Annotated in this window: 52 protein-coding genes; 36 read left to right on the forward strand and 16 right to left on the reverse strand. The window is 46.9% G+C overall.

Annotated elements, in window-relative coordinates; genetic code table 11:
- Positions 1-8 precede the first annotated feature (8 nt).
- Complete coding sequence (locus BIW15_RS00290) at positions 9-440, reverse strand: PA2169 family four-helix-bundle protein (protein ID WP_005466482.1); 432 nt, start codon at positions 438-440, stop codon at positions 9-11.
- 445 nt (positions 441-885) lie between these two features.
- On the opposite strand from BIW15_RS00290, the gene BIW15_RS00295 reads away from it, so the two are divergent.
- The 4 genes from BIW15_RS00295 to BIW15_RS00310 are packed head-to-tail and all read left to right on the forward strand — an operon-like array spanning position 886 to position 3023.
- On the forward strand, positions 886-1134 hold the full coding sequence (locus BIW15_RS00295) for a hypothetical protein (protein WP_005466481.1): 249 nt from the start codon (positions 886-888) through the stop codon (positions 1132-1134).
- Positions 1135-1177: 43 nt separating this feature from the next.
- On the forward strand, positions 1178-1690 hold the full coding sequence (locus BIW15_RS00300; RefSeq protein WP_020904388.1) for a phage holin family protein: 513 nt from the start codon (positions 1178-1180) through the stop codon (positions 1688-1690).
- Positions 1635-1985 (forward strand): hypothetical protein, encoded by a 351-nt coding sequence (locus BIW15_RS00305; RefSeq protein WP_077280417.1) that lies wholly within the window; start codon positions 1635-1637, stop codon positions 1983-1985. Before BIW15_RS00300 ends, BIW15_RS00305 begins: the two co-directional genes overlap by 56 nt.
- Positions 1986-1994: 9 nt before the next feature.
- Complete coding sequence (locus BIW15_RS00310) at positions 1995-3023, forward strand: AI-2E family transporter (protein WP_025501981.1); 1029 nt, start codon at positions 1995-1997, stop codon at positions 3021-3023.
- Between the two features lie 32 nt (positions 3024-3055).
- Here BIW15_RS00310 and BIW15_RS00315 read toward each other — a convergent pair whose 3' ends face one another.
- Both BIW15_RS00315 and BIW15_RS00320 read right to left on the reverse strand, forming a co-directional pair.
- The gene (locus BIW15_RS00315; protein ID WP_077280398.1) at positions 3056-5491 is read right to left on the reverse strand and encodes an EAL domain-containing protein; all 2436 of its coding nucleotides are present in this window, start codon (positions 5489-5491) and stop codon (positions 3056-3058) included.
- Positions 5492-5704: 213 nt separating this feature from the next.
- Positions 5705-6613 (reverse strand): DMT family transporter, encoded by a 909-nt coding sequence (locus BIW15_RS00320; RefSeq protein WP_005465958.1) that lies wholly within the window; start codon positions 6611-6613, stop codon positions 5705-5707.
- A gap of 169 nt (positions 6614-6782) precedes the next feature.
- On the opposite strand from BIW15_RS00320, the gene rmuC reads away from it, so the two are divergent.
- From rmuC to tatC, 7 genes are all read left to right on the forward strand, one after another.
- Complete coding sequence (gene rmuC / locus BIW15_RS00325) at positions 6783-8327, forward strand: DNA recombination protein RmuC (RefSeq protein ID WP_005487477.1); 1545 nt, start codon at positions 6783-6785, stop codon at positions 8325-8327.
- Positions 8328-8405: 78 nt separating this feature from the next.
- Positions 8406-9185 (forward strand): bifunctional demethylmenaquinone methyltransferase/2-methoxy-6-polyprenyl-1,4-benzoquinol methylase UbiE, encoded by a 780-nt coding sequence (ubiE, locus tag BIW15_RS00330; RefSeq protein ID WP_005456853.1) that lies wholly within the window; start codon positions 8406-8408, stop codon positions 9183-9185.
- 11 nt (positions 9186-9196) lie between these two features.
- Complete coding sequence (locus tag BIW15_RS00335) at positions 9197-9832, forward strand: SCP2 domain-containing protein (RefSeq protein ID WP_005456848.1); 636 nt, start codon at positions 9197-9199, stop codon at positions 9830-9832.
- Positions 9829-11463, forward strand: coding sequence for a ubiquinone biosynthesis regulatory protein kinase UbiB (gene ubiB, locus BIW15_RS00340; RefSeq protein WP_015296064.1), 1635 nt, complete (start codon positions 9829-9831; stop codon positions 11461-11463). The genes BIW15_RS00335 and ubiB overlap by 4 nt, the downstream gene beginning before the upstream one ends.
- A gap of 48 nt (positions 11464-11511) precedes the next feature.
- Positions 11512-11757 (forward strand): Sec-independent protein translocase subunit TatA, encoded by a 246-nt coding sequence (tatA, locus tag BIW15_RS00345; RefSeq protein WP_005456852.1) that lies wholly within the window; start codon positions 11512-11514, stop codon positions 11755-11757.
- A 3-nt stretch (positions 11758-11760) separates the two neighbouring features.
- Positions 11761-12159, forward strand: coding sequence for a Sec-independent protein translocase protein TatB (gene tatB / locus BIW15_RS00350; RefSeq protein ID WP_015296065.1), 399 nt, complete (start codon positions 11761-11763; stop codon positions 12157-12159).
- Between the two features lie 68 nt (positions 12160-12227).
- Entirely contained in the window at positions 12228-12968 is a 741-nt protein-coding gene (gene tatC, locus BIW15_RS00355; protein WP_005459771.1) for a twin-arginine translocase subunit TatC, read from the forward strand.
- Positions 12969-13434: 466 nt separating this feature from the next.
- Here tatC and BIW15_RS00365 read toward each other — a convergent pair whose 3' ends face one another.
- Positions 13435-14196 carry a TatD family hydrolase gene (locus BIW15_RS00365; RefSeq protein WP_005478755.1) on the reverse strand — a complete coding sequence of 254 codons (762 nt, stop codon included), beginning with the start codon at positions 14194-14196 and terminating at the stop codon, positions 13435-13437.
- Between the two features lie 181 nt (positions 14197-14377).
- Between BIW15_RS00365 and hemB the strand changes: the two genes are divergently transcribed.
- From hemB to polA, 3 genes are all read left to right on the forward strand, one after another.
- Entirely contained in the window at positions 14378-15439 is a 1062-nt protein-coding gene (gene hemB / locus BIW15_RS00375; RefSeq protein WP_005489689.1) for a porphobilinogen synthase, read from the forward strand.
- 141 nt (positions 15440-15580) lie between these two features.
- Positions 15581-16015 carry a GNAT family N-acetyltransferase gene (locus BIW15_RS00380; RefSeq protein WP_005459779.1) on the forward strand — a complete coding sequence of 145 codons (435 nt, stop codon included), beginning with the start codon at positions 15581-15583 and terminating at the stop codon, positions 16013-16015.
- 616 nt (positions 16016-16631) lie between these two features.
- The gene (gene polA, locus BIW15_RS00390) at positions 16632-19424 is read left to right on the forward strand and encodes a DNA polymerase I (RefSeq protein ID WP_077280399.1); all 2793 of its coding nucleotides are present in this window, start codon (positions 16632-16634) and stop codon (positions 19422-19424) included.
- 757 nt (positions 19425-20181) lie between these two features.
- Here polA and yihA read toward each other — a convergent pair.
- Positions 20182-20841: a ribosome biogenesis GTP-binding protein YihA/YsxC gene (yihA, locus tag BIW15_RS00400; RefSeq protein WP_005456829.1), complete on the reverse strand. Its 660-nt coding sequence runs from the start codon at positions 20839-20841 to the stop codon at positions 20182-20184.
- Between the two features lie 159 nt (positions 20842-21000).
- On the opposite strand from yihA, the gene BIW15_RS00405 reads away from it, so the two are divergent.
- The 5 genes from BIW15_RS00405 to hemN all read left to right on the forward strand — a co-directional run bounded on the left by BIW15_RS00405 (position 21001) and on the right by hemN (position 25670).
- Positions 21001-21618 (forward strand): cytochrome c, encoded by a 618-nt coding sequence (locus BIW15_RS00405; RefSeq protein WP_005478649.1) that lies wholly within the window; start codon positions 21001-21003, stop codon positions 21616-21618.
- Positions 21619-22416: 798 nt separating this feature from the next.
- Positions 22417-23055, forward strand: coding sequence for a class I SAM-dependent methyltransferase (locus BIW15_RS00420; protein ID WP_005456816.1), 639 nt, complete (start codon positions 22417-22419; stop codon positions 23053-23055).
- Positions 23055-23597 carry a Der GTPase-activating protein YihI gene (yihI, locus tag BIW15_RS00425; protein ID WP_025502353.1) on the forward strand — a complete coding sequence of 181 codons (543 nt, stop codon included), beginning with the start codon at positions 23055-23057 and terminating at the stop codon, positions 23595-23597. Before BIW15_RS00420 ends, yihI begins: the two co-directional genes overlap by 1 nt.
- Positions 23598-23604: 7 nt before the next feature.
- Positions 23605-24093, forward strand: a complete 489-nt coding sequence (locus BIW15_RS00430; protein WP_005456843.1) for a DUF2489 domain-containing protein — start codon at positions 23605-23607, stop codon at positions 24091-24093.
- A gap of 185 nt (positions 24094-24278) precedes the next feature.
- Positions 24279-25670, forward strand: a complete 1392-nt coding sequence (gene hemN / locus BIW15_RS00435) for an oxygen-independent coproporphyrinogen III oxidase (protein WP_005496689.1) — start codon at positions 24279-24281, stop codon at positions 25668-25670.
- Between the two features lie 69 nt (positions 25671-25739).
- Here the strand turns inward: hemN and add are convergent, their stop codons facing one another.
- From add to glnA, 6 genes are all read right to left on the reverse strand, one after another.
- Entirely contained in the window at positions 25740-26744 is a 1005-nt protein-coding gene (gene add, locus BIW15_RS00440; protein WP_015296070.1) for an adenosine deaminase, read from the reverse strand.
- A gap of 147 nt (positions 26745-26891) precedes the next feature.
- Positions 26892-29438 carry an EAL domain-containing protein gene (locus tag BIW15_RS00445; protein WP_077280400.1) on the reverse strand — a complete coding sequence of 849 codons (2547 nt, stop codon included), beginning with the start codon at positions 29436-29438 and terminating at the stop codon, positions 26892-26894.
- A 101-nt stretch (positions 29439-29539) separates the two neighbouring features.
- Complete coding sequence (gene glnG / locus BIW15_RS00450; protein ID WP_005456831.1) at positions 29540-30943, reverse strand: nitrogen regulation protein NR(I); 1404 nt, start codon at positions 30941-30943, stop codon at positions 29540-29542.
- Positions 30944-31001: 58 nt separating this feature from the next.
- Positions 31002-32081, reverse strand: a complete 1080-nt coding sequence (gene glnL / locus BIW15_RS00455) for a nitrogen regulation protein NR(II) (protein ID WP_031776386.1) — start codon at positions 32079-32081, stop codon at positions 31002-31004.
- Between the two features lie 98 nt (positions 32082-32179).
- Positions 32180-32761 carry a DUF4124 domain-containing protein gene (locus BIW15_RS00460; RefSeq protein WP_020839927.1) on the reverse strand — a complete coding sequence of 194 codons (582 nt, stop codon included), beginning with the start codon at positions 32759-32761 and terminating at the stop codon, positions 32180-32182.
- 198 nt (positions 32762-32959) lie between these two features.
- On the reverse strand, positions 32960-34369 hold the full coding sequence (gene glnA, locus BIW15_RS00465) for a glutamate--ammonia ligase (RefSeq protein WP_005456818.1): 1410 nt from the start codon (positions 34367-34369) through the stop codon (positions 32960-32962).
- A 529-nt stretch (positions 34370-34898) separates the two neighbouring features.
- Here glnA and typA point away from each other — a divergent pair.
- Entirely contained in the window at positions 34899-36728 is a 1830-nt protein-coding gene (gene typA / locus BIW15_RS00475; protein WP_005456840.1) for a translational GTPase TypA, read from the forward strand.
- A gap of 72 nt (positions 36729-36800) precedes the next feature.
- Entirely contained in the window at positions 36801-37343 is a 543-nt protein-coding gene (locus BIW15_RS00480; RefSeq protein WP_077280401.1) for an AAA family ATPase, read from the forward strand.
- A 31-nt stretch (positions 37344-37374) separates the two neighbouring features.
- On the opposite strand, the gene BIW15_RS00485 is transcribed toward BIW15_RS00480, so the two are convergent.
- On the reverse strand, positions 37375-38016 hold the full coding sequence (locus tag BIW15_RS00485) for a DUF2959 domain-containing protein (protein WP_005456820.1): 642 nt from the start codon (positions 38014-38016) through the stop codon (positions 37375-37377).
- A gap of 34 nt (positions 38017-38050) precedes the next feature.
- Here BIW15_RS00485 and BIW15_RS00490 point away from each other — a divergent pair, with 34 nt between their 5' ends.
- The 3 genes from BIW15_RS00490 to BIW15_RS00500 all read left to right on the forward strand — a co-directional run bounded on the left by BIW15_RS00490 (position 38051) and on the right by BIW15_RS00500 (position 40427).
- Complete coding sequence (locus BIW15_RS00490) at positions 38051-38995, forward strand: virulence factor BrkB family protein (protein WP_005456793.1); 945 nt, start codon at positions 38051-38053, stop codon at positions 38993-38995.
- Positions 38967-39401 (forward strand): D-aminoacyl-tRNA deacylase, encoded by a 435-nt coding sequence (gene dtd / locus BIW15_RS00495; protein ID WP_005456795.1) that lies wholly within the window; start codon positions 38967-38969, stop codon positions 39399-39401. Before BIW15_RS00490 ends, dtd begins: the two co-directional genes overlap by 29 nt.
- A gap of 108 nt (positions 39402-39509) precedes the next feature.
- The gene (locus BIW15_RS00500; RefSeq protein WP_005456791.1) at positions 39510-40427 is read left to right on the forward strand and encodes a bifunctional GNAT family N-acetyltransferase/hotdog fold thioesterase; all 918 of its coding nucleotides are present in this window, start codon (positions 39510-39512) and stop codon (positions 40425-40427) included.
- On the opposite strand, the gene BIW15_RS00505 is transcribed toward BIW15_RS00500, so the two are convergent.
- The 4 genes from BIW15_RS00505 to hslR form a co-directional block, all read right to left on the reverse strand.
- Entirely contained in the window at positions 40413-42467 is a 2055-nt protein-coding gene (locus tag BIW15_RS00505; protein WP_077280402.1) for an AsmA family protein, read from the reverse strand. The genes BIW15_RS00500 and BIW15_RS00505 overlap by 15 nt on opposite strands.
- A 195-nt stretch (positions 42468-42662) precedes the next feature.
- Entirely contained in the window at positions 42663-44291 is a 1629-nt protein-coding gene (gene pckA, locus BIW15_RS00510) for a phosphoenolpyruvate carboxykinase (ATP) (RefSeq protein WP_077280403.1), read from the reverse strand.
- Positions 44292-44627: 336 nt separating this feature from the next.
- On the reverse strand, positions 44628-45503 hold the full coding sequence (hslO, locus tag BIW15_RS00515; protein ID WP_005465326.1) for an Hsp33 family molecular chaperone HslO: 876 nt from the start codon (positions 45501-45503) through the stop codon (positions 44628-44630).
- A 31-nt stretch (positions 45504-45534) separates the two neighbouring features.
- Positions 45535-45921: a ribosome-associated heat shock protein Hsp15 gene (gene hslR, locus BIW15_RS00520; protein ID WP_005465328.1), complete on the reverse strand. Its 387-nt coding sequence runs from the start codon at positions 45919-45921 to the stop codon at positions 45535-45537.
- A 255-nt stretch (positions 45922-46176) separates the two neighbouring features.
- Between hslR and gspC the strand changes: the two genes are divergently transcribed.
- The 12 genes from gspC to BIW15_RS00580 all read left to right on the forward strand — a co-directional run bounded on the left by gspC (position 46177) and on the right by BIW15_RS00580 (position 57494).
- Entirely contained in the window at positions 46177-47100 is a 924-nt protein-coding gene (gspC, locus tag BIW15_RS00525; protein WP_005465330.1) for a type II secretion system protein GspC, read from the forward strand.
- Between the two features lie 36 nt (positions 47101-47136).
- Positions 47137-49161, forward strand: a complete 2025-nt coding sequence (gene gspD / locus BIW15_RS00530) for a type II secretion system secretin GspD (RefSeq protein WP_005496714.1) — start codon at positions 47137-47139, stop codon at positions 49159-49161.
- The gene (gspE, locus tag BIW15_RS00535) at positions 49161-50663 is read left to right on the forward strand and encodes a type II secretion system ATPase GspE (RefSeq protein ID WP_005496716.1); all 1503 of its coding nucleotides are present in this window, start codon (positions 49161-49163) and stop codon (positions 50661-50663) included. Before gspD ends, gspE begins: the two co-directional genes overlap by 1 nt.
- Positions 50663-51880 (forward strand): type II secretion system inner membrane protein GspF, encoded by a 1218-nt coding sequence (gene gspF, locus BIW15_RS00540; RefSeq protein ID WP_005465194.1) that lies wholly within the window; start codon positions 50663-50665, stop codon positions 51878-51880. Before gspE ends, gspF begins: the two co-directional genes overlap by 1 nt.
- A 61-nt stretch (positions 51881-51941) precedes the next feature.
- On the forward strand, positions 51942-52385 hold the full coding sequence (gene gspG, locus BIW15_RS00545; RefSeq protein ID WP_005465191.1) for a type II secretion system major pseudopilin GspG: 444 nt from the start codon (positions 51942-51944) through the stop codon (positions 52383-52385).
- Between the two features lie 30 nt (positions 52386-52415).
- Entirely contained in the window at positions 52416-53012 is a 597-nt protein-coding gene (gene gspH, locus BIW15_RS00550; protein ID WP_005478669.1) for a type II secretion system minor pseudopilin GspH, read from the forward strand.
- Positions 52999-53388 carry a type II secretion system minor pseudopilin GspI gene (gene gspI, locus BIW15_RS00555; RefSeq protein ID WP_005478722.1) on the forward strand — a complete coding sequence of 130 codons (390 nt, stop codon included), beginning with the start codon at positions 52999-53001 and terminating at the stop codon, positions 53386-53388. The genes gspH and gspI overlap by 14 nt, the downstream gene beginning before the upstream one ends.
- Positions 53375-54058: a type II secretion system minor pseudopilin GspJ gene (gene gspJ, locus BIW15_RS00560; protein WP_025579345.1), complete on the forward strand. Its 684-nt coding sequence runs from the start codon at positions 53375-53377 to the stop codon at positions 54056-54058. The genes gspI and gspJ overlap by 14 nt, the downstream gene beginning before the upstream one ends.
- Positions 54051-55061: a type II secretion system minor pseudopilin GspK gene (gspK, locus tag BIW15_RS00565; protein WP_077280404.1), complete on the forward strand. Its 1011-nt coding sequence runs from the start codon at positions 54051-54053 to the stop codon at positions 55059-55061. Before gspJ ends, gspK begins: the two co-directional genes overlap by 8 nt.
- Positions 55030-56232, forward strand: a complete 1203-nt coding sequence (gene gspL / locus BIW15_RS00570) for a type II secretion system protein GspL (protein WP_025579344.1) — start codon at positions 55030-55032, stop codon at positions 56230-56232. Before gspK ends, gspL begins: the two co-directional genes overlap by 32 nt.
- Positions 56233-56239: 7 nt before the next feature.
- Positions 56240-56731: a type II secretion system protein M gene (locus tag BIW15_RS00575; RefSeq protein WP_005458943.1), complete on the forward strand. Its 492-nt coding sequence runs from the start codon at positions 56240-56242 to the stop codon at positions 56729-56731.
- 1 nt (position 56732) lies between these two features.
- On the forward strand, positions 56733-57494 hold the full coding sequence (locus BIW15_RS00580; RefSeq protein WP_077280405.1) for a type II secretion system protein N: 762 nt from the start codon (positions 56733-56735) through the stop codon (positions 57492-57494).
- Positions 57495-57671: the final 177 nt, after the last annotated feature.

A 57671-nucleotide genomic window follows, 5' to 3' on the forward strand; every position in this document is an offset into this window, starting at 1 on the left:
TTTATCGATTAGCTGATCAGGCTAATATTGCTGAGTTTTTCTTTACAGCTTTTGATGTCACTGCGCACTTTGAGTAGCACGGCGTTATCTGCTTGCTCTGGCTGCGCGGTGATGACGTTTTCGATCTCTTTCAATACCTTACTTTCCACGCCTTCGAGCTGTTCCAAGTACATCGATTCTTTGTCTGACGACACTTCTTTCATGACGTCACTGTATACTTCGCGTGCCTTGATGGTGTAAGACACGGGCGTGTCGTCGGCAGTTTGAGGATTCGCAATCGCATAAGGTTTCAACTCTAATGCGGCGTGTTCTCGTACATGAACCAGATCCTGCAATACATGGTTTAGCGATGTGTTGTCGATGTTATCAATCGCTTTCTTGTAAATATCATTACCGCTGTGAATAAGCTCAATGATTGAGGCGATGTTTTCATTTCTCATATCTTCTCCTTTATTTTACTGCGGTTACTTTATTGCAGTGTTTAAGCGCAACTTATATTGCGATGCCTTAGCCATTAAATATGAACAATATTTTTTATGTGGCATTTTATATCTAGCATTTTGTATGCCATGAATATTGAGTGTGAGTGATGCCCGACAATATAAGGAGTAAGTATGGAGGTGGTTATTTATTGCGCGTGATTTCTTGTGGGGAATAAGAAAAAATTACAAATAAGAATCTATTCAAAGGAAATAATTACAGGTCATTTTGCAATGATTGGGGCCATTTGAATTCTATTTCAATAAAAACAATAACTTATTAACTTGGCACAGTAATCGCAATACCACTCACGAGAAAACGAAAAGAATTCACTTTTATCATATTACTTCTCAGCGGAATCACAACCGTTTAATCCAAGGTAATCTCAATCAACGGAGGCTAGTTATGGCTAATACAAAAGAAAGCGCAGTTAAACCTCAAGAGCAATTTGAAGAAGCGTATCACCTTGCAGAGCAAGCCACTTCAGAAGCGGTTGGCGCCATGAAAGAACATGCCAAAGAGAAGCTGGAAGTCGGCGCAGAGAACATTCAGCAAGCGACCAAATCCGCAGAAAACGTCATTAAAGAGCGCCCGCTGTTGAGTATCGGTTGTGCATTCCTGGCAGGTTGGGCGGTCTCTAAGCTCATCAAATAAGCCTGTTCCTTACATTTCGCTCTAATCATGAAGGAAGAGTTTTATGAATGACTCCGAGCATACCATCAATGAGCGCCAAGGCTCGGCTACTGCAGACAGTAGCCGAGCCCTAAATGGGGCTAAAAATCAGGAAGTTGAACAAGCCATTAATGGGCTGCGAGCCATTTTGTCGCAGATTGACGATCTTTCGACGTCACTGCGAACGTGGTCGGGCTCGACGTTGGATTTGTTTTTGCTAGAGATGAAAGTCAACGTGGCGGCTGCGCGCCAAATCGTGATGTTCAGTATCATTTTTACGCTGCTGTCGGTGCTGTTTATCTTCAGTGTGTGTTTGGCTGCGGGTGTAGTGACGTACCACTTTACCGCTCAACTACTGCTAAGTGTTGGCGTGTTTATTGTGTCGTTAGGTCTAGCGCTAGTTGGGTTGGCGTGGTGGCAGAAGCGGCTGACACACTTCCTTGGTTTCAAAAATACAACCGACCAATTGCAGGAGGGCTGGCATGCGTTCTCTAACCAAACTCGACCGAGCCATGCAGATAAAACGCATCGAGGGTAAAGCGGCTTTGGAGCAATGCTTGCTGGATAAGCAAACCCTCAAATTTACCTCGAACCGATTCGTGCAAGAAAACCCATGGACAGCGCTTGGGCTGAGCGCTTTTGCCGCGATTGCTGTTGCGAAAGCTGGGCGACTGTCTCGCGTCACGTCATCTCTCTCCTCCATCAGTTTGCTGCTCAATGGCGCGATGGATTGGAGTGGTCAGCTAGCCAAATCTTCTTCATCGTCTGCTGTATCCTCAAAAGAAGCTGGTGAAGAAGCGGCTCAACCATCCGATTTACCACCTCATCAGTAGAGGACGCGCATGAATGGAAAATTAAACCTTCCCATCAATACCGTGATTGGTGTGTCTCTGCTGGTGTTATTGCTTGTTCCTGCACTCTACTTCGCCAAACCGGTGCTGTTACCTATGGTGATAAGTACGTTCGTGGCACTGCTGTTTAGCCCGCTGATCAATTATTTTGAAGACAAAGGCCTGCCACGCACGATAACCGTGGTGGTGACGTTGACGTTATTGGTGAGTGTTTCAATACTCGGTTTAGCGGCGATATCAGAACCCGCGAAACAATGGTGGGCTGAGTTGCCAAGCATCGTCCAAAACGTTTCGCAAGAAGTGAATGAAGTGACCAAAGCGTCGTCAGAGCACATGAACGCGCCGCTTGAGCTTGCCAGTGACATGAACATTGACGAGATGGGCAACAACACGGTGTTTTCTCTGCTGAAAGCGCTCGCGACCACCACACCAACGCTGTTAACTCAGGCGATGATTGTGCTGTTTATGGTGTATTTCATGCTTAATCATGGTCGAAGTCTGTTTCGTAAATCGGTATCGCGTTTGCGTGGTTTTTCGAAACAACGTCAGGCGGTGGAGTTGGTGCAGGCTCTGCAGAAAGATTTATCGCGCTACATCGGCACCATTACTTTGGTCAATGCGGGTTTAGGCTTGTGTGTTGGATTGGTGTTTTTTGTCCTCGGCCTTGAAGATCCATTTCTATGGGGTGCGTTTGCGGGGGTAATGAATTTCGCGCCGTATTTGGGACCAGTGATTTCGATGGTGAGCTTTGGTTTTGTCGCGTATTTGCAGCTAGATTCGGTCAGTTTTATGCTGACAGTGGTATCGATATATCTGTTGCTGAATTTAATCGAGAGTCAGTTTGTCACCCCAACTTTGCTAGGGAGGCGGTTTAACCTCAACCCGTTGGTCATCTTTATGTGGCTGGTCTTTTGGGGTTGGTTGTGGGGTGGTATGGGGCTGTTGATTGGCGTGCCGCTGTTGGTGTGCATCAACATTTTAGCGGATCGTTTGGCGCTTTGCGGTTCGACGAACATCTAACCGCAAAGTTGCCAATATATTGAACGTTGTGCTTAGTTAAATAACTTTTCCGCCGCAACGGGTGGGCTGAATAAATATCCCTGACCGTAGATACAACCTTTGTCGACCAAGTAAGCCACTTGTTCTGGCGTTTCGATACCTTCTGCCACGACTTTGAGTGAAAGCGTAGTGCCCATCGCAATGATGGCGTTCACAATGGCGTTGCTGTCGTTGTCGTTAGGCACATCGCTGACAAACGAGCGGTCGATTTTCAGTTTGTTGATTGGCAAACCTTTGAGGTACGACAGCGAAGAATAGCCTGTGCCGAAGTCATCCAACGAAATCTCGATTCCGAGTTCACACAGCTGATTTAGCGATGCGATGGCCAGTTTTGGATCGATAAGCAAAAAGCTTTCGGTAATTTCCAGCTCCAAGCGATGCGCCGGGAATCCCGTTTCACGAAGGATGGTTTTGAGCTTGTTGATGAAGCGCGACTGTTGCAGTTGAAGTGCTGATACATTGACTGCAATTTTGCCAAATTGAACGCCTCTCGCCAGCCAGTCAGTCCCTTGTAAACAGGCGTCTTTGAGTACCCATTCGCCGATGCTTTGAATCAAGCCCGTCTTCTCTGCGATAGGAATAAAATCCGCAGGTGGCACTAAGCCAAATTCTGGGTGTTCCCAACGCACCAAGGCTTCCACACCAATAATTGCGTTTTGCGCGAGGTTGTATTGCGGCTGATACACCAAATGCAGCTGTTCTTTTTCTATCGCTTCATGCAGCGCAGATTGAATTCGGACGTGCGATACCGATTTGTCAGTTAAATCCGGAGAGTAGAACGCGTAGCCGTTGCGGCCATTTTTCTTCGCCAGATACATTGCGGTGTCGGCGTTTTTTAGCAGCGTTTCACTGTCTTGACCGTCGTTCGGGTAGAGTGCGATACCGATGCTGGTGGAGATCCGCAGCGAATCGTGATTTGCCAGATCGAACGGGCGGCGGAACACACCCAAAATTGAGCCTAACGTTTCGAGTAACGGAGAATCGCCGTCAATGTCTGGCAGTACGATGACAAATTCATCGCCACCGATGCGAGCCACATGCGCGTTCAGATGCAAAATGTCTTGCAGGCGAACCGCCAGTTTCGACAACAGTTGATCACCACAGAAATGGCCCATGCTGTCGTTAATGTGCTTAAAGTGGTCGATATCAAGAAACAACGTAGCAAAAGGTTGTTCCATCTCGATGTGCTGTTCCAGCAAGCTGATCAAATGGGTTCGGTTGGGCAAGTTGGTTAGCGGATCGTAAAACGCCATGCGTTGCAGTTTCTCTTCGTGCGCTTTGCGCACTGAGATGTCCTCAAACACACAGATGTAGTTAATTAGGTGGTTTTTGTCATCCATTACCGCGCTAATAGTGGCTAATTGCGGGTAAATGCTGCCATCACGTTTGCGGTTGATAAACTCGCCTTTCCATTGGCCTTTGGTTTCAAGCTGCTGCCAAAGTTGTTGGTAAAAAGCATCATCATGGTGCCCAGAGCGGAGAATGTTGGGGTTCTTCCCAATCACTTCTTCGGCGCTGAATCCGGTGATCTGCGAGAACGCGTTGTTGACATCAATGATGTTGGCATTGCTGTCGGTAATGACCATACCTTCTTGCGAGTTGTTGAAGATTTTCGACGCCAACGACAATTGCGTTTCCACCATCTTGCGACGGGTAATGTTGCGCGTCATGCCCAAAATGCCGATCAGGTCACCGGCCTGATTTCGTACCGGTGATTTGATGGTTTCCAGCCAAGTTGGGTTGTTGTTTTCATCAATTTGGCGACACTCTTCAACGATGTTCTGTGTGCCAGTAGCGACCACTAATCGGTCGGCATCAATGAATTTTTCCGCGCGCTCGGCGCTGAAAAGGTCAAAGTCGTTCTTCCCGACAATGTCATCGTTAGACTTTTTCCACGCCTGTTCCACGCTGCGGTTAGTCATGGCGTACAGACCATCAGTGGTTTTGATCCAGATGTGGTCATCCAGACAATCGATGAATTCTTGCAGCGTTGGCAGTGGTTTGTTGGCGTGTGAGTGATGACGTTTGAGCTCTTGATGATAATGCTGGCTAACATCAAAACTGATGCGGCCTGCCAGTGCGCTCAGCCACGCAGAAACGGTTTGCTTTTGCTGCGTTGAGTGCGTCAACGTCACAACGGCAAACAGCTCCTCATTCGGTAGCCATACTGGGCAAAGACTCAGGTTTTCATCATCAAATTGTGAGTAAACTACGTCAAAGTGCGGCGCGGATAATTGCGCGCAGTTTTGCTCAATCATCGCCACGATGGCGCGGTGATTTTGTGGCGAGGTGGATACCTCACTGGATAGCCATTGTTTGGTGTAGCTCAGGGTATAAAGTTGTCCCTGAGCTTGAGTGGCATCACAGCATTGCTGCAGAGCGTGTTGCCAGTCAGTCATCAACGGTGAAGGAATAGCGAAGCGAAACATAATTAGTAAAGTATCCTGAAGTGCCCACAAATATTTATAGGAATGTCGCCGTGTTAGGCGGCTGGGCTTTGGTTATATCGTATCCAACGCTTGAACAATTCCAAGCGACTGAAGGCACTTTCGATCAATAAAATGTTAGCGAGCTCTCTTTTTTATCCAACTCGTTTCATTTCTCCGTTTTCATATTGTCCTAGGTTTTTCGGGCATGACCAACTATTGCGATGCGTTCGCCGCCTTGGCTTTTTTACCCCAAGTCACCTGTTGGATGACCAAACCACTGATGATTAAGACAAGTCCAATCAACGTCGATGGATGAATTTTTTCACCAATAATGGTGGCCAACAACATCAACGAGATAAATGGCGAAGCAAATATCAGGTTGCTGATGCGCGCCGTGTTTTGGGTTAACTTCAAGGCGCTCAACCACAGCACAAACGTCACTCCCATCTCAAACAAGCCGACGTATGTCACCGCCGCCCAGCCTTTGATGGAAATAGATTGCCAGCTTGCGCCTTCGTACCAACTCAACGCGATAGTGAATGGGATGGCAACCAAAAAGCCCAGCAAAACACCAATCACCGGATCGGCTTTGTTTTTGGTGTTGAGAATCCAGTAACCCGCCCAAAGTAACGTCGACAGCAGTGCCAAGCCAACGCCAAGCGGACTCTCAAACTGCATGCCAAGCACATTGCCTTGCGTTGCAATCACGATCACGCCGAGGTAACTGAATCCACACGCTATCCAATCTTTGCCACGAATCTTTTGCCCCAAAAACACCGCTGCCATCAGGGTGAGCGTAATGGCCCAGCTGTAGTTGATGGCCTGCGCTTGAGAAGCGGGCAGCAAATCGTACGCTTTAAATAGGATCAAGTAATACGCCAACGGGTTGATCAAACCAAGCAGCAAGTAGTACCAAGGATTAGAGAGAAAAGTAGCACTTAGCTGGTTTAATTTACCTTGCACACCGCACACAATCGTAAGCGCGATGGCAGAAACCATACTGGCGATACACAGCATTTGGATCGGCGTAAATTCCGCTAATGTCAGTTTAAATGCGGTTGCAACCGTTGACCAAAGTAATACTGCTGAGAGCCCAAATCCTAGGGCACGACGCTCGTTCATGATGCCTCTGTGTGATGATGTGCCGCTCTTTGCTGAAAGAGTGAGCGGGAGTGAGTATGTTGTACGGAGTGCCTAGTGTATGCGAGGATTTTTCATCCAACAAACTGGACATTTATCCAGTGTCTAAATACCATTGATAAAGATATAAAACATAGGCTAACTCGCTATTATGCAATGGATTCTTGAGCATCAATCTCTCATTCTTTCTTCTCTTTTTGCCGCGACAGCGAGCGGTGTCGCCGTGGGTTGGTGGGTAAAGCAGCGCTTTATTACCCAGACTCAACTACTCGAACAGCAGTTGGTGTCAGAAAAACAGCTTCACCAACAACAGCTTGAACAAGTAAAGCAAAGCCTTGCCGATGCGCAGCAAGAGTTGGATGAACTCGACAACGAGCGCGATAAAGCGGCCTTTGAAGTGCGACAATCGCACGGCAAGTTGATGGCGGCCATGGAGAAATTGCGTTACTTCGAAGCCGTCAAACAAGAACGTCAGCAGTACTTTGATGAGCTGGGCCAAATGCGTGAACAAAAATCCCGTTTGGAAACGCAGCTTCGTGAGCAGCAGGCGCGCCACGAGCAAATGAATCAGGCTAATGCGGAAAAACTGCAAATTCTAGAGCAGGCCGAAGTGCGTCTGAAACAACAGTTTGAGCACCTTGCCAATCAACTGTTTGAAGAGAAAACCGCGAAAGTCGATTTGCAAAACCGTCAAAGTTTAGAAGGGTTGTTGTCACCGTTAAAAGAGCAGTTAGAAGGTTTCAAAAAGCAAGTCAACGACAGCTTTAGCCAAGAAGCTAAAGAGCGTCATACGCTGGTGCATGAGCTGAAAAATCTGCAACGCCTCAATGAACAAATGACTCGAGAAGCCGTGAACCTGACCCAAGCGCTCAAAGGCGATAACAAACAGCAAGGTAACTGGGGTGAAGTGGTGTTGGCGCGCGTTTTAGCCGAATCGGGACTGCGCGAAGGGCACGAGTACGAAACGCAAGTGAACCTACAGAGCGAAGCAGGCAAGCGTTACCAACCGGATGTGATTGTGCATTTGCCACAAAACAAGCAAGTGGTGGTCGATTCGAAAATGGCATTGGTGGCGTACGAGCGCTACTTTAATGCCGAAACGGATGCTGAACGCGACCGCGCGTTAAGTGCTCACCTCACCGCACTGCGTGCGCACATCAAAGGTTTGAGCATGAAGGATTACCACAAGCTCAAAGGCATCCAAAGTCTCGATTATGTGCTGATGTTTATTCCGGTAGAGCCGGCGTTTCAAGTGGCGATTCAAGCCGACCCAAGCTTGATCAAAGATGCGATGGAGCAAAACATCATCTTGGTTAGCCCAACCACGTTGCTGGTGGCACTGCGCACCATCGACAATTTATGGCGCAACGAACGTCAGAATGAAAACGCCAAACTGATCGCCCAGCGCGCCACCAAACTGTACGACAAACTGCGTTTATTCATCGATGACATGGAAGGGTTGGGCGGCGCATTAGACCGAGCGAACCAAACCTATCAAGGCGCTATGAACAAGCTGGCAACAGGCCGTGGCAACGTGATTCGTCAAGCAGAAAGCTTTAGACAGTTGGGGGTTGAAATCAAACGACCGATTTCTTCTGACCTTGCGCAGTTGGCGCAAAGTGATGCATTTTCAGAAAATGAATCACCAAATGAATCGTTAGTAGAAAGACATCCGGCTGAGGATAAAGTAAACTAATCGCCCGCAGTACAGAGGGCGACTTTCATTGTCAGCAAACGCCCTGTAGTGAACAAGTGCTGCCCAAGAGGAATTAGAATGACGGACACAAGCTTGCAATCCAATACAGCGTTAGAGAACGAAACGACCCACTTTGGTTTCACCACAGTGGCGAAAGAAGAAAAAGTGACCAAAGTTGCCGAAGTTTTCCACTCAGTGGCAGCGAAATACGACATCATGAACGACCTGATGTCAGGTGGTATTCACCGCCTTTGGAAGCGTTTTACGATCGATTGCAGTGGCGCTCGTCCTGGTCAGCGCATTCTGGATCTAGGTGGTGGTACGGGTGACCTAACCGCGAAATTCTCGCGTATTGTGGGTGACCAAGGCCACGTTGTTCTGGCAGATATTAACAACTCAATGCTGAATGTTGGCCGCGACAAACTGCGCGATAACGGCATTGTGGGTAATGTACACTACGTACAAGCAAACGCAGAAGAACTGCCTTTCCCAGATGATTACTTCGATGTGATCACCATCAGCTTCTGTCTTCGTAACGTAACCGACAAAGACAAAGCACTGCGTTCAATGTTTCGCGTCCTTAAGCCAGGTGGTCGTCTATTGGTTTTGGAATTCTCTAAACCAGTTCTCGAACCACTATCAAAAGTGTACGACGCGTACTCATTCCACCTATTGCCAAAAATGGGCGAATTGGTCGCGAATGACGCAGAAAGCTACCGCTACCTTGCTGAATCTATTCGCATGCACCCAGACCAAGAAACACTGGAAGGCATGATGCAAGACGCTGGCTTCGAAAACACCAAATACTACAACCTAACGGGTGGTATTGTGGCGTTGCACCGCGGTTACAAATTCTAAGGGTTAACGGCATGCCATTTGAACCTCTTATCACTGCTGTCATTGAAACTTCGCTGAACACACTGATTAAAGACGATCCTGCATTGGGTCGTCGTTTAGCGCGTCTCAAGGGCCAAGTTATCCAAGTTCACCTCAAAGAAATCGACAAGACGCTGACGTTTGTTTTCAGTCAGCAGATTGATGTGCTGGGTAACTACGAAGGTCAGCCTGACTGCTATCTCTCGTTGAACTTGAGCGTGCTGCCTGAGCTGCGTGACCAAGCCAACATCACTCGCTTGATTAAGCAAGACAAGCTTGAACTTGAAGGTGATATTCAACTGGCGCAGAAATTTTCTCAGTTGATGACCGATTGCAAACCGGACATTGAAGAGTGGTTATCTCGCGTAACAGGCGATGTAGTTGCACACACTTTGGTACAAGGCACCAAAAACGTGGGTGGTTTCTTCGTTTCTCAAGCGGAAAAACATCAGCGTCACCTTGCCCAAGTGGTCACAGAAGAGTGGAAATTGGCACCCGCACCATTGGAAGTCGCGTATTTTTGCGATCAAGTGGATGAGGTACGCAGCCAAGCTTCTCGCGTTGAAGCGCGTCTCAATGCTCTATTGAGCAAAGTTGGTTCGGATAAGCCAGCGCTGGAGAAACCATGACGCCAGCAGAATTAAAGCGCTTATACCACATCATCAAAGTACAGCTGGAATACGGCTTGGATGAGTTGTTGCCCGACCATCAACTGACCAAAGCGCCATTATTGATGCGCAAGAGCCTATTCTGGATTAAGAACCAACATCCCGAAAAACCGCTTGGCGAGCGCTTACGTCTTGCGCTGCAAGAGCTTGGCCCAGTGTGGATTAAGTTCGGTCAGATGATGTCAACGCGCCGCGACTTATTTCCTCCGCATATCGCCGATCCACTGGCGCTGTTGCAAGACCAAGTTGCACCGTTTGACGGCGAGCTGGCCAAGCAGCAGATGGAAAAAGCGTTAGGTGGGCCGTTAGAGAACTGGTTTACCGAGTTTGACATCAAACCGCTGGCGTCAGCGTCCATCGCACAGGTGCATACTGCGCGATTAAAAGACACTAACCAAGAAGTGGTATTAAAGGTTATCCGTCCAGATATTCGCCCGGTCATTGATTCAGATCTAAAACTGATGCACCGAATGGCGCGTATAGTCGCCGGAGCGATGCCTGAAGCACGTCGTTTAAAACCCGTTGAAGTCGTACGCGAGTACGAAAAAACCTTGCTCGACGAGCTCGATTTACGTCGTGAAGCGGCGAATGCCATTCAACTGCGTCGTAACTTCGAAGGCAGTGAAGAATTGTATGTTCCTGAAGTTTTTCCTGACTTCAGTAATGAAACTGTCATGGTTTCTGAGCGAATATATGGCATCCAAGTCTCTGATATTGAAGGCTTGGAAGCAAATGGCACCAATATGAAGTTGCTGGCAGAACGTGGTGTGAGTGTGTTCTTCACTCAGGTGTTCCGAGACAGTTTCTTTCATGCCGATATGCATCCCGGGAATGTGTTCGTTAAACCTGAACACCCAGAGAACCCAATGTGGATCGGGCTAGATTGCGGGATCGTTGGTACACTTAATAGTGAAGACAAGCGTTATCTGGCGGAAAACTTCCTCGCGTTTTTCAATCGTGACTATCGCCGAGTAGCGGAGTTGCACGTTGATTCAGGCTGGGTTCCGGCAGATACCAATGTCGATGAATTTGAGTTCGCGATTCGCATTGTGTGTGAGCCAATTTTTGCTAAGCCACTGTGTGAGATCTCCTTTGGCCATGTGCTGTTGAACCTGTTCAACACCGCACGTCGCTTTAATATGGAAGTGCAACCTCAATTAGTGCTGCTGCAAAAAACGCTGCTGTACGTTGAGGGGCTTGGTAGACAATTATATCCGCAGCTCGATTTGTGGGAGACCGCAAAGCCATTCCTTGAAGAATGGATGATGAATCAAGTGGGCCCGCAAGCTTTGGTCAATTCAATCAAAGATCGCGCGCCATTTTGGGCGGAGAAATTGCCGGAACTGCCGGAGCTACTTTACGATAGCCTCAAACAGGGTAAAGCGATGAACCAGCGTATGGATCAGCTTTATCAAGGTTATCGCCAAAGTAAGCGCCAGCAGGCGACAGGAAAGTTTTTATTTGGCGTTGGCGCCACTTTAGTCGTATGCTCGGCAATATTGGTGGATAACGCTTATGAGCAGCTTTCGATGGCCAGCGGTATCGCAGGTGTCACATTTTGGCTGCTTAGTTGGCGAGCTTATCGTCAATAGACGTTAAACTCTTGAAATAATTTTGTTTAAAGACCCGAGGTAAAAAGAATGGGTGGTATCAGTGTTTGGCAACTTCTAATCATTGCTGTAATTGTTGTATTGCTATTCGGAACTAAGAAACTACGTGGCATCGGTGGCGATCTAGGTAGTGCCGTTAAGGGCTTCAAAAAAGCAATGAGCGATGAAGATTCTGCGAAAAATGAAAAAGACGCAGACTTCGAGCCAAAAAGTTTAGAAAAACAGCAGCAAAAAGAAGCTGCACCTGAAACTAAAAAAGACAAAGAGCAGGCATAAAACGTGTTTGATATCGGTTTTTGGGAACTGGTATTAATATCTGTTGTTGGTCTGGTCGTTCTTGGACCGGAGCGTTTGCCTCATGCTATTCGAAGCGTGTCTCGCTTTATCGGTGCTGCTAAGAATATGGCAAATAGCGTTAAAGACGAATTGTCGCACGAGCTAAAAGTCCAAGAGCTGCAAGAAAACTTGCGCAAAGCTGAGCAAATGGGGATGGAAGATTTATCTCCTGAGCTCAAATCTTCGGTCGAAGAACTGAAGAAAGCAGCGCAATCTGTAAACCGCCCTTACGCTGATAAGGCGCAATCAGAAACGGAACCTGCAAAAGCAGAACCTGTGACTGAAAGTGCAGAAAAAGTGGAAGAGATTAAGGTTTCAGCGGCAGATAAGAAAGCCGAATAGTCTCATTAGGAGGAGCTACTAGTGACTGGTAGCTCCTTTTTGATCTGATTTTTAATAAGAGGTTTGCCATGTCTACCGTCGAGCAGACACAGCCTTTAATTAGTCATTTGTTGGAGCTTCGCAACCGACTACTGCGTTCAATTTTGGCAGTGTTGGTGGTGTTTGTCGGGCTAATTTATTTCTCTAACCACATTTATGAGTTTATCTCCGCACCTTTGGTTGAACGTTTACCAGAAGGCGCGACGATGATCGCAACCGATGTGGCATCACCATTTTTCACACCTCTAAAACTGACGCTTATCGCCTCAGTATTTGTTGCGGTGCCGTTTATTTTGTATCAGGTTTGGGCTTTTGTTGCGCCAGGTCTGTACAAGCACGAACGTCGTTTGATCATGCCATTGCTGTTTTCTAGCTCGTTGCTGTTTTACTGTGGCGTGGCCTTTGCGTATTACGTGGTATTTCCACTGGTATTTGGCTTCTTTACTGCGATTTCTCTCGGTGGGGTTGAGTTTGCGACCGATATTTCGAGCTACCTAGATTTTGTGCTGGCGCTGTTTATGGCGTTTGGTATTGCGTTCGAAGTGCCAGTGGCGATTATCCTACTTTGTTGGACTGGGGCGACCACGCCGCAAGACCTAAAAGAGAAGCGTCCATACATTATTGTGGCTGCGTTCGTTGTCGGCATGCTGCTGACGCCGCCAGACATGATTTCGCAGACGTTACTTGCGATCCCAATGTGTTTACTGTTTGAGGTTGGTCTGTTCTTTGCTCGTTTTTACACTCGTAAAGATGAGGAAGAAGAGGAGTAATCCTTCAGTGTTTAGACAGTAAAAAGCGGCTCAAATGAGCCGCTTTTTTATTGCGGTTGGTTTGCTATTTTGGGCTAACTACTTAACTTTCAACACGTAACCACATTTAGTACAGACATAAACTTCTTTGATGCCTAGCAGCTTTTGAAAAAAGTTGCGTGGTACGCGTTGCAAGTAAGCACCATGTGTACACATTTCAATATCCGTATTCATGTTGTTTTACACCTGTGCTAAGACGTAGGCGAATAGCAGTATAAGAAAAGAATGTGTCGAGTTGTCGACAGTCACAAGAAGCGTACTGATGGAATACGCATGATGCGAAGTGAGTAGGGTTACAAGTTAATAGTTATGTCTATCAACACTACAGTATTGCTGGTTGAGTCGTTTCAGGTTTGGCCTGTTCACCCAACCGTTTAGGCAATAAAAAGCGACCTAGTGTGGCCGCTTGTTGCGTTTGTTGTCTTGCTTAAATCTTGAATAAGCTTTTTGCATTTTCCGTGGTGATAGCATCTATGGTTGCGACCTCTTCGCCACGCAAGTCTGCCACTCGCTGCGCGACGAGCGACGTGTAAGCTGGCTCATTGCGTTTACCGCGATGCGGCACTGGCGCCAAATATGGGCAGTCTGTTTCTAAGATGACCCATTGCATGTCTAAGTGTGGAATGACTTGGTCCATGCCGCCGTTTTTAAACGTCGATACACCGCCTAAACCAAGGTGGAAGCCCAACTCGTTAATTGCTCGCGCCTCTTCTAAGCTGCCACCAAAACAATGGAACACGCCACGCAGGCGACCGTCTTGCTCTTGACGAAGCAGAGTCAGCGTTTCTTCGATGGAATCACGGGTGTGGATCACCACAGGTAAATCCATCTCTTTTGCCCAATTGAGTTGGGTTACGAAAGCCATCTCTTGCTCTGCTCGGTAGGTTTTATCCCAATACAGGTCGATGCCGATTTCGCCCACGGCGATAAAGTTGTGTTTTTCGAACCAGCCTCGGATGATTTCTAGCGTTTGATCAACGTTGCTATCAACGTAACATGGGTGCAAACCCATCATTGAGTGGCACACTTCCGGATACGCTGCTTCGGTCTGCAGCATCGGTTCAATCGAGTCCAGATCGATATTCGGCAGCAAAATTTTAGTGATGCCTTGAGTTAAGGCGCGCTCAACCACTTCATCGCGGTCGTTATCAAATTCGCTCGCGTATATGTGCGCGTGGGTATCGATCATGGTCTTTCTCTGTACTTTGTCCGTTTGGTACGAGAAGTATACTTGAGTGTGAGTGCTGGGTCATTTTCAGTTTTTTTCATCGCCTTTTTCCAGATTGTCACTCGCAAGGTGCATCAAGAGTGATATGATTTTGTTCACCAGATGATTTGATCATCATAACCGTCCAGACAAGGAGAAAATGGTGTCTGTATCAATTCAAGGTCCATTCCCTGCACGCCGTATGCGTCGTTTACGTAAACACGATTTTAGTCGTCGTTTGATGGCTGAGAACCAACTTTCCGTGAATGATCTGATTTACCCAATGTTCATCCTTATGGGTAAAGATCGTCGTGAGAGCGTGGAATCCATGCCGGGTGTAGAGCGTTTGTCGATTGATTTAATGCTAGAAGAAGCACAATACCTCGCAAATCTAGGCGTTCCTGCCATCGCGCTTTTCCCTGTCGTAAACCAAGACGCTAAAAGCTTATGCGCTACCGAAGCTTACAATCCAGAAGGTTTGGTTCAGCGCGCAGTACGTGCACTAAAAGAGCACGTGCCTCAAATTGGTGTGATTACAGACGTCGCACTAGACCCGTTCACCACACATGGCCAAGACGGCATCATTGATGAAGATGGCTATGTGATGAACGATGAAACCACCGAAGTGCTAGTTAAGCAGGCATTGTCTCATGCCGAAGCGGGCGCAGATGTGGTTGCGCCATCAGACATGATGGATGGTCGTATCGGAGCAATCCGAGTTGCGCTAGAAGAAGCGGGCTACATTCATACTCAAATCATGGCTTACTCGGCTAAATACGCATCAAACTACTACGGCCCATTCCGAGATGCCGTCGGTTCTTCGTCTAATCTAAAAGGTGGTAACAAGAAAAACTACCAAATGGACCCAGCAAACATTGATGAAGCAATGCATGAAGTCGCAATGGACATCAATGAAGGGGCAGACATGGTGATGGTTAAGCCAGGTATGCCATACTTAGATGTAGTTCGCCGAGTGAAAACCGAGCTGCAAGTTCCGACATTTGCTTACCAAGTATCGGGCGAGTACGCGATGCACAAAGCGGCGATTCTTAATGGCTGGTTAAAAGAGCGCGAGACAGTAATGGAATCACTACTGTGCTTTAAGCGTGCGGGCGCCGATGGCATCCTGACTTACTTTGCAAAAGACGTAGCAGAGTGGTTAGCGGAAGAGAATGCACAAGCCGCTCAGCACCTAAAGATGGCTCGAGAAGCGACAGAAGAGTAATTATCGCTCAGTGAGAAAAACCAGACCGACAATAGTTGTTCGTCTGCATATACCCAAGTAACCTCAGGCGGATTACAAAAGGCTTGTATATCCCAAAAAATCCAAGGTGCTTGGGTATATTTATTTCTGGAGAAGAGAACAATGACAATGCTGATTCGTGAAGGCACGTTGGAAGAGGCACTTCAAGTGGTCACTCGAGTGAAAGAGTTTGCCAACGGAGAAACCTTAGATTCGATGTCACAGCGTCTTGGAGACAAAAACAGCCTAATCCTAGTGGCTGAGAAAAACGGTGCTATTGTCGGTTTTAAAATCGGCTACGAACTGGATGAAGACACCTTCTATAGTTGGTTTGGTGGTGTTGCGCCGCAAGCTCGAAATGAGGGTGTCGCGCAGATGTTGTTAGAGGCTCAAGAAGAATGGGTCGCAGAACAAGGCTATAAAACACTAAAAGTGAAATCTCGAAACCAATTTCCTGCCATGCTCAGATTGTTGTTGAGAAATGGATATCTTATTGAAAAATTTGAAGAAAAAATTAATCTTCGTGAATCGAGAGTGCATTTCATTAAAGCAATGTGAAAATAAATGAGATTTTTTCTCATTTAACTGTTGACTGTTAAATGAGAATCATTATTATTAATCCTGTCTTAGGGAATGAGGAAAGTTCACAAGGACGTTGAATTACTGATTAACAGAAGTTGATTAACTGGTGTTGAGAAGGTGATGAAACATTTATCCAAGAACTTGCACGAATTCTTTTTGACACGACATTGCTCACATTGCTTCCAGTGTAATTTATAGCTTCTTGGTTAAGCTGCCATGATATGGAACTGGCTTTACCACTTCTGCTAGGCGACCCAATTGGGTCGCTTTTTTCTTTTCTACGATTTCCATTTGACGTCACTATCCGTAACTTTTCCACATGACATGATCATTTTAAGATCGTTGATCTTCTCGCCTTGTTTAAAAATAATCCTTTAAAAACAATAATATAGATTTGTATTTTTTTGTCTTTTCTATCATTGCACAATCTGTGGATAATTTATATAAACAGAGTTATCCACAGATGATGGTGGTTTTCTTGAATAAATCGGAAAATTTCCGCGATCTGGATCGAACGAACAAGATAGATTCGGATCAGCAGTCATGGCATCCTAGGCAGATCTATTAAGTACTGATTTGGATACAGACAATTATGGCAAGTATTCCTGAAAATCCGCTGATTCTTATCGACGGTTCTTCTTACCTATATCGCGCTTTTCACGCTTACCCGGGCACGATGAGTAATGGTGAAATCCCAACCAACGCAGTTTACGGTGTGGTGAACATGCTACGCAGTATGATGCGTCAATTTGCGTCTGAGCGTATTGCGGTGGTGTTTGATGCGAAGGGTAAAACCTTCCGTGATGAGATGTATTCAGAATACAAAGCGAATCGTCCACCAATGCCGGACGATCTGCGTTGCCAAATTGAACCATTGCACAACGTTATTCGTGCGATGGGTTTGCCGTTGATCTGCGTTCCTGGCGTGGAAGCAGATGACGTCATCGGTACGTTGGCTTACCAAGCCTCGCAACAAGGCATGCCTGTTTTAATCAGTACTGGCGATAAAGATATGGCTCAGCTGGTGGATGACAACATTACCTTGATCAACACCATGACGAACGTCGTGATGGATCGTGAAGGGGTGGTGGAAAAATTTGGTATTCCGCCAGAGTTGATCATCGACTATCTAGCGTTGATGGGCGATAAAGTCGATAACATCCCTGGTGTACCGGGTGTGGGCGACAAAACGGCGACCGCTTTGCTGCAAGGCATTGGTGGCCTGACTAAGTTGTACGAAAATCTGGATGATATCGCGGCACTTGGTTTCCGCGGTTCGAAAACCATGGCGAAGAAGCTGGTCGACAACAAAGACAACGCTATGCTGTCTTATGAGCTGGCTACCATCAAGCTGGATGTGGAACTGGAAGAAACACCAGAGTCGCTACTGAAAGCAGAGCCAAACAAAGACGAATTGATCAAACTGTATGGTCAGTTGACGTTTAAGTCTTGGTTGAACGAACTGCTTGAAGGCGGCTCAGGCACTGTCGAAGCGGTTGAACTTGCAGGCTCTGCGCAAGCATCATCATCTTCTTCGCATGCTGAAATGGAAACCTCAGCGGTAACGATTGATCGCAGTCAGTACGAAACCATTTTGGACGAAGCTTCTTTCAATGCGTGGCTAGAAAAACTCAAAGCGGCAGAGCTGTTTGCCTTTGATACCGAAACGGACAGCCTTGATTACATGGTGGCGAACCTCGTCGGTTTGTCATTTGCTATCGATGAAGGTATTGCGGCTTATGTTCCTGTCGCACACGATTATTTGGATGCGCCAGAGCAACTGGATCGCGATTGGGTTCTTGAGCAGCTGAAACCGATTCTTGAAGACGACGCTCAAGCGAAAGTCGGTCAGAACCTAAAATACGACGCGTCTGTGCTGGCACGTTACGGCATCGAGATGAAAGGCATCAAATACGACACCATGTTGGCGTCTTACGTTTACAACAGCGTAGGCGGCAAACACGACATGGACAGCTTGGCACTTCGTTTCCTGCAACACAGCTGCATTTCATTCGAGCAAATCGCGGGTAAAGGTAAAAAACAACTGACCTTCAACCAAATCGAGCTTGAGCAAGCATCGCCATACGCAGCTGAAGATGCAGACGTCACGCTTCGTCTGCACAATCGTCTGTTTGCTAACATCGAACAAGATGAAAAGCTAGAATCGGTTTACGAAGAAATCGAAATGCCGCTAGTCCCTGTTTTGTCTCGCATTGAGCGCACTGGTGTTCTGATTGATGACATGAAGCTGAGCGCTCAATCGGTAGAAATCGCGGCCCGTTTAGAAGAGCTTGAACAAAAAGCTTACGAAATCGCAGAACAAGAGTTCAACATGAACTCGCCGAAGCAGCTGCAAGCTATCCTATTTGAAAAAATGGGCCTACCTGTTGTGAAGAAGACACCATCTGGCACACCTTCAACCAATGAAGAGGTGTTGCAAGAGCTTGCGTTGGATTACCCACTGCCAAAACTGATCCTAGAATACCGTGGTTTAGCGAAGCTGAAGTCGACATACACAGACAAGCTGCCGAAGATGATCAACCCTTCAACTGGTCGTGTACACACCTCTTACCATCAAGCGGTGACTGCGACAGGTCGTTTGTCGTCTACTGATCCAAACTTGCAGAACATTCCAATCCGTAACGAAGAAGGTCGTCGTATTCGTCAGGCGTTTGTAGCTCCTGCAGGTTACAAGGTTCTGGCTGTCGACTACTCGCAAATCGAGCTGCGTATTATGGCGCACCTTTCTGGCGACCAAGCGCTGCTTGATGCCTTCCGTGACGGTAAAGACATTCACGCAGCAACCGCAGCAGAAATCATGGGAGTGTCTATTGATCAGGTATCAAGTGAGCAGCGTCGCTGTGCAAAAGCGGTGAACTTTGGTTTGATTTACGGCATGAGCGCATTCGGCTTGGCAAAACAGCTGGGCATTCCTCGTGGTGAAGCGCAAGCTTACATGAACAAATACTTCGAGCGTTACCCAGGTGTAATGCAGTACATGGAAGACACGCGCAGCGCAGCAGCTGATAAAGGTTATGTAGAAACCATTTTTGGTCGACGTTTGCATCTGCCAGAAATCAAATCGCGTAATGGTATGCGTCGTAAAGCTGCAGAACGAGCGGCGATCAATGCGCCAATGCAAGGCACTGCAGCGGACATTATTAAGAAAGCGATGCTGCTAGTGGATCAATGGATTCAAGAAGAAGGCAATGGTCGCGTAAAACTTTTGATGCAAGTACACGATGAACTGGTATTTGAAGTCGAAGAGTCGTCTTTGTCCGAAATTGAAAGTAAAGTACAAAAATTGATGGAATCTGCAGCAGAGTTGAAAGTGCCTTTGGTGGCAGAAGCTGGTCACGGTGACAACTGGGATCAAGCACACTAATCATTTTTAAATCAATTTGGTCGATTTAGTATGAGCCAGCGCACAAACGCTGGCTTTTTTGTGTCATTAAAAAAGCAACTTGGATTTGAAAATTAATGTTGCTTAATAAAACTTTCATGAAAAAAAACTACAAAAAATCTTTGCAATTCTGACCAATTGTTGTACATTAGATCGCGTAGGGTACAGAGGTAAGATGTTCTATCTTTCAGACCTTTTGTTTCACGTTATTGGATTAGGCTGATTCAGCCGCCCCAGTCAGTTTTTGACTGGGGCGTTTTTTATTGGGCGAAAGAAAAATTCCTTTTAACTCAGTTTCTTATCCATTTTGGCGCTGTCCTCGCAATTCTCTCTCGCTAACTACTTGCTTCCACTGATTTTTTGTCGTTATTTCTTCGACTCATTCATCCTGTAAATTTACGCCATTCACACTATTATTTTTTCTCGAAAGAAAGTAAGTCGGCCTTTCTGAGGGGTGAAACTTATCTAACTTATTGAATTTAATTTTCTTTATTAATGTTTGGTAAACGAAAAGACTCAAGATTAGAAAAGCAGATGACTTTTTGAACTATTGAAATCATTCGATAGTTCAGTAATGCTTTGCAACATAACAATAATTACCAATTTTTCTCTCCCGTTATCCCTGCCAGGAAGGTGGGGATTTTTATTGCCTGAAATTCCGGTTTTTGCTTTGTCTAGATAAACAAAAGCCCCACCAAATGGCAGGGCTGTGTCGAAAAAATTTAACAAATATTGTTAATTATTCTTCGTTGCTCTCTGGCATCTCTAGATCGTCTTCTTCAATCAGATGAGCCAATGCTGGTGCAAACCAGGTATCCAGTTTCGCGCGCAGCTGATCGACCCCTAATCCTTTTAGAGAAGAGAAAACATCAACCGAAACGTCACCACCGAAAGTTTCCACTTGTTTGCGAATTTTCAGAAGTGTCTGTTTACGTGCGCCACTTTTTAGCTTATCAGCTTTAGTTAGCAACACTTGTACTGGAATACGGCTATCGATAGCCCAGAAAATCATTTGCTGGTCGAGATCTTTCATTGGGTGACGAATGTCCATCAGAACCACTAGGCCTTTTAGGCACTCGCGTTTCTGTAGGTATTCACCTAAAGATTTCTGCCATTTGTTTTTCATCTCTACCGGTACTTGAGCAAAACCATATCCCGGTAGATCGACAATGTGACAACCTTCTTCTACTTTGAATAGGTTGATCAATTGGGTACGACCAGGTGTTTTTGATGTCTTGGCTAAGCTTTTTTGATTAGTTAGACGGTTAAGTGCACTCGATTTACCAGCGTTTGAGCGTCCTGCAAACGCAATTTCGACACCTTCGTCCTCCGGTAAGTGGCGAATATCGGGCGCGCTGGTGATGAAATGCGTATTTTGGTAATGAATTTTTACGCTCACTGTTAACTCCATCTCGACTTTGTGTAGTCGATTGATTACTTTTTTGTGAAATTGTGTAAAATAACCGTGCTCGGCATAAGGTCGCCTATTGTACCATGAGTGTACGCGGTATGTTCACATTCCGTGGTACTGGAAGCTTGATAATTATAATGGAATGTCATGAAGAAATTAGCGCTAATTTTGAGTCTTTTAGCCAGTTGCTCAGTATGGGCCCAAGGTAATATTGAGGCTGGTAAAGCAAAATCACAAACCTGTGTCGCCTGTCACGGAGCAGATGGCAACAGTGCAATCGCAATGTACCCTAAACTAGCAGGCCAACACGCTAAGTATCTTGAGAAGCAGTTAAAAGATCTTAAGCTAGGTATGACAAGTGGTGGTAAACAAGGTCGTTACGATCCTGTAATGAGTGGCATGGCAATGCCGCTAAGCGATGAAGACATCGCAGATCTTGCAGCATATTACTCTTCTCTACCAACTTCAGAAAGCTCGACACCTGAAGATGTGGTAGCAAAAGGTAAAGTGCTTTACACCGCGGGTGATGCAGAGCGTGGTCTAACGGCATGTATGGCATGTCACGGTCCGCGTGGTAACGGTACTGAGCTTTCAGGTTTCCCTAAAATTTCTGGTCAGCACGCTGACTACATCAAAGCTCAGTTAGAAAAATTCCGTGATGGTAACCGTGGCAACGATATGAATGCCATGATGCGTGACATCGCGAAGAAAATGACAGATGAAGATATCGAAGTTCTGTCGAAATACGTTGGCGGTCTGCACTGATACCCCTACATAGTTCGAGCAAAGTTGTACAAAAATGCCCCAGCGATTTCGCTGGGGCATTTTTGTTGGTGATGTGGCTCACACATGATTTTTGAGGGTGTCATCGATATCTGCTCGAAAGCTTGTAAGACATTTGCCATACCTTCGATTGCGAATGTCTTCTTCTTATTTTTAACCTTTTGATTAATTGATGTTTTTAATTTTTGCGAAAAAATCATCGCTAATATTTCCTGCTGCTAACTTGTGAGTGCGTCGGGATTACGTAAAGTAGAAAGCGTTCACAGGGGGTGAATTGCAGGATTTCAGACCACGGATTCAAGGTCTTCATGGACGCAAGCTAGGATAGCTTGGTGATCGGAAAACGGAATTAGGTAGGCAAGGAGCCTGCTCGATACGGATGGTCATCTCGTCTTATGGTTAAGACAGTGGAAAGGATCAGGCACAGGAAGTTGCTCAGAAGACAGGAAGTAAAGGGATAGCCAAAACTCATCAGGAAGATGAAAAACAACACTTTTTGGCAAGGAAAGCACGAAAAACAAAAGGATTCTTGGTGCACTAAATGCGTGCAACACAGTTTCGCCACTTGATGGCACTTAGAAAGCGACAGTTTGACTGTCGCTTTTTTTATGCCGTTTTTTCTCGGCAACCACCAATCTGAAGAGGGATTACTACACTGATGCCTTTCGATGGGTTCTTAAACAAAGTTTTTTAACAAAAACTGCTGAAAAAGTATTCAGTGCCTCTCCAATCTGAGTCCACTTTCTGGTATGTTTCGCATCCCTGTTTGAGGAAGTCAGCATGCATACCTGTCCTTTATGCCACAATCAGCATACTCGTCACTATTTTGAAGATAAGCATCGCGAATATCTTCAATGTGAGCAGTGCTACTTGGTATTCGTTAATCCAGACCAACGTTTGGATGCGGAAACTGAAAAAGCTCACTATGATTTGCATGAGAACAACCCAGAAGATATGGGCTATCGACGTTTTTTGTCGCGTATTGCTGACCCAATCACAGAGCGAATTTCACCACAATCGAACGGAATCGACTTTGGTTGTGGTCCGGGCCCGACGCTTTCCTTAATGCTAGAAGAAGCAGGGCACAACATGGCGTTGTACGATATTTACTATCACCCAGATACTGCGGTGCTAGAAAAGCAGTATGACTTCATGACAGCGACAGAGGTGATAGAGCACCTCTACCACCCTGATGTGGTGTGGAAGCAATGGTTGAATTTAGTTAAGCCAGGGGGCTGGATTGGCCTGATGACGAAAATGGTCATCGACGTGGAGGCTTTTAAATCATGGCACTATAAGAATGACCCAACTCACGTGGTGTTCTTTAGCCGTGATACCTTCCAGTTCCTTGCTGAGCGGGATAAGCTCGAACTCGAATTTATTGGTAATGATGTAATTTTACTGAGGAAGACCCAGTAATGAGCCGTAAAAAGAAATCTAGAAAGCCGGGTGCCGCTGGCGCACCTGAGTTTGTTGTAACTCGTAACCGTACCGAATCTGACGTTGAAGGCCGTCTACGCAAGCGCGCGAAAAAGCGTAAAGGCTTGAAGACAGGTAGCCGCAACTCAGAAGTTAACGAACAGAAAAAGCAATCTTCTGCGCAAAATCGTGACCCACGTTTAGGCAGCAAGAAGAAGATCCCTCTGATTGTTGAACCAGTGAAGAAGATGACAAAGCAAGAGCGTCGTCTATCTGCGGAACAAGAGCTAGAAATGCTAGAAAATGACGCGCAATTGAACGTGTTGTTGGATCGCATTGAAGCGGGTGAAAACCTAGGTACAGGTCTACAAAAATACGTGGATGAGAAGCTTGATCGTATTGAAAAGCTAATGGACCAACTTGGTCTGCTAGAACCTGAAGAAGAGGAAGATTTTACCGTTTCTTCTACGAAAGGTTCTCGTAATGACGATGATTTATTAGCGGATTTCGACGATATTAACTTCGAAGACTACAAAGGATAATTAAGCCATGAATGTAACCTTATTAGCTATTGCGGGTGCAGTGATCATTATCGCGCTGGCTTCTTATGCAGGTTACCTTCTGCTTCAATTGAAAAAGCAAAAGGAATTGCAGCTGAAGCATCAAAAGTTGGCGATCGATAAACGTAATGCCAACATTTTTGAGAATGTGCATACCTTGTGTCAGGCAGGCATTCAAGGCCAGTGCGATTTGTCGGAGATCAGTATTCGCGTGTACTGCATCATGGATTATGTTCAAGGTGAGAATCGTGTGAACTTCGACGAAGTGTACCCTGCAATTTCCGAGCTTTACCATATCGTAAAAGATATGGCGCGCGGTGAAGACCGTCAGCAACTTGCCAAGAAAGAACGTATGCAACAGAACCTGACGCGTCAGAAAGCGGAAAGCCGCTTAACAGATGCGATCATCGAGGAACTCAAAGTGTTGCAGAAAAACGTCCAGCCACTGAATAATCAAATCAATATTCAGATGCTTTAACGATAATCCCCATTGGTTTGTTTTATGACCATTGGGGCTATCGTGATCACGCTAGCACTTCTTTGGATTTATAATTAAAAAGCCATCAGGTGTTGCCACGGTTGCCATCGTCGTATGGCAAAATAGCGATTCTGAATATCGGGTGACGGCTTTCGTTGCCCTAGCATTTAACGGAAAGTACCACCATGTCGAATCAACACACTGAATCGAAACAGCAAATCGTCTGGGATCAAGCGGTATTGGATAAGTACAACTATTCCGGTCCTCGCTACACGTCGTACCCAACGGCGCTGGAGTTTCATGAAGCGTTTACCATCTCAGACTATGATATGGCATGCACTCAGTACCCAGAGCGTCCGTTATCGCTGTACGTACACATTCCGTTTTGCCATAAGCTTTGCTACTACTGTGGTTGTAATAAAGTCATTACACGCCACTCGCACAAAGCGGATGAATACCTCGACGTGCTTGAACATGAAATTCGTCAACGTGCTGCATTGCTCGTTGGTCGCACCGTGACGCAATTGCACTTTGGTGGTGGTACACCGACGTTTCTATCTGAAAAGCAAATCACTCGCGTGATGAACTTGCTACGCCAAGAATTTACATTCAGTGATGACGCAGAAATCAGCATTGAAGTAGACCCGCGTGAAATTCAGATCACCATGTTGGATCATCTTCGCAGTGAAGGCTTCAACCGCTTGAGCATCGGCGTTCAGGACTTCAACAAAGAAGTGCAAAAATTGGTTAACCGTGAGCAAGATGAAGAATTCATCTTTGCGATGGTGGCACGTGCGAAAGAGTTGGGTTTCCGTTCGACCAACCTCGATTTGATCTACGGTTTGCCGAAGCAGACCAAAGCCTCTTTTGCGAAGACGTTAGAACAAGTGCTGGAAATGCAGCCGGGTCGTCTGTCGGTCTTTAACTACGCACACATGCCGCAATTGTTTGCTGCGCAGCGTAAAATTAAAGACGAAGATTTGCCAAAAGCAGAAGAGAAAATGGCGATCCTGCAAGACACGATCGCAACTTTGACGGGGGCTGGCTACCAGTTCATCGGCATGGACCATTTTGCGATGCCTGACGACGAACTCGCCGTTGCGCAGCGTGAAGGAGTGTTGCATCGCAACTTCCAAGGCTACACCACTCAAGGAGAGTGTGACTTGGTGGGCTTTGGTGTTTCTGCGATTTCAATGATTGGTGATGCGTACGCGCAAAACCAAAAAGAGCTCAAGAAGTACTACGCTCAAGTAAATGACCTTCGCCACGCATTGTGGAAAGGTGTCTCACTCGATTCGGATGACTTGCTCCGTCGTGAAGTCATTAAGCAGCTGATTTGTAACTTTAAGCTTGATAAAAAAGCGATCGAATCTGAATTCAGAGTGAAATTTGATCAGTACTTCAAAGAAGACCTGCAATTGCTGCAAACGTTCATCAATGATGAGTTGGTGGAAGTGGATGACAATGAAATTCGAGTGACACTGCGTGGTCGCCTGCTTATTCGTAACATCTGTATGAGCTTCGATAAATATCTGCGAGCAAAAGCGCGTCAGCAGCAATTTTCTCGCGTGATTTGATCATCGCTTGCCGATTCCAAATGCAAAAAATGCCAGCAAATGCTGGCATTTTTTATAATTTTGCGCTGATTAAACGCGATCTTTAACTTTTTCTTTCAGTTCTGCTTTTTCTGCATCAGAAATGAAAGCAAGCTCAAGGCCATTGATTTGCGCTTGGCGAATCTGCTCTTGGCTCAGGCCGGCTGCTGGCGCCGCCACTTCGTATTCGTAAGGTAGCTCAATACCTTCTACCGCAGGATCATCCGTATTTAGACACGCTAGAACGCCGTGGTCTAGGAACTGTTTCAGTGGGTGATTTGCTAGAGAATCGACCGTACTGGTTTGGAAGTTCGACGTCAGGCACGATTCGATACCGATACGGTTTTCCGCTAGGTAATCCATCAGTTTTGGATCGTGAATCGCTTTCACACCGTGGCCTATACGCGTTGCACCAAGCTCTTGAATGGCTTGCCACATGCTTTCAGCGCCCGCAGCTTCACCAGCGTGAACTGTCACGTTTAGGCCTGCATCACGTACTTGTTTGAAGTGAGAGACAAAGCGATCGCCCGGTTGGCCAAGCTCATCACCTGCAAGGTCTACTGCTACGATGTGGTCTTTCTGGCTTAGAATGGCATCCAGTTCTTGCTGACATGCATCTGTGCCAAATGTGCGGCTCATGATACCGATAAGGTTCGCTTTGATGCCAAAGTCTCGCATGCCTGCTTGTACGCCATCGACAACCGCTTCAACCACGCCAGCGACTGGCAGTTTGTGTTTCATCGCCATGTAGTATGGTGAGAAACGCAGTTCGGCGTAATCAATTTGTGCGTTTAGCGCATCTTCAACGTTTTCATAAGCAACGCGACGACAAGCGTCAAGATCGCCCAGTACTGCTACGCCCCAGTCAAGCTTGGAAAGGAAAGCAACAAGAGATGGTTCCGCTTCGACAATTTGAACGTGTGGAGTGAGAGACTCAATATCGTACGCTGGCAGAGCAATGCCAAATTTTTGGCCAAGCTCAAGGATAGTCTTAGTACGAATGTTACCGTCAAGGTGGCGGTGCAAATCAGTTAGAGGAAGATTCTTAGTTATCATTATGTCGATCCGGATAGTTATGAACTGGAACAGGGCCCAAACATTATCTGTGACAATACATGGGTAAGATTTGCAGTTAAGTATAAATAACAGTTAGGTAGATTGTCAGTAGAGGATGACTAGGAATTCAACGATTCTCGCTCTTTTCTACTTCATGTTAACCAAATGTGTTGGCCATTCATCCAGAGGAATTGGGCGACTGTAATAGAAACCTTGGACTTGATGGCAGCCCAGCGAACGCAACAGTTGCGCTTGCGTGCTGTCTTCTACACCTTCTGCCACGACATTGGTTTTTAGTCCGGCGGTGATATTGATCACTGCGGCTACTACTGAGCTGTCGAGGTTCTCTTTGGTGAGCTGATTGATGAACGTGCGATCGATCTTCAAGCAAGTGAACGGCAGTGAATGCAGATAACCAAGGGAAGAGTAACCCGTACCAAAATCATCAATGGCAATGCCAATGCCCATATCACGCAACTTCGTCATGTTTTCTAGAGTCGTTGGTGCGCTATCAATAATGCGCGACTCGGTGATCTCTAACGTGAGGTTTTTTGCAGGCAGCTTGGTGACATCCAGCACTCGTGTCACGGTGTCGACAAATGCCGGGCAGGAGAGCTGATTGACCGAAATGTTCACGTGCAATTGGAAGTCTGACGGCCACTGTTTGTTCTCGATGGCTTTGTATGTGTCTCGGCACGCTTGCAGCAAGATTTGTTGGCCAATGGCTTTGATCATGCCGCTTTCCTCCGCGATTGGGATGAAATCTAATGGTGAGATCATACCGCTTTCGCTATTCCAGCGAGCTAGGGCTTCAGCGCCACATACGTTACCACTCGCGAGATCGATGATCGGCTGATAATGAGGCACAAATTCGCGCTTGTCGATGCCCGTTTGCATCTTCGTGAGCAGCTGAGTACGAAACTTCGATGCGCTCGCGAGTTCTGGGCTGTAGTAACAAATGCCCGTCAGTGGATCTTGCTTCGCGTAGCTCAGAGCAATGCTGGCATTGCGTAGCCAAAGCGGCATGTTCTCACCATGCTTGGTTTGCACAATCCCTAGTGAGATCTTCATCACCACGCTTTCACCTTCAACCATAAATGGTGCTGCGAACAGTTGTTGTAGGCGACGTTCTGTTAAACGGATGTCTACGTCTTTATCCATATCTGGCATAAACAGAGCGAACTCATCGCCACCAATTCGGGCCAGCATGGTGTTGTCTGGGAATTGTTGCTTCAGCCTTTCTGCGATGCTAACCAACAGCTGATCACCATTGTGGTGTCCCACGCTGTCGTTGATATCTCTAAATTTGTTGATCCCCAATAAGAACAAACTACCGTGACACAAATTGGGTTTGTTTTCGCAGATTTCGATTAATCCTTGGCGGCTGTAGAGTCGAGTTAATGAGTCATACACCAGCTGATCGCGCAGCGCCTTAAATGAGGCTTTGAGGTTGCTGGCCATTTCATTAAAGGCTTTTGCAAGCACGGTCGTTTCGTACACACGGCCAGGTTGGGGCATTGAGCTATCCCAATCGCCATTTGCTAGGTGTTGAGCCGCATCGGCAGTAGCGTTGATTGGTCGAGTCACGCGTTCGAATATGACCCAACTAAAGCCGATACCAAACAAGCTGACGACGATACCAACAATCCAGCTTTTCTCTTGGCTTTTCGGTAAGAGGCCAAGTAAATCAGATTCCGAGATAGAAGTGCCGATGAACCAAGTTAAACCGTTTGGATCGTAGTAGGGCGTGATGCGGCTAAAAATACGTTGGCCGCTGTGGTCAAACTCAAACGTGTACGGTTGGTCTGTATGGTACAAGTCAAAACCACGCACGCGGGAGGCGCTGATTTTGATGATAGGGTCTGCGCTTTCAGAGGCGAACAAGCGTTGACCTTTATCCGAAAACTTGGTGCCCCAAGACACCACGCTGCCAGGGCCAGAATGTGCCACTAATCGGTGTTCTTGGTCCATGATAAAGACCGATGCTTTGGTGTTCTTCTTGATGACGCGTAGAAACTCGTTGAAGGTATTGATACGAATATCCGTCACCAATACGCCCACAAACTCTTGGTATTCGTACACCGGTGTCATAGCAGATAAGGTGATGTCTTGGCGCTCATCCGCATTGGTGTAGATTTTTGACCACATCGGTTTTTCGTCTTTGGCGACCGGTTGATACCAAGGACGAGTTCTTGGATCGTAAGGCGTGATGACAGTACGAATATCGTTACTGACATGATCTGTGCCGTAGATGATTAACTTACCATCGGTGTATTTATCTTGAACCATCAAGGTGTAATCGTCGGAGATCTCGCGACGAAAACCCGCGAAATCGCCAGTTTCCGAACCAAAAGCGATCACATCCAGCTGCGGAATAGAACGGTATAGGTTTTGAAACGCACTCAATAAGTAGGCTTGGACATCTCGCGTATCATGGGGATGGTACAGGTTGTGATAACTCACGTTGTGAGCAAGCGTCATCACCGCCGTAAACGGTTTTCGCAGATAACTATTGAGGTGGTCGTAGACACTTTCGGTCAACACCGACAGCTGTTTATCGCTGATGTCGGTCACCACCTCTTCATAGCTTTGTTTTTGGACGTAGACAATCACACCGATAGCCAGTAAGAAAATCATCACAAAAGGGATGAGTACAGCAGTACGTAGTGTAATTTGAGTCTTTGCAGTAGACATTGCCTAGTCACATTAGGGATGGTTCACCTTAATTGTACTGACATTTCTGTTAATATCGAGCGCTAAGCACTCTCATTGTTAACTCACTGCTTAAGTGACGGTCAGTACAACTCTTTTAACTTTCTGGTTAGCGTATTGCGTCCCCAGCCTAATACTTTAGCGGCATCTTGCTTGTGACCTTTAGTGTGCTCCAGTGCAGCTTCTAATAAAATGCGCTCAAATTCTGGTAATGCAAAAGAAAGTAGTTCTTTATCCCCCGCAGCGAGCGATTGACGTGCCCAGTCCGCCAATTGTTCTTGCCAGCTACCTTTGGTTGAATCCGAAACGGTCTTCTTCTCTTCCAAAAGCTCTGAAGGCAAATCGTTCGGTAATACTTCACTGCCACTCGCCATCACCGTTAACCAGCGACATATGTTTTCTAGCTGACGTACGTTGCCCGGCCAATTGAGTCGATTGAGAATTTCGACCGTCGACGGGTGCAAGGTTTTGGTTTCCACTCCAAGCTCATCTGCGGCGCGTACCAGAAAGTGTTGTGTGAGCTTTTCAATATCTTGTTTACGTTCACGAAGCGCAGGAATTTGTACGCGAATGACGTTCAAGCGGTGGAACAAGTCTTCACGAAAATCGCCTTGGTGTACCAGCTTTTCGAGGTTTTGGTGCGTGGCGGCGACAATACGTACATCGACACGAATCGGAGAGTGACCACCAACACGGTAGAACTGACCATCTGCCAACACGCGCAGCAAACGAGTTTGGATATCCAGCGGCATGTCACCGATTTCGTCCAAAAAGAGCGTGCCTCCGTTGGCTTGCTCGAAGCGGCCTTGACGAACACTGTTCGCGCCCGTAAATGCGCCTTTTTCGTGACCGAACAACTCAGACTCAATCAAGTCTTTTGGAATCGCGGCCATATTGAGAGCGATAAAAGGTTTGTTGGCGCGAGGGCTATGGCGGTGAAGGGCATGAGCAACCAGCTCTTTACCCGTACCGGACTCACCGTTGATCAGAACGGAAATCGACGAGCGAGAAAGGCGGCCAATAGCGCGGAACACTTCCTGCATTGCTGGCGCTTCACCGATGATCTCTGGCGTGTCGGCCGGGGCATCTTCTGAAGACAATTGCTCGCGTTTGTTTTCATGGCTGTGGGCAATCGCACGTTCGACCAGCGTTAAGGTTTCATCGATATCAAACGGTTTTGGCAGGTACTCGAACGCGCCTTTTTGATAGGCGTTAACGGCGGCATCTAAGTCGGAATGCGCGGTCATGATGATCACGGGCAAATCAGGGTAATCACGTTGCACTTGCTTGAGCAGTTCTAATCCGTCGATACCGGGCATGCGAATATCAGACACCAGTACGTCTGGCACTTCGCGCTCAAGCGCCATCAAAACGCTTTCCCCATCGGCATAGGTTTCGCATTTTATGTTGGCTGAGGAGAGCGTTTTCTCCATCACCCAGCGAATCGAACTGTCGTCATCGACGACCCAAACATATCCTTTACTCATGTACTAATCCTTGCAGCAAAAACCGTAAATTGGCGCTCAACGAAATCCATTCGTGAGGTCAAATCGGCAAATATATTGTAAAAGTGGTGTGGCCAGGCCAGCTTTCAACGTCGATTTTTCCGTTGTGCTGGTCGATCAAATTTTGTGAGATGGACAACCCAAGTCCGGTGCCGCCTTCGCGCCCGCTGACCATGGGATAAAACAAGGTGTCCTGTAATTCTGGTGGAATGCCCGGCCCGTTATCAGTGATCTCGACGCGCGCCGCTAATTTGCAGCGTTTGCCATGAATGTTGGCTTGATGCACCGTTCTGGTGCGAATGGTGATGTTGCCGTGCTCTTGATGAGCAAGAATTTGTGCCGCGTTGCTGACGATGTTCAACATCGCTTGTTCTATTTGATCCGCATCCATCAAAATCTCGGGCAAGCTCGGGTCGTAGTCGCGTTCGATGATGATAGAGTTTTGAGATTCTAACTCGACCAATTGGCGTACTTTCTCCAGAATTTGGTGCAGATTTTCTTGTGTCTTTTTGCCCGGTTTCTGTGGGCCAAGTAGGCGGTCGACTAACGCTCTTAATCGATCGGCTTGTTCGATAATGATGTGGGTGTATTCGGTTAACGATGGATCGGGCAACATTTTTTCCAGCAGCTGCGCCGCACCGCGTAATCCGCCAAGTGGATTTTTGATCTCATGAGCTAAACCGCGCACGAGCAGTTTGGCGGCTTGTTGCTGTGCGTGTTGGTTGAGCTCTTGAGTGAGGCGTCGTTGTTGATCTATTTTGCGCATTTCAACCAACAGCATGAGCTGTCGTTGCCAAGTGATTGGACTTACTGTGACTTCCAGCATTAGCGGACGCCCATCGACGACAAACGTCACGTCACTGTCGGTAATGCTTTGGCCACTTTGCAATGGCTGAGTCAGTAAGGCCAAGTCCAACGATGCATGCTGAATCAGTTGAGAAAGCGATTGTTCGACAATGCGCTTAGCGCTTTGCGAAAACAACAGCTCAGCGGCTGGATTGGCATAGCGGATGGCCAATCCATCATCAAGAATCAGCGTTGCTGTGACCATGTTGTTGAGTATGGCACTAGGGAGACTGGTATCCACATTACGTCCTTGTTTGCGTTGAGATTGTGCAATGCACAATAATGGTGCAATAGAACGTTAAGTATGGCGAAGAAAGCTCAGAAGAAAAAGTAAAAAGCCTCATTGTGATGCGACTTTTTTACTCCGATTTTCTATTTTGCCCCTTTTACGGTCGGCTTAACGCTTGCTCTATGTAAATGCACCGTTATAGGGCTAGTAGATGCAATAAGCTTGCCGCTTCGTTTAGCATGAACCGCGATAGTATGTGTGCCGCGATCGATGTTGTTTAATTGCCAAGTGAGCTGCGTTTGAGGTGCGCCATAAGGTTTCCCATCGAAGAACAGTTGCAGTTGTTCACCAATGCCCAGCTTACGATTGGCTTCCAGCTGGATATTGATCAAGCCACGATTACTACGAATGGTTTCATTGTGTTGAGGTGTGAGCATCGCCAGCTGCAAAGGTTGAGGCTTATCCGATTTCTTTTCTAGCTCTTCTTCTGGCTCGGGGGCTGCTTTGGCTTGTGGCGCAAGTGATTCAGTGCTCTCGACTTCTGGTGCTGGTGCACTGGCTTCAAGATTGGGCAATGCGATGGTCTTCGCGCCTTGGTTTGGGGTGTCACTGAAGTGCACTACGCCGTTTTCGTCTACCCAAGTGTAAGCGACCTGAGCCGAGGCTACAGAGGCCAGTAGTGTGCCGCTGAGTACACATAGCGATGGAATAAGCTGAACTTTCATGGCTCACCTTCTTTTGATCGATGATTTCACGTTTCAATGGCTTAGACCTTTGACCTATAAGGTAAAAATAGCCCAAGCGTATTTTTATTATCCCCTCATGTTAAACGGCGAATCTTGACTGACGAATACAAAAAAGGCCCGCCTGCGAGGCGAGCCTAATATTTTGTTACTGTGTTTACATTTTACACAGTTTGAACCTTATACAGAGTAGTAAAGTTCGAACTCAAGTGGGTGAGTTGCCATGTTGATGCGCTCAACGTCTTTTGACTTAAGTGCGATGTAAGAATCGATAAAGTCGTCAGAGAATACGCCGCCCGCTGTTAAGAACTCACGGTCTTCGTTTAGTGCATTTAGAGCAACTTCTAGGGACTCAGCCACTTTAGGAATCTCAGCTGCTTCTTCTGCTGGTAGATCGTAAAGGTCTTTGTCCATCGCTTCGCCTGGGTGGATCTTGTTCTTGATACCGTCAAGACCAGCCATCAGTAGACAAGCAAACGCTAGGTATGGGTTTGCTGCTGGATCTGGGAAGCGAGCTTCGATACGACGTGCTTTCGGGCTTGGTACCACTGGGATACGGATAGAAGCTGAACGGTTACGTGCAGAGTAAGCAAGCATAACTGGTGCTTCAAATCCAGGTACAAGACGCTTGTACGAGTTTGTTGATGGGTTAGCAAACGCGTTGATTGCACGAGCGTGTTTGATGATACCGCCGATGTAGTAAAGCGCTGTTTCAGATAGACCGCCGTACTTGTCGCCAGCAAACAGGTTAACGCCGTCTTTTGCTAGAGATTGGTGAACGTGCATGCCAGAGCCGTTGTCGCCAACGAGTGGTTTAGGCATGAATGTCGCTGTTTTACCAAATGCGTGAGCAACGTTATGTACTACGTATTTGTAAATTTGGATTTCGTCAGCTTTCGTTGTTAGCGTATTAAAACGAGTTGCGATTTCGTTTTGACCCGCAGTCGCTACTTCGTGGTGGTGCGCTTCAACAACTAGGCCCATTTCTTCCATGATTAGACACATTGCAGAGCGGATGTCTTGAGAAGAGTCAACAGGAGCTACTGGGAAGTAACCGCCTTTAACGCCTGGACGGTGACCTTTGTTACCGCCTTCGATGTCGCTGCCTGTGTTCCATGCTGCTTCGATGTCGTCAATCTTGAAGAAAGAACCTGACATGTCGTTAGAGAACTTCACGTCATCGAATAGGAAGAATTCTGGCTCTGGACCAACAAGCACTGTATCTGCGATACCTGTTGAGCGCATGTAGTCTTCAGCGCGTTTTGCGATAGAGCGTGGGTCACGGTCGTAACCTTGCATTGTTGCAGGTTCTAGGATGTCACAACGGATGTTTAGCGTTGCATCTTCCGTGAATGGGTCAAGCACAGCTGAAGATGCGTCTGGCATCATTACCATGTCTGACTCGTTGATGCCTTTCCAGCCAGCAACTGATGAACCATCGAACATTTTACCTTCTTCGAAGAAGTCTGCATCGATTTGGTGAGCAGGAATCGAAATGTGCTGCTCTTTACCTTTTGTATCAGTGAAGCGTAGGTCAACAAACTTTACTTCGTTTTCTTGGATCAGCGATAGAACGTTTTCTACTGACATCTTGGATAACCTCCAGTGTTAATAAGCGGTAAAAGCTCGACTTATGAAATATTCATGAACCCGGCATTGATTAATCTTTTTGACTTTTCATTAATCGATGCTGTGTTTACTAAAGCCAAAACCGTGCCAAAAAAAATATTCCATTAATTTCAATGAATTGTGTTTTTAGATGCTAGTTTGGTGCAAATGATTGCACCAAAATGATCTACGTCTGCACTAAAGTGGTGCGAATTAAGATTGTTGCACCACAATGTGACAGCAGCATTGCTTATTCAGCCCAGTTTTTGAGCAAGAGTCAATTTGTATTGTGCAACGATTAGAATAAAGTTGTGTTTTATCAATTCGTTCAGCGGAAGAAAGTGGGCATTAAGCGTAAAATTCACAGAAATGCTCGGGAGTAGATCACATATTTCTAGGCTTTTTGCTAAAATCTGGTACATTATGGCCGTTTTTTTAATCAGCAAATGTCACCAGAGAGCACCCGTTCTCAGCGTGGGGGCATTTCATCTATCTAAGTGAATCAATATCCATGGCTACTCCACAGATTGATAAATTAAGAAATATCGCGATTATCGCGCACGTTGACCACGGTAAAACAACGTTGGTTGACAAGCTGCTACAACAATCAGGCACGCTAGAGTCTCGCGGTGAAGCTGAAGAGCGAGTCATGGACTCGAACGACATCGAGAAAGAGCGCGGTATTACAATCCTTGCTAAAAACACAGCAATTAACTGGAACGATTACCGTATCAACATCGTAGATACTCCGGGACACGCGGACTTCGGTGGTGAAGTAGAACGTATCATGTCGATGGTAGACTCTGTACTACTTATCGTTGACGCGGTTGACGGCCCAATGCCACAAACGCGTTTTGTAACGCAAAAAGCATTTGCGCACGGTCTTAAGCCAATCGTTGTAATCAACAAGATTGACCGCCCAGGCGCTCGTCCTGATTGGGTTATGGACCAAGTGTTCGACCTATTCGACAACCTAGGTGCAACTGATGACCAGCTAGACTTTAAAGTGGTTTACGCATCAGCACTTAACGGTTGGGCTTCTCTAGAAGAAGGCGAAACTGGCGAGAACATGGAACCACTATTCCAAACTATCGTTGACGTTGTTGACGCACCAAATGTTGACCTTGATGGTCCACTACAGATGCAAGTTTCTCAGCTAGACTACAGCTCTTACGTTGGTGTTATCGGTGTTGCTCGTGTAACTCGTGGTAGCGTTAAAGCAAACCAACAAGTAACCATCATTGGTGCTGACGGTAAAACTCGTAACGGTAAAGTTGGCACAGTAATGGGCTACCTAGGCCTAGAGCGTCACGAAGTTGAGCAAGCTAACGCAGGTGATATCATTGCGATCACTGGTCTTGGCGAGCTAAAAATCTCTGACACTATCTGTGCACAAAACGCAGTAGAAGCACTACCTGCACTGTCTGTTGATGAACCAACAGTAACGATGACGTTCCAAGTAAACACGTCTCCATTCGCTGGTAAAGAAGGTAAATTCGTAACTTCACGTAACATCCTTGAGCGTCTAGAGAAAGAATTGGTACACAACGTTGCACTACGCGTTGAGCAAACAGACGATCCAGACAAATTCCGCGTTTCAGGCCGTGGTGAACTTCACCTATCTATCCTGATCGAAAACATGCGTCGTGAAGGCTTCGAGCTTGCAGTATCTCGTCCAGAAGTAATCATCAAAGAAGAAGATGGTCAGCTAATGGAACCGTTCGAAACCGTAACTATCGACGTTATGGAAGAGCACCAAGGCGGTATCATGGAGAACATCGGCCTACGTAAAGGTGAGCTAAAAGATATGGCTCCAGACGGCAAAGGCCGTGTACGTATGGACTTCATCATGCCATCTCGTGGTCTGATCGGTTTCCAAACGGAATTCATGACACTAACTTCTGGTTCTGGTCTTCTTTACCATACGTTCGATCATTACGGCCCTCACAAAGGCGGTAACATCGGTCAACGTGTTAACGGTGTACTTATCGCGAACGCAGCTGGTAAAGCACTAACGAACGCACTGTTCAACCTTCAAGAGCGTGGTCGTCTATTCATCGGTCATGGTGTAGAAGTTTACGAAGGCATGGTTATCGGTATTCACAGCCGCGACAATGACCTAACAGTAAACGCACTGAAAGGTAAGCAACTAACCAACGTTCGTGCATCTGGTACAGATGACGCACAGGTACTTACTCCGCCAATCGTTATGACTCTAGAACAAGCTCTAGAATTCATCGATGACGACGAACTAGTAGAAGTAACTCCTGAAAGCATCCGTATCCGTAAGAAATTCCTAACGGAAAGCGACCGTAAGCGTGCTTCACGTTCAGCAAAATAATTTGCTGTAGCGGATTAGCTTAAATACAAGCCCCGAGTTAAGCTCGGGGCTTGTTGTTTTTAGGGAGATAACATGAAGCCGATTGTGATTACCGGTGGTCCCGGAGCGGGCAAAACAACGTTACTCAACGCATTAGGTAAACAAGGCTACGCCACGTTTGCTGAAGGCTCACGCTCGTTGATAGAGCAGCAAAGTGCATTGGACAATGGCATTTTGCCGTGGACCAATCTGCCTGAGTTTGCCAAATTGTGTCTGAACCTAATGAGTGAGCAAAAGCGTGAAGCGTTGAATACTAACGTGGCTTTTGTTGATCGCGCGATTCCAGATATTGTTGCTTATCTGCAAGTCGGTGGTTGTCACGTTGACCAAGCTTTCTTAACTGAAAGTGCTGGGTACCATAGTCAGGTGTTTACTTGTCGACCTGAAGCGTCTATTTACATACAAGATGAAGTGCGTCCGCACAGCTTTGAAGAAGCGCTGAAAATCCATCAAACCCTAATCAATACTTATGTTGAGCTCGGATATCAAGTGGTGGAAGTGCCATGGGGCAGTGTTGAAGATCGCGTGGGTTTTGTTCGAAGAGTAATAGGCTTAGTCGGCGAGGTAGCAGACTAAAACCTCCTCGCGAGGAGGAGGCCTGAATGATTTACTTTTGATTAAGCTTTTGCAGGAACTTATCCGATTCAGCGATCGCTTCGTTCATTTGTTTGATGGCAAATTGAATGTCTTTCTCTAAGCTAGAGAACTCGCCTTGCAAAGAACCAATCGCACTCGCGTTGAGGTTGTGTTTTAGATACAGCGTATTATCACGCAGTGTGTTCAGCACTGGCGTCATCTTTTTCTCTGCACGCTTCATTGCGCTGAGCATGGTTTTGTAAGAGGCTTTGGTTTCACGCAGTTTTTGTTCGCTTGAGCGGCGCAGTTTCGCACTGGTGTACAAGTCTAACTCGCCTTGCCATTCTTCAAACAGGGCATCAGAGACATCTTCGATTGCAGCGATACGGTCACGCACATCTTGAGCGGCTTTTTCGCTGTCTTCGTATTTGTCATTGATGTTGTTGTAAACGCTTTCTAATTCACCACCGTCAAAATTGGTTAGTGCTGATAAGGCTTCAAGTGCGCTAGTGAATTCTTCTTGTGCTTCTTGTTGTGATTCTTTGGCATCTTCCACTCGGTCAACCATAATATCTCGTTTATGGTAGCCCACTTGCTCCATCGCAGAGTAATACGCAGATTGACACCCTGTTAAAGTGAAAATTGATAGTACAATTGCTAATAAATAAGGCATTCTTATGTCCTCGACGCTAATTATGGGATGAACTATGAACCAGTTATCAGAGAGTTACAAGGCGAGATTGAGCAATCTACTGCCAAGTTGCGTCGCGTTTTTTAAGTATCTTCTTAAGCGTTTGACGCATGATCGCGTTAATGTAAATGCTGGCTACCTTGCCTATATTACCTTGCTATCCATCGTGCCAATGTTAACGGTACTGTTATCAATATTGTCGAAGTTCCCTGTTTTCGCGAACGTTGGCGAAGTGCTGCAAGGCTACATCATCGAAAACTTTGTACCGGCATCTGGTGAGGCGGTGCACACTGCACTGCAAGAGTTTGTGGCGAACACTGGCAAAATGAGTGCCGTCGGTGGTGGCTTCTTGTTTATTGCTGCGCTGATGCTGATCTCCAACATCGATAAAAATCTAAACTACATCTGGCGAGTCAAAGACAAGCGCCGTTTGGTGTTCTCATTTTCGATGTATTGGATGGTATTAACGCTGGGGCCGATTTTAGTCGGCGCGAGTATCGCAGCAACGTCTTATGTCACGTCGTTACAAATCTTAGAAAATGAAACGCTGTCTGGCGCCTTCAATTTGTTCTTACGCTGGTTGCCGCTCTTGCTGTCATTTTTTGCATTTTTAGGTTTGTACATTCTGGTGCCAAACAAAAAAGTGCATTTAGCGCATGGTGCTGTAGGCGCCGCCGTTGCGGCGATACTGTTTGAATTAAGTAAGAAAGGCTTTGCCCTCTATATCACTCAGTTCCCGTCTTACCAGCTGATTTACGGCGCTTTAGCCGCAATTCCTATCTTGTTTGTCTGGGTTTACTTGTGCTGGATGATCGTCTTGCTGGGGGCAGAAGTCACCGCAGCATTGGGTGAGCAAGAGCACTGGAGTGAAGATCTAGACATGATACACTCGTCGGCTGAATCTCAGTTAGCAAATGAAGGAAGCGAGAGTAGTGATAGCGCTAATTCAACGAGTCAGTGAAGCAGCCGTTCGTGTAGACGGTGAAGTAGTTGGGGAAATCAATACAGGTCTTCTTGTCCTACTTGGTGTTGAGAAGGACGACGATGAAGCCAAAGCAAAACGTTTGATGGAACGTGTGACCACCTACCGAGTCTTTGAAGACGACGAAGGAAAAATGAACCTCAACGTCAAACAAGTGAACGGTAAGGTTTTGGTGGTGTCTCAATTTACGTTACCGGCAGATACCAAGAAAGGCACACGTGCAGGCTTTTCTCGTGGTGCGCATCCAGCCGACGCTGAACGTCTGTATGACTACTTTTCTGACTTGTGTGAGCAGGAATTGCCAACCGAGCGTGGTCGCTTCGCGGCCGATATGAAAGTGTCATTAATTAATGACGGCCCAGTGACTTTTTGGCTACAGGTCTAATCTGGCGTGGATACACCCATGGTCTAAGCTATATACCCAAGTGGTTTGATTTTACTTGGGTATTTTCTCCCCAAGATTCTTACTGATTTGCACTTTCAAAGGATTGATATGTTCAAACTCATAACTCCAACAACCGAAAATCAGCTTAACAAGTACTATCAATTTCGTTGGCAAATGCTTCGAGAGCCATGGCGCATGCCAGTAGGCTCTGAACGTGATGAATATGACGTGGTGAGCCACCACCGCATGATTGTGGATAGCCGTGGTCGTCCAATGGCGATCGGACGTTTGTACATTACTCCGGATAACGATGGCCAAATCCGCTATATGGCGGTGAAAGGCAATCGTCGCAGCAAAGGCATGGGCTCACTGGTGTTGGTCGCATTGGAATCGCTTGCGCGCCAAGAAGGTGCGAAACGTTTGGTATGTAATGCCCGTGAAGATGCGATTGCGTTTTATGAAAAAAACGGTTTTGAACGTCGTGGTGAGTTGACCGATGAACGCGGTCCGGTCCGTCACCAACAAATGGTGAAGCCGCTTGATCCGATGGCGAATGTGTTACGTCGCCCAGAATGGTGTACGGAATTGCAGCAACGCTGGGAAGCGCAGATCCCAATTGCGGACAAAATGGGCATCAAAATCAACCAATACACTGGTTATCAGTTCGAATGCAGTGCCCAGCTCAATCCGAATTTGAACCCGCACAATACCATGTTTGCTGGTTCGGCATTTACGTTGGCAACGCTGACGGGATGGGGAATGACGTGGTTACTGCTCAAAGAGCGCGGTTTGCATGGCGATATCGTTTTGGCAGACAGCTCGATTCGTTATCGTCATCCGGTGGAGCAAAATCCGGTGGCGAGTACCTCGCTTGATGGTATCAGTGGTGATTTGGATCGCTTGGCGTCAGGGCGCAAGGCGCGCATTGTCATCCATGTGGTGATTTACAGCGGCGATACGCCTGCGGTTGATTTCGTTGGCACGTACATGCTGTTGCCCAACTATTCGCAGCTACTCAGTTGCTAGTTCTTCTTCGGCTACGACCTCGTTCGTAGCCGGCTCTAACTCTTCTGTTATCTCCTCAACCAGCTCTTCTTCCGGTTGCTCTAGGTTCGCCTCTGCAATGCCATGAAAGCTCGATTCCTCCGGCTGAGCATCGTTCGTTGGTACGTTCGGCGTTAAGTGGTCTGGCTGTTGTGGTGAGTCGCAGTCATTACGTGATATTTCACCATCGAGCAGATCGCCTATGATTATGCCGCAGTGATCCTTGAGCTGGAATGTCAAACCGCTGAGTGGGTTGTTGGCCATGTCAAACTCGCCGCTTAGCTGACCGGATATGACATTGCCGGAGATGTTTACAGGCTTGAGCGATACAGCGCCTCGCTGCGCGTGCACTCGAATAGGGGAAAACGTGATGCTCTTAAGCGACTTATCGGCTTGTGAACGTAGTGTCGTTTCTCGTAGGTTTGCTTCCACTTGCCCCGTTAAGCTGTACGCCAACATATTGTTGTCACCAGATAGACCTTGCAGGTCGAGGTTTAGGTCAGAAAATCCATCTACCGCGAATGCATCTGGCAGGTATGGGTGGAGCAGTTTGAGTGGAATGCCATCTGCACTCAAATTAAGCGCCCAAGGTTGGCTTGCCGTACTTAAATCAAGTTGACCAAAGCCTTCAATGTAACCTTGTTCTAGTGGAGCAAACAGACGAGAGAGTTGCCACAACCCTTGCTCACTTTGTGTCGAAATCGCAGCATGAGAAGACAGAACTTGGTCGTAGCTCGCATTCACGACACTCGCGTCGAGACTGCCATGCCATACGCCCCAATAACGGTGCTGGCGCTTTAACTTTAGCGCTTTTCCTTCGACGTTTAAGCCCGAGAGTTGCCAGAATGGTTCGTGCGCTAATTGGATTATCTGACTGCGTTCAATATCAAGTTCTTGGATATCCACTTCTTGTAACGCGCTGGTGGCGGCCTTCCACCAATCCTTGTTGTCATCAGACTGGATAGCCCATTTCAATCCTTGAACAGAAGCCGTGTCGAGTTGCCAGTGCGTCGGTTTGAATTGACCTGAAACCTGTACGCGGCCTTGCTGCCAATCTAGGCTCAGTTCTTGGAGCTGGATCTTCTCGGGTGTGAAAATGGCGTTCAAGCGTGGCTCTATTGCGGTTTGCTCTTGGAAACGAACACTGTCAGCTTGTAAAGACACTTTGGCAGTGGCATTCCATAGAGACGCAGGCAGTGAGGCATCTTCAATGGACAGTTCAAGGTTTTGCCAGTGCCATTCACCCCATTCAATATCGGCGTTAAGCAAGTCGAGGCTATTGATATGGTTAATGGTGAACGGCAATTCTTGCCACGGTTTAGAGAGTAAAGATTGTCGCTGTGCATTGGTGATTGCCAACTTATCAATCGTGACATTGACCAAAGACCAGCCTTGCGGATATTGCTCACCTTGCCCTGAGATTTGGCTATTTCGCCATTTAAAAGACGTGCCATAGAGGGTACTGTTTTGGGCTTGATAATCCACATCAACCAGTACTTTTTGTATCGCCTCACCGTGCCAATACATTTGTTCTGCAGAGGCCTGAATAGCGCCGTAAGGCCATAATTGTTGAGCGTTTAGCCAAGTAGGATCTTGGATTTGGATACTCAATCCCGTTACGGAAAAGCGCGCATCCGCGTAATCAATATTTTTCAGCGCAATCTGGTGGAACTGGATCGACTCTAAGTTAGGCCGTGTCGGTATGCCTTTTTTTAGACTCACCCCATCTATCAGCAAGCTATCGATAATCCATTTTCCATCTCGTCGTATGTCAGGGTTCAGCCACACGTCGACTTGTTCAATGTAAGGCAGATGATCGTCTTGGGAGCGAACGTTTTGCAGCGAAAGGTGATAAGGGAAGTCGTAATGAACGCTCTTCGCTTGGATCGGTAAGCCAAGGTAGGGTGAAACCCATTGCCATGTAGAATTGGCGTATGAGGTGGTTAACAGCGCAATAATGGTCGCCGGAAGGGCAATCAATACCACCAGTAAGAGAATTAGAATTCGACGCGCTGTTTTCATCCCTGCCAGAACCTGTAAGTGAAGTGTCGGAAAACTGATGAGGTCAGTTATACAAATAACCCAGTTAGGCTTTAGCTTGTATCAATCTGGTGTGGGATTCAATAAAAAGCCCCTCAAAAGAGGGGCTTGAAGAGCATTTTTGTAACTAAGTCACTGTTGTCATCAAATCACAGGTCACTCAGTTTTGCTTCGGTATTAGTCCAGTTGAGGACCAGCCGCAACCAATGCTTTACCTTCCGCGTTGTCTGTGTACTTATCAAAGTTATTGATAAAGCGCTCAGCCAAGTCTTTCGCTTTGCTTTCCCATTGTAGTGGGTCAACGTACGTGTCACGAGGGTCAAGGATGCTTGGATCCACACCTGGTAGTGAAGTAGGTACTTCAAGGTTGAAGATTGGAATGTGCTTAGTTGGCGCATCTTCAATCGAGCCATCTAGGATCGCATCAATGATGCCACGTGTATCTTGGATAGAGATACGTTTACCTGTGCCGTTCCAGCCGGTGTTCACTAGGTATGCTTCTGCACCTGCGGCTTCCATACGTTTTACCAGTACTTCCGCGTATTTAGTTGGGTGAAGCGTTAGGAACGCTGCGCCAAAACATGCAGAGAATGTTGGTGTTGGCTCAGTAATGCCTCGCTCTGTGCCAGCCAATTTTGCAGTAAAGCCAGATAGGAAGTGGTATTTGGTTTGCTCTGGAGTCAACTTAGACACTGGCGGTAGCACGCCAAATGCGTCTGCCGATAGGAAGATCACTTTGTTTGCGTGACCGCCTTTTGATACTGGCTTAACGATGTTTTCGATGTGGTAGATAGGGTAAGAAACACGTGTGTTTTCTGTCTTAGAACCGTCATCAAAATCGATAGAGCCGTCGCTACGAACCGTTACGTTTTCTAGCAGCGCATCGCGGCGGATCGCGTTGTAGATGTCTGGCTCCGCTTCTTTCGATAGCTTGATGGTTTTTGCGTAACAACCGCCTTCGAAGTTGAAGACACCATCGTCATCCCAGCCGTGCTCATCATCACCAATTAGCGCGCGTTTAGGGTCGGTAGAGAGTGTTGTTTTACCTGTACCAGATAGGCCGAAGAATACTGCTACGTCGCCGTCTTTGCCCATGTTGGCACTACAGTGCATCGATGCGATGTCTTTCAGAGGAAGGAAGTAGTTCATCATCGCGAACATACCTTTCTTCATCTCGCCGCCGTACCACGTACCACCGATCAGTTGTGTACGCTCAGTAAGGTTGAAGACCGTGAAGTTTTCAGAGTTCAGACCTTGCTCTTCCCATTTCGGGTTGGTGCATTTCGCGCCGTTCATTACTACGAAGTCAGGTTCAAACGTTGTAAGTTCTTCTTCGGTAGGACGAATGAACATGTTTTTTACGAAGTGTGCTTGCCATGCTACTTCTGTTATCACACGAATGCTCAAGCGAGTATCTGGGTTAGCACCACAGTAACCGTCAACGACAAATAGGCGTTTGCCAGACAACTGGTTAGTCACCAACTCTTTTAGGTCGTTCCACACTTCCTGAGTGATTGGTTTGTTGTCATTTTTTACGGTGTCAGAAGTCCACCACATGTGTTCTTCTGTCGTCGCATCTTTAACGATGTATTTATCTTTTGGTGAGCGACCAGTAAAGATGCCTGTATCAACAGCAACCGCACCTAATTCAGTAACCACACCGCGTTCGTAACCAGTTAGGTCAGCGCGCGTTTCTTCCTCAAACAGCAATTCGTAGCTTGGGTTGCGAACAACCTCTTTAACGTTATGCAGTCCGTGTTTGGTTAGATCAAGTGTTGCAGCCTTTGTATGTTCCATAACGGTCATAGGTGCTCCTTATAAGGATTTTTGTAGGGATTTTGTAAGAATGTTTTAATTTTTATCTGCTCACCATGCTAGCAACGGGGCGGGGAGAAAACAGGGAGATAGTTCAAAAATTGCCCATGATTTCATTAAGGTTTTAGGTAACCCGTCACATATTGGTGCGAATAGTTTATCGTGCGCGCAATCCTTTGCGCTAGGGCAAAACGATTATTAATTACTTAAAATTAAGCAGTTGTTTTATTACGTGGGAAGCTAGGTGTTACGGGGGGTAGATCACAAAAAGGCCAGCATAGTGCTGGCCTTTTGTGGGTAAATTACGTGCTTGATAAGCTATAAAAATTAATGCAGCGTTTTATTGCCGCCTGAAGCTTGCGTATACAGTTCGGTAACTTCAGTTTCATCGAATGTATATGTTGTGCCACAGTAATCACAGTGTAAAGAAACCGATCCTACTTCAGCTAAAATGTCGTAAATTTCAGCTTTCTCAACGGTAATGATTGCCGCGCCGCTGCGCTCACGTGAACAGCCACAGTGGAACGCTACTGGTTGAGGTTCGTACACACGTACTTTGTCTTGGTTGTATAGACGGTATAGTAGATCGTTCGCTTCTAGGCCAAACAGTTCTTCGTCTTTTACGGTGTTAGTCAGTTGCTCTAGGTGCTCGAAGTCATCTGGAGAACCAGTGCCATCAGGAATAACCTGAATAAGCATACCCGCCGCGTGCGGTTTACCTTCGAATTCGCCAGTGCGGATCCAAAGACGCGTTTTTAGCTGCTCAGAGTTAGCGAAGTAACCTTCTAACACTTCCGTCAGGTTTTCACCTTCTAGACCAACCACACCTTGGTAGCGCTCGCCTTTTTTCGGCTCGATAGTGATAACTAGGTAACCTTTACCCATCATTTCGTGCAGGCTAGCGTCATCAGCGATGTCACCTTCCCAGCGCGCCACGCCACGAACTTGTTGGTTGTGGTCGCCATTGATTACTGCAAGAGAAACAGGGCCGTCACCTTGAAGTTGGATTGTGATTGAGCCTTCGAATTTAAGAGTTGCAGTCAAAAGAGTCGTTGAAACGAGTAGCTCACCCAACAGTTTTTGTACTGCTGCCGGATATTCCTTGCTGGAGATAATACGTTGGTACGCTTCATCCAATTGTACCAACTCGCCACGCACTGAAAGATCTTCGAATAGGTAGCGGTTTAAAACATTATTTGCCATGGAGTGCTTTCCTCGTCGGTAATTCCGGCTTTTATTGGTGTTTGAACTTAATGATGTCTCGGCGCTGCTTTTTATCTGGGCGGCGTTCCGGACTAGGGTTGTGGGCGTTAAGTTTGCGTTGTGTCGCGTGTTCCTCACGTTTCGCTATACTTTCATTAGTTTCGCGATACAGGGTCTGTGCGACAGGGGCGCCTCGTCGTTGATCAGAAATCTTTTCGATAATCACGGTTTTTTCTTCGTTGCCTTGACGAAGTCTGATCTCAGCGCCCAACTCAACGATTTTACTCGGCTTGCTTCGTTGGCCATTATAGTGGACTTTACCACCATCGACCATATTACGAGCGATAGAACGGGTTTTATAAAATCTTGCGGCCCATAGCCATTTATCTAGCCTAACGGCTTCATTTAGGGAACTCATAGAACACTACGCTATCTAATCACTGCCCGAATGTGGCAATGAGTGCTGGATTATTCACCTACAGATGGAGTCAAGGCGTATTTTTTTCAAGGGAGTTGGCAAAAACTGCATAAGAAAAAGGTATGAAAAGGAAGTTGTGATATAGTTCACTGCTCTTTGTTGAGTAATAATTTTATTGCAAATTTAGCAATTTAGAGTCGATAGTTATATTTTTATAGCCCAATTGACTAACGTTAGAATAAAGGAATCAATTCAGTGAAGCGTTTAGAGCTAAGTGCAGGATTATCAAGCAGACCGCTACTGGCTCAGATCAAGTCCAACCACCACGCAATTCAAGCGAAGCTCAGTTTGCTACTTACTTGCCTATTTATTGCGATAACTGGGTGGATACTCGGTAAAGTGGTGTGGTTAGCAATCCCTCAAACGTCTGATGTGCCAAAATGGAGGCCGTCGGCGGGTAATGTTATTGCCAGCAATAAATCGAATACGATTGATTTCAATGCCCTTCAAAGCGCCAACTTATTTGGCAAATACACCGAACAAAAGCCTGTGGTCGTTGAGCAACCTGTTGTGAAAGACGCCCCAAAAACACGCCTGAATCTTACCCTTGTTGGCGCCGTTGCTAGCAGCAATCCTCAAACCAGCTTAGCGGTGATCGCTAACCGTGGTAAGCAAGCGACCTACGGAATTAGCGAAGAAATTGAAGGTACGCGTGCCACACTAAAAGCGGTGTTGGTCGATCGCGTGATCATCGATAACGAAGGCCGAGATGAAACTCTAATGCTGGAAGGCGTTGAGTATAAAAAATTGTCAGAATCGCCGCAGGCTACTCGAGTGCAAGCTGCACAGAAAGAACCTGCGTCAGACGTGAGTGACAAACTAGAGCAAATCCGAGAGGAGATTGCGAAAGATCCACAGAGTGTCTTTAAATACATCACCATTTCTCCAGTGAAAAAAGACGACGCCATTATTGGCTACCGAGTTTCTCCGGGTCGTGATGCGGCGTTATTTAATGATGTGGGTCTAGAACCTGGTGATATTGCGGTGCAACTTAATGGGATCGATTTAAGTGACCCATCTTCTTCAGTACAACTGATGCAAGTGATGAGCGATCCGCAAGAACTGAATTTGACTGTTGAGCGAGATGGTCAGCAGTACGACATCTATATCCAATTGTAATACTTAGGCAACCAGCGTAAGTTCAGGGAGACATACGTGAAACATTGGTTTAGCAAAAGTGCTTGGTTACTGGCAGGGAGTCTACTCTGCGTTCCAGGCGCGATGGCAAATGAATTTAGTGCGAGTTTCAAAGGCACTGACATTCAAGAATTCATCAACATTGTTGGTCGTAACTTAGAAAAGACCATCATCGTTGACCCTTCGGTGCGCGGTAAAATCGACGTTCGCAGCTACGACGTGTTAAACGAAGAGCAATATTACAGCTTCTTCCTGAACGTGTTGGAAGTGTACGGCTATGCAGTCGTAGAAATGGACAACGGCGTACTCAAAGTCATCAAAGCAAAAGACTCTAAGACCTCTGCAATCCCTGTTATGGGTGATGGCAGCGCAAAAGGCGATAGCGTCATCACTCGCGTGGTTGCTGTTCGAAATGTCTCTGTTCGTGAATTGTCACCGCTATTGCGCCAGCTGATTGATAACGCCGGGGCGGGTAACGTAGTTCATTACGATCCAGCTAATATCATCCTGATCACCGGTCGTGCAGCGGTAGTAAACCGTCTAGCAGAAATCATCAAACGCGTTGACCAAGCTGGTGACAAAGAGATCGAGCTAGTAGAGCTTCGCAATGCCTCGGCTGCTGAAATGGTTCGTATCGTAGAAGCCCTGAACAAAACGACCAACCAAAAGAGTACGCCTGAGTTTCTTGAGCCAAAAATCGTCGCGGATGAGCGTACGAACTCGATTCTGATTTCTGGCGATCCGAAAGTACGTGCACGCCTGAAACGTTTGATTCGTCAACTTGACGTAGAAATGGCAACGAAAGGTAACAACCGAGTGGTTTACCTTAAGTATGCAAAAGCAGAAGACCTAGTTGATGTACTGAAAGGTGTCTCTGACAACCTGCAAGCCGAAAAACAAGCGGGTCAAAAAGGTGCATCCAGTGCACAACGCGGTGAAGTCGTGATTGCGGCTCATGAAGCAACCAACTCACTTGTTCTGACTGCGCCGCCAGATATCATGATGGCTTTGCAAGACGTAATTTCTCAATTAGATATTCGCCGTGCTCAGGTTCTGATTGAAGCCTTGATTGTTGAAATGGCCGAAGGTGATGGTATTAACCTAGGCGTTCAGTGGGGGTCACTAGAAACGGGTGCCGTGATCCAGTACGGCAACACTGGTGCGCCAATTGGCCAAGTCATGGTTGGTTTGGAAGAAGCGAAAGACGTTACCAAAACGGAAAGCTACTGGAATAGTGACACGAACAAGTGGGAAAACCGTCAGTACACTGAAGAAGGTGACTACTCAACACTTGCATCTGCTCTTGGCGGCGTAAATGGTGCCGCAATGAGCATCGTGATGGGTGACTGGACGGCGCTAATTAGTGCGGTTGCTTCGGATTCCAACTCAAACATCCTGTCTTCTCCAAGTATCACAGTGATGGATAACGGCGAAGCCTCATTCATCGTGGGTGAAGAAGTGCCTGTTATTACTGGCTCGACTGCTGGTTCAAACAACGACAACCCATTCCAAACCGTTGATCGTAAAGAAGTCGGTATCAAGCTCAAAGTTGTACCACAGATCAACGAAGGTGATTCTGTTCAGCTAAATATTGAACAAGAAGTCTCTAACGTATTGGGTGCCAATGGTGCCGTTGACGTTCGTTTCGCGAAGCGCCAACTTAACACTTCCGTGATGATCCAAGATGGTCAGATGCTGGTGTTAGGTGGTTTGGTTGATGAACGTGCACTAGAAAGTGAATCGAAAGTGCCACTGCTTGGTGATATTCCAGTATTGGGTCACTTGTTCAAATCAACCAGCACGCAAACCGAAAAACGTAACTTGATGGTCTTCATTAAGCCGACCATCATCCGTGATGGTATGACTGCAGATGGTATCACTCAGCGCAAATACAACTTTATTCGTGCAGAGCAGCTTTACAAAGCTGACCAAGGCTTGAAATTGATGCCAGATGAGAAGATCCCTGTGATCCCAGCATTTGGCCAAGATCGTAAGCATCCTGCTGAAATTCAAGCGTTTATCGATCAAATGGAAAAGAACTAATGGTAGATATGTTAGACACTGCGCCAAGTATGCGTCGTCTGCCATTCAGTTTTGCCAATCGCTTTAAACTGGTTTTGGAGACTGAGCATCCTGAGCGTCCTCCAATTCTTTACTACGTGGAGCCGCTAAATCCTGCGGCTCTGGTTGAAGTACGTCGTGTGCTTAAGCGCAGCTTCGTTCCTCAAGCCATCGATAAAGAATCCTTCGATAAAAAGCTGACTGAAGCGTATCAACGTGATTCATCAGAAGCTCGTCAATTGATGGAAGATATCGGTGCCGACAGTGACGATTTCTTCTCGTTGGCAGAAGAGCTACCGCATGACGAGGATTTGTTAGAGTCGGAAGATGATGCGCCAATCATCAAATTGATCAATGCCATGTTGGGTGAAGCGATTAAAGAAGGTGCGTCCGATATCCATATCGAAACGTTTGAAAAGACGCTTTCTATCCGCTTCCGTGTCGACGGCGTTCTGCGTGAAGTCTTGACGCCAAGTCGTAAGCTTGCGCCGTTATTGGTGTCTCGTGTGAAAGTTATGGCGAAGCTCGATATTGCTGAAAAGCGTGTGCCTCAAGATGGTCGTATCTCGCTACGTATTGGTGGCCGAGCGGTCGACGTGCGTGTTTCTACTATGCCATCCTCTCACGGTGAACGAGTGGTAATGCGTCTGTTAGATAAAAACGCAACGCGCCTTGACCTGCATAGTTTGGGCATGACTCCTTCGGTACACGACAACTTCCGTCACCTCATTGGTCGCCCACACGGTATCATCTTGGTGACCGGCCCTACGGGTTCTGGTAAATCGACCACTTTGTACGCCGGCTTGCAAGAAATCAACAGCAACGAGCGCAACATTCTGACGGTGGAAGACCCAATCGAATTTGATATCGATGGCATTGGCCAGACCCAAGTTAACCCGAAAGTCGACATGACATTTGCGCGTGGTCTACGTGCGATCTTACGTCAGGACCCGGATGTGGTGATGGTTGGTGAGATCCGTGACTTAGAAACCGCGCAAATTGCGGTGCAAGCGTCTTTGACTGGTCACTTGGTAATGTCGACGCTGCATACCAACACCGCTGTTGGTGCGATCACGCGTCTGCGTGATATGGGCATTGAACCATTTTTGATCTCCTCTTCACTGCTTGGTGTGCTAGCGCAGCGTCTGGTTCGTACGCTCTGTTCTGACTGTAAAGAACCTTACGAAGCGGACAGCGAACAGAAAAAATTGTTTGGCATGGCAGAAAGTGAATCGCTCATTCTACATCGCGCGAAAGGCTGTGAAGCGTGTAACCAAAAAGGTTATCGCGGACGTACCGGCATTCATGAATTAGTGCTTGTCGATGAAACGGTTCAAGAGCTGATTCACCGCGAAGCAGGTGAGCAAGAAGTGGAAAAAGCCGTTCGTAATCATACGCCAAGTATTCGTAGTGATGGTCTAAGCAAAGTACGTCGTGGTATTACGTCACTTGAAGAAGTGATGCGAGTGACGAAGGAAGCGTAATGGCAGCATTTGAATACAAAGCGCTGGATGCAAAAGGCAAACAAAAAAAAGGCACGATTGAAGGGGATAACGCTCGTCAAGTGCGCCAACGACTGAAAGAACAAGGGATGATCCCTGTTGAGGTCGTGGAAGCCAAAGCAAAGGCGGCTAAGTCTTCAGGCTCAGTGGGCTTCAAACGTGGTATCAAAACGGCTGAACTGGCTCTGATCACGCGTCAATTATCCACACTTGTTCAATCAGGTATGCCTCTTGAAGAGTGTCTTCGAGCAGTTTCTGAACAAGCAGAAAAGCCACGAATTCGCACCATGATCGCTGCAGTTCGCTCCAAAGTCACCGAAGGTTACCCATTGGCAGATAGCCTAGGTGATTATCCACACGTGTTTGACGAACTGTTTCGCTCTATGGTCGCCGCGGGTGAAAAATCTGGACACCTTGATACGGTTTTAGAGCGCTTGGCGGAGTACGTCGAAAACCGTCAGAAAATGCGTTCTAAGCTGTTGCAAGCGATGATCTACCCTGTCGTGTTAGTGGTGTTTGCGGTGGCGATTGTCTCGTTCTTGTTGGCGACCGTGGTACCCAAAATCATCGAACCGATCATTCAAATGGGGCAAGAGCTGCCACAGTCGACGCAATTTTTGCTGGCGGCTAGTGAGTTCGTCCAAGAGTGGGGGCTGATTATCTTTGCTGTGCTAGTAGTTTGTTTTTATGGCTTAAAACTGGCGTTGCAAAAACCAGATTTTCGCTTGTCTTGGGACAGAAAAATCATCAGCTTGCCGCTCGTCGGTAAGATTTCTAAAGGTCTCAATACCGCTCGTTTTGCTCGTACCTTGTCGATTTGTACTTCAAGTGCGATCCCAATTCTTGAAGGGATGCGAGTGGCGGTTGATGTGATGTCGAACCGTTACGTAAAGCAGCAAGTGTTGATTGCTGCAGACAACGTCCGTGAAGGGGCAAGCTTGCGTAAAGCTCTGGATCAAACCCGTCTATTCCCACCGATGATGCTGCATATGATCGCTAGTGGTGAGCAGAGTGGTGAGTTAGAAAGCATGCTGACGCGTGCGGCAGACAACCAAGACCAAAACTTTGAATCTACGGTCAATATTGCGTTGGGAGTGTTCACTCCTGCCTTGATCGCATTAATGGCTGGATTGGTGTTATTCATTGTCATGGCGACCTTGATGCCGATGCTAGAAATGAATAACTTGATGAGCGGATAATATTCGAATTAAGGCGTGTCTAAATTAAGACGTGGCTTGAATCTAACTTTCGGAGAAAAAAATGAAATTTAAGCGTAGTAAGCAACACGGTTTCACACTGTTAGAAGTGATGGTAGTTGTTGTTATCTTGGGTATTTTGGCAAGTTTTGTTGTTCCAAACTTGCTAGGCAACAAAGAAAAGGCAGACCAACAAAAAGCGATCACTGACATTGTGGCGTTAGAGAACGCGTTGGATATGTACAAGCTAGACAACAGCGTGTACCCAACGACAGACCAAGGTCTAGACGCATTGGTTACTAAGCCTTCTAACCCAGAACCGCGCAACTACCGTGATGGTGGTTACATCAAGCGTCTTCCAAATGACCCTTGGGGTAATGCATACCAATACCTAAGCCCTGGTGACAACGGCACGATTGATATCTTCACTCTAGGTGCGGATGGTCAAGAGGGCGGTGAAGGTCCAGCAGCGGATATTGGCAACTGGAACATGCAAGACTTCCAATAAAATGAGCGCAAGCCAGCACTAATGAAACAAATGCGAAAACATAACGGTTTTACATTAATAGAAATCCTATTGGTGCTGGTTTTGCTATCTCTTACCGCGGTGGCGGTGATCACTACGTTGCCTACCAGTCAAAAAGACCTCTCTAAACAATACGCGCAAAGTTTCTTTCAGCGTTTGCAGTTGCTTAACGAAGAAGCCGTACTCAGCGGTAAAGATTTTGGTGTGCGTGTCGACGATACCAAAAAGACCTACACCCTGCTTAGCTTGACCGCTGAAGGCTGGAAGCCGCTAGAAATGAAGCAAATTCCAAGCAAAACCAAATTAGAAGATGACATTGCATTGCAATTGGATCTAGGTGGCGGAGCTTGGGATAAAGACGATCGTTTGTTCGAGCCGGGTTCACTGTTTGAAGAAATGTTTGCCGACGAAACTGAAGAAAAGAAAGTGAAACCACCGCAAGTCTTCATTTTCTCGAGCGCAGAAGTCACGCCGTTTACCTTGTCTTTTTTCCCACAAAAAGGCGATGCGTTTAACGATGGTTGGCGAGTGATCGGAAAAGAGAGTGGGCAAATTCTGTTGGTAGCGCCAGGTGAAGAAGTGGAAGAGGATGCGAATGCGCAATTTTAAGCAAACTCAACCAAACTTAAACCGTCGCCGAGTGCGAGGGATGACGTTGCTTGAAGTGTTGGTTGCACTGGCTATTTTTGCCACCGCGGCGATCAGTGTGATTCGCTCTGTGAGTCAACACATCAACACAGTCAGCTACTTAGAAGAAAAGATGTTTGCAGCAATGGTTGTGGATAACCAAATGGCGAATGTGATGCTAGATACTGGCGCGCTGAAAGCCAAGAATGGTACCGAAGAGCTAGCAGGGCGTACATGGTATTGGAAAGTCACGCCTGTAGCCACCACGCAGCCATTGCTGAAAGCATTTGATGTAAGTGTCGCGACCGCGAAAAACGCGAGTCCAGTTGTTACGGTAAGAAGCTATGTGGCGCAGTAATCCCAATCGCGCAAATAAGCGCCGTACAACAAAAGGTTTTACACTCATTGAAGTGCTGGTGTCGATAGCAATCTTTGCTAGTTTGAGCGTGGCGGCATACCAAGTGGTGTCGCAAGTTCAGCGCAGTAACGAGTTGTCGCAAGAGCGAACTCAGCGTTTGAATGAACTGCAACGCGCGATGGTGATGATGGATAACGACTTCCGCCAAATGGCATTGCGTCAAACGCGTACCAACGGCGAAGACCCTGCCGGGCAACTGATCTTTTGGTCGGATTATTTACTCGATTCCGACGCGAAAGGCCTAATGTTTGCACGTGTGGGTTGGCATAACCCGCAGCAACAGTTCCCGCGTGGTGAAGTGACTAAAGTGGGCTATCGCGTTAAAGAAGAAACCCTGCAGCGTGTTTGGTGGCGTTATCCAGATACCCCAGTTGGGCAGGAAGGCATTGTCACTCCGTTGCTGACGCAGGTGGAATCTTTCGACATGCGTTTTTATGACGGTAAACAGTGGAAGAAAGAGTGGGACAGCAATAAAGAGTTGCCGAAAGCTGTCTCAGTTGTCTTGAAGTTGAAGGATTACGGTGAAATTGCGCGCACGTATCTAACGCCAGATGGCAAGCTTGCAGAAAGTGAAAGAAACAAAGCATCGGAGGGCAACAACAATGGCTAATCGTCAGCGTGGTGTTGCTTTGATTATTGTACTGATGTTGTTGGCGATTATGGCGACCATTGCTGCCACCATGTCTGAACGTTTGTTTTTGCAGTTTCAGCGCGGTTCAAACCAAATCCATTACCAGCAAGCATATTGGTACAGTGTTGGTGTTGAAGCCTTGGCTGAAGTGGGTATCGAGCAGAGCTACAAAGACAGCGATACCATCAACCTCAGCCAACCTTGGGCGATTAAAGAACAAGTGTACCCATTGGACTATGGTCAAGCTGCAGGACGTATTTGGGATAAGCAAGCGTGCTTTAACCTCAATGTGTTAAGTCGAGTGCAGCCGACCGGACAACAAACCACTCGACCATATTTGGTTCAAGTGCTGCAGAGTTTGTTGGAAGAATCGGATGTAGAGCCGTATCAAGCGGAAGTGATTGCCGATTCCACTTGGGAATACATTGATTCAGACAGCACAGTACGTTCAACCACCGGCGTGGAAGACAGCACCTACGAATCGATGAAACCTTCGTATTTAGCGGCTAATGGTTGGATGGCAGACAAAACTGAACTGCGCGCGGTATATCAAGTGAGTGGTGAAATTTATCAAAAGATTGAGCCCTTGGTATGTGCGATCCCAAGTGATGATTGGCGTTTAAACGTCAACACGATAGAGGTGGAACAAGCGCCGATTTTAGTCGCTATGTTTTCACCGAACTTGAGCAGCAGCGACGCGGTTCAACTGATAGAAAAGCGTCCCTTCGATGGTTGGGACAGCGTAGACGAATTTCTAGCGGAGTCAGAATTAACTGGCTTGAGCGATGATGTAAAGAAAAACGCCAAAGGCTATTTAGGAGTGGATAGCTCCTTCTTCGAATTGGATGCACAAGTGTTGGTGGATGATTCACGAGTACGTATCCGAAGCCTTTTGCAAAGTACAAATAGAGAAACGGTGACGGTCGTTCGCCGTCGTTTTGGAGGGATCAGTGAGCGAGTTTCTGACCGTTCGGCTGAGTAGCGAACAACAAAGTACCATTCCTTGGGTGGTGTGGTCGACAGAACAACAGGAAGTGATTGCCAGCGGTGAACTTGCCGGATGGGAACACTTGGATGAGTTGGTATCGTATGCCGGCCAGCGCCAAGTCATCGCTTTACTAGCGAGTAATGATGTGGTGTTAACTCAGGTGGACATTCCGCCTGGTGCTACACGTCAGTTCGACAACATGTTGCCTTATTTGATTGAAGATGAAGTCGCGCAAGATGTGGATAGCTTGCACTTCACCGTATTGGGTAAGCAAGCGGATAAAGCACAAGTGTGTGCGGTCGAGCGTGCATGGGTACAAACCGTGCTACAGCGTTTTGCTAGCCAAGGGTTGACCATCAAACGCATCTTGCCAGATGTATTGGCATTGCCTGTCAGTGATGACAGCAGCAGTGCGGCACTGATTGGTGAGCAATGGCTAATTCGTCACTCAGAGACGGAAGGTGCGGTGGTGGATTCGGCGTGGCTGGATCTTTACCTCTCTTCTTACCTGCAAAACCATGAAGGTTGGCAACTCGATTGCTACAGTTCCGTGCCAGAATCGACGGTTGAGAGCGTATGGGTTCCTAAGCCAGAAGAAATGACGATGGCGTTGCTCGCAAAAGGCGTCGCGAGTAGTAAAACGAACCTGTTAACTGGCGAGTTTAAGCCGAAGTCTTCTTGGGGTAAGTACTGGAAAGTTTGGCAAAAGGCGGCTATCGCTGCGGGCGTTTTGTTAGTGGTGGTCGTGGCTCAGCAACTTCTCGTCGTCCACAAGTACGAAGCACAAGCACAAGCCTATCGTGAAGAAAGCGAACGTATTTTCCGTCAGGTTTTCCCAAACAAGAATCGAATTCCGACCGTAAGCTACTTAAAGCGCCAAATGACGGATGAAGAGCGCCGTTTATCTGGTGGCTCAACAGATGTTGCGATGTTGTCTTGGCTTGCTGCCTTGCCAGCAACGCTTGGTCAGGTGAAAGATCTAGAAATCACCAGTTTTAAGTATGACGGCCAACGTGGTGAAGTGCGCATTCACGCACGTAGCTCAGACTTCCAGCCTTTTGAGCAGGCTCGTGTGAAGTTGGCTGAGAAGTTTAATGTTGAGCAAGGTCAGCTTAATCGCAGCGATAACGTTGTGATGGGTAGCTTTGTGTTGAAGCGTCAGTGAGGTGATGATGAAGAATTTAATTTCTCAAGCGCAAGCTTGGTGGAGTGGCATCTCTCAGCGTGAACAACGACTTGTGCTGGGCTGTGGTGCATTCGCCATCCTTGGTATTCTTTACTGGGGGCTGCTGCAGCCGATGAGCCAACGTGCAGAGTTGGCGCAATCTCGTATCCAAAGTGAAAAGCAATTGCTTACATGGGTACAAGACAAAGCTGATGACATTACCGCATTGAGAAAAAGCGGGGGTGTCAGTTTTTCCAATCAGCCACTTAACCAACTTGTCTCTTCATCAGCGCGCCGTTTTAAGGTGGAACTGATTCGTGTGCAACCACGCAACGACAGTGTGCAAGTGTGGATTAAACCGCTCGCATTCAACCAGTTGGTGGATTGGCTACGCTACTTGAAAGAGCAGCAAGGCATTGAAGTTGAATTTTTAGACATCGATCGTACAGACCAAGCGGGCATGATTGATGTGAACCGTCTGCAATTTAAGCGAGGTTAAGGTGAAGCGAGCAGTACTTTACGTTGTAATCTTTATCGTTTGTTTTTCTGTTAGCTTGATCATGGGGTTACCTGTTTCTTGGGTTCTCCAGCAAGCCCCCACTGTGAAAGGGCTCGACATACAAGGTGCTCACGGTTCCGTTTGGCAAGGTCAGGCTTCTAGCGTGCGTTGGCAGCGTCAAAACCTAGGGCAAGTGAATTGGGATTTCCAATGGTCTAGCTTGTTTACCGGCAAAGCCGAATTTTCGGTACGTTTTGGGCGCGGCAGCGATATGAACATTCGCGGTCGAGGTTTAGTTGGATACAGTCTCAGCGATGGCCCTTACGCGGAAAATTTGGTGGCGTCGATCCCGGCATCGAAAGCCGTCGAACAAGCGCGCCTGCCGGTGCCTGTTGGTGTTGATGGCCAGCTGGAGTTGAACATTCGTCATGCGACTTACGCAGCTCCGTGGTGTAAAACTGGTGAAGGCACATTGGTTTGGAGTGCCAGTGGCATCCAAAGTCCAGTGGGAAGCTTAGAGCTCGGCCCTGTTATTGCTGATTTGAAATGCCAAGATGGCGTGCTAACTGCATCAGGTGAGCAAACCAGTAAGCAAGTTTCCTCGGCGTTTTCAGCGGAGCTGATGCCGAATCAACGCTATTCAACGAAAGCGTGGTTTAAACCTGGCGCAGATTTCCCATCAAGCATGGGGGAGCAGTTGAAATGGCTTGGACAGCCAAACGCACAAGGCCAATACGAGTTTGACTACAAAGGCAGATTCTAATCTCGAGCCAACGTAATACAGAAAAGAGCTGCCAATGTGCAGCTCTTTTTGCTTTTGGATCATAGTAGGCCAAACCCTCTATTCGCTGTACGTAAATAAACTAGGGACAAGGATGATTATTTAAGTATTTGTATTTTAATGGAATTGTGTGATTTTGTGCAGTTTAATTAGCTTTAG

The organism is Vibrio sp. SALL6 (genome assembly GCF_002002385.1).
Lineage (GTDB): Bacteria > Pseudomonadota > Gammaproteobacteria > Enterobacterales > Vibrionaceae > Vibrio > Vibrio parahaemolyticus.

Bases quoted from the DNA above. Each gene is read 5' to 3' on its own strand.
- BIW15_RS00305 (WP_077280417.1), top strand. From the start codon at position 1,635: ATGCGTTCTCTAACCAAACTCGACCGAGCCATGCAGATAAAACGCATC.
- BIW15_RS00480 (WP_077280401.1), top strand. From the start codon at position 36,801: ATGAAGCCGATTGTGATTACCGGTGGTCCCGGAGCGGGCAAAACAACG.
- BIW15_RS00380 (WP_005459779.1), top strand. From the start codon at position 15,581: ATGACAATGCTGATTCGTGAAGGCACGTTGGAAGAGGCACTTCAAGTG.
- BIW15_RS00310 (WP_025501981.1), top strand. From the start codon at position 1,995: ATGAATGGAAAATTAAACCTTCCCATCAATACCGTGATTGGTGTGTCT.
- BIW15_RS00430 (WP_005456843.1), top strand. From the start codon at position 23,605: ATGAATGTAACCTTATTAGCTATTGCGGGTGCAGTGATCATTATCGCG.
- ubiB (WP_015296064.1), top strand. From the start codon at position 9,829: ATGACGCCAGCAGAATTAAAGCGCTTATACCACATCATCAAAGTACAG.
- tatC (WP_005459771.1), top strand. From the start codon at position 12,228: ATGTCTACCGTCGAGCAGACACAGCCTTTAATTAGTCATTTGTTGGAG.
- BIW15_RS00485 (WP_005456820.1), bottom strand. From the start codon at position 38,016: ATGCCTTATTTATTAGCAATTGTACTATCAATTTTCACTTTAACAGGG.
- BIW15_RS00445 (WP_077280400.1), bottom strand. From the start codon at position 29,438: ATGTCTACTGCAAAGACTCAAATTACACTACGTACTGCTGTACTCATC.
- hslR (WP_005465328.1), bottom strand. From the start codon at position 45,921: ATGAGTTCCCTAAATGAAGCCGTTAGGCTAGATAAATGGCTATGGGCC.
- rmuC (WP_005487477.1), top strand. From the start codon at position 6,783: ATGCAATGGATTCTTGAGCATCAATCTCTCATTCTTTCTTCTCTTTTT.
- BIW15_RS00365 (WP_005478755.1), bottom strand. From the start codon at position 14,196: ATGATCGATACCCACGCGCACATATACGCGAGCGAATTTGATAACGAC.
- pckA (WP_077280403.1), bottom strand. From the start codon at position 44,291: ATGACCGTTATGGAACATACAAAGGCTGCAACACTTGATCTAACCAAA.
- yihI (WP_025502353.1), top strand. From the start codon at position 23,055: ATGAGCCGTAAAAAGAAATCTAGAAAGCCGGGTGCCGCTGGCGCACCT.
- add (WP_015296070.1), bottom strand. From the start codon at position 26,744: ATGATAACTAAGAATCTTCCTCTAACTGATTTGCACCGCCACCTTGAC.
- BIW15_RS00335 (WP_005456848.1), top strand. From the start codon at position 9,197: ATGCCATTTGAACCTCTTATCACTGCTGTCATTGAAACTTCGCTGAAC.
- gspK (WP_077280404.1), top strand. From the start codon at position 54,051: ATGGCTAATCGTCAGCGTGGTGTTGCTTTGATTATTGTACTGATGTTG.
- BIW15_RS00490 (WP_005456793.1), top strand. From the start codon at position 38,051: ATGAACCAGTTATCAGAGAGTTACAAGGCGAGATTGAGCAATCTACTG.
- glnA (WP_005456818.1), bottom strand. From the start codon at position 34,369: ATGTCAGTAGAAAACGTTCTATCGCTGATCCAAGAAAACGAAGTAAAG.
- BIW15_RS00295 (WP_005466481.1), top strand. From the start codon at position 886: ATGGCTAATACAAAAGAAAGCGCAGTTAAACCTCAAGAGCAATTTGAA.
- BIW15_RS00290 (WP_005466482.1), bottom strand. From the start codon at position 440: ATGAGAAATGAAAACATCGCCTCAATCATTGAGCTTATTCACAGCGGT.
- BIW15_RS00405 (WP_005478649.1), top strand. From the start codon at position 21,001: ATGAAGAAATTAGCGCTAATTTTGAGTCTTTTAGCCAGTTGCTCAGTA.
- BIW15_RS00300 (WP_020904388.1), top strand. From the start codon at position 1,178: ATGAATGACTCCGAGCATACCATCAATGAGCGCCAAGGCTCGGCTACT.
- glnG (WP_005456831.1), bottom strand. From the start codon at position 30,943: ATGAGTAAAGGATATGTTTGGGTCGTCGATGACGACAGTTCGATTCGC.
- BIW15_RS00460 (WP_020839927.1), bottom strand. From the start codon at position 32,761: ATGAAAGTTCAGCTTATTCCATCGCTATGTGTACTCAGCGGCACACTA.
- BIW15_RS00505 (WP_077280402.1), bottom strand. From the start codon at position 42,467: ATGAAAACAGCGCGTCGAATTCTAATTCTCTTACTGGTGGTATTGATT.
- hslO (WP_005465326.1), bottom strand. From the start codon at position 45,503: ATGGCAAATAATGTTTTAAACCGCTACCTATTCGAAGATCTTTCAGTG.
- gspI (WP_005478722.1), top strand. From the start codon at position 52,999: ATGCGCAATTTTAAGCAAACTCAACCAAACTTAAACCGTCGCCGAGTG.
- gspG (WP_005465191.1), top strand. From the start codon at position 51,942: ATGAAATTTAAGCGTAGTAAGCAACACGGTTTCACACTGTTAGAAGTG.
- gspE (WP_005496716.1), top strand. From the start codon at position 49,161: ATGGTAGATATGTTAGACACTGCGCCAAGTATGCGTCGTCTGCCATTC.
- polA (WP_077280399.1), top strand. From the start codon at position 16,632: ATGGCAAGTATTCCTGAAAATCCGCTGATTCTTATCGACGGTTCTTCT.
- BIW15_RS00315 (WP_077280398.1), bottom strand. From the start codon at position 5,491: ATGTTTCGCTTCGCTATTCCTTCACCGTTGATGACTGACTGGCAACAC.
- gspJ (WP_025579345.1), top strand. From the start codon at position 53,375: ATGTGGCGCAGTAATCCCAATCGCGCAAATAAGCGCCGTACAACAAAA.
- BIW15_RS00420 (WP_005456816.1), top strand. From the start codon at position 22,417: ATGCATACCTGTCCTTTATGCCACAATCAGCATACTCGTCACTATTTT.
- BIW15_RS00500 (WP_005456791.1), top strand. From the start codon at position 39,510: ATGTTCAAACTCATAACTCCAACAACCGAAAATCAGCTTAACAAGTAC.
- BIW15_RS00320 (WP_005465958.1), bottom strand. From the start codon at position 6,613: ATGAACGAGCGTCGTGCCCTAGGATTTGGGCTCTCAGCAGTATTACTT.
- BIW15_RS00575 (WP_005458943.1), top strand. From the start codon at position 56,240: ATGAAGAATTTAATTTCTCAAGCGCAAGCTTGGTGGAGTGGCATCTCT.
- gspH (WP_005478669.1), top strand. From the start codon at position 52,416: ATGCGAAAACATAACGGTTTTACATTAATAGAAATCCTATTGGTGCTG.
- hemN (WP_005496689.1), top strand. From the start codon at position 24,279: ATGTCGAATCAACACACTGAATCGAAACAGCAAATCGTCTGGGATCAA.
- ubiE (WP_005456853.1), top strand. From the start codon at position 8,406: ATGACGGACACAAGCTTGCAATCCAATACAGCGTTAGAGAACGAAACG.
- tatA (WP_005456852.1), top strand. From the start codon at position 11,512: ATGGGTGGTATCAGTGTTTGGCAACTTCTAATCATTGCTGTAATTGTT.
- typA (WP_005456840.1), top strand. From the start codon at position 34,899: ATGGCTACTCCACAGATTGATAAATTAAGAAATATCGCGATTATCGCG.
- gspF (WP_005465194.1), top strand. From the start codon at position 50,663: ATGGCAGCATTTGAATACAAAGCGCTGGATGCAAAAGGCAAACAAAAA.